The sequence below is a fragment of the Pseudarthrobacter sp. NPDC080039 genome, assembly GCF_040702335.1.
GTDB classification, from domain to species: domain Bacteria; phylum Actinomycetota; class Actinomycetes; order Actinomycetales; family Micrococcaceae; genus Arthrobacter; species Arthrobacter enclensis_A.
Genome location: NZ_JBFBKY010000005.1, coordinates 222828 through 263810, shown reverse-complemented (window position 1 = coordinate 263810; position 40983 = coordinate 222828). Strand labels below are relative to the sequence as shown.

The 40983-nt window shown below is 66.4% G+C and carries 38 protein-coding genes and 1 pseudogene (1 of these 39 cut by a window edge); 20 read left to right on the top strand and 19 right to left on the bottom strand.

Annotation, left to right across the window (positions count from 1 at the left end; translation table 11 throughout):
• Together AB0313_RS08810 and AB0313_RS08805 are read left to right on the top strand one after the other, a co-directional pair.
• Nucleotides 1–305, top strand: a 305-nt coding sequence (locus AB0313_RS08810) for an IS30 family transposase (RefSeq protein ID WP_366304923.1), incomplete at its 5' end; no start/stop codon positions are given.
• Nucleotides 306–668: 363 nt separating this feature from the next.
• Nucleotides 669–929: a hypothetical protein gene (locus AB0313_RS08805; RefSeq protein WP_366304921.1), complete on the top strand. Its 261-nt coding sequence runs from the start codon at nucleotides 669–671 to the stop codon at nucleotides 927–929.
• Nucleotides 930–1011: 82 nt separating this feature from the next.
• Here AB0313_RS08805 and AB0313_RS08800 read toward each other — a convergent pair whose 3' ends face one another.
• Genes AB0313_RS08800 through AB0313_RS08770 form a run of 7 tightly spaced genes read right to left on the bottom strand, consistent with a single transcriptional unit; the run spans nucleotide 1012 to nucleotide 8908 of the window.
• On the bottom strand, nucleotides 1012–2517 hold the full coding sequence (locus AB0313_RS08800; protein WP_366304919.1) for an NAD-dependent succinate-semialdehyde dehydrogenase: 1506 nt from the start codon (nucleotides 2515–2517) through the stop codon (nucleotides 1012–1014).
• Between the two features lie 23 nt (nucleotides 2518–2540).
• The gene (locus tag AB0313_RS08795) at nucleotides 2541–3362 is read right to left on the bottom strand and encodes an HpcH/HpaI aldolase/citrate lyase family protein (RefSeq protein ID WP_366304917.1); all 822 of its coding nucleotides are present in this window, start codon (nucleotides 3360–3362) and stop codon (nucleotides 2541–2543) included.
• Nucleotides 3347–4132, bottom strand: a complete 786-nt coding sequence (hpaH, locus tag AB0313_RS08790) for a 2-oxo-hept-4-ene-1,7-dioate hydratase (RefSeq protein ID WP_141945402.1) — start codon at nucleotides 4130–4132, stop codon at nucleotides 3347–3349. The genes AB0313_RS08795 and hpaH overlap by 16 nt, the downstream gene beginning before the upstream one ends.
• A gap of 2 nt (nucleotides 4133–4134) precedes the next feature.
• Nucleotides 4135–5220 (bottom strand): 3,4-dihydroxyphenylacetate 2,3-dioxygenase, encoded by a 1086-nt coding sequence (gene hpaD, locus AB0313_RS08785; RefSeq protein WP_141945404.1) that lies wholly within the window; start codon nucleotides 5218–5220, stop codon nucleotides 4135–4137.
• A 36-nt stretch (nucleotides 5221–5256) separates the two neighbouring features.
• Nucleotides 5257–6768, bottom strand: coding sequence for a 5-carboxymethyl-2-hydroxymuconate semialdehyde dehydrogenase (hpaE, locus tag AB0313_RS08780; RefSeq protein WP_366304915.1), 1512 nt, complete (start codon nucleotides 6766–6768; stop codon nucleotides 5257–5259).
• 21 nt (nucleotides 6769–6789) lie between these two features.
• Nucleotides 6790–7452 carry a GntR family transcriptional regulator gene (locus AB0313_RS08775; protein WP_141945407.1) on the bottom strand — a complete coding sequence of 221 codons (663 nt, stop codon included), beginning with the start codon at nucleotides 7450–7452 and terminating at the stop codon, nucleotides 6790–6792.
• A complete protein-coding gene (locus AB0313_RS08770; protein WP_366304913.1) occupies nucleotides 7445–8908 on the bottom strand; it encodes a fumarylacetoacetate hydrolase family protein in 1464 nt (487 codons plus the stop codon). Before AB0313_RS08770 ends, AB0313_RS08775 begins: the two co-directional genes overlap by 8 nt.
• Nucleotides 8909–9141: 233 nt before the next feature.
• On the opposite strand from AB0313_RS08770, the gene AB0313_RS08765 reads away from it, so the two are divergent.
• A complete protein-coding gene (locus AB0313_RS08765) occupies nucleotides 9142–11064 on the top strand; it encodes an FAD-binding monooxygenase (protein ID WP_366304911.1) in 1923 nt (640 codons plus the stop codon).
• Here AB0313_RS08765 and AB0313_RS08760 read toward each other — a convergent pair.
• Entirely contained in the window at nucleotides 11037–11891 is an 855-nt protein-coding gene (locus tag AB0313_RS08760; protein WP_366304909.1) for a prephenate dehydratase, read from the bottom strand. The two genes, AB0313_RS08765 and AB0313_RS08760, sit on opposite strands and share 28 nt — an antisense overlap.
• A 37-nt stretch (nucleotides 11892–11928) precedes the next feature.
• Nucleotides 11929–13842 (bottom strand): amylosucrase, encoded by a 1914-nt coding sequence (locus tag AB0313_RS08755; protein ID WP_366304907.1) that lies wholly within the window; start codon nucleotides 13840–13842, stop codon nucleotides 11929–11931.
• 136 nt (nucleotides 13843–13978) lie between these two features.
• Here AB0313_RS08755 and AB0313_RS08750 point away from each other — a divergent pair, with 136 nt between their 5' ends.
• Nucleotides 13979–15031, top strand: a complete 1053-nt coding sequence (locus AB0313_RS08750; protein ID WP_366304905.1) for a tartrate dehydrogenase — start codon at nucleotides 13979–13981, stop codon at nucleotides 15029–15031.
• Between the two features lie 20 nt (nucleotides 15032–15051).
• Here AB0313_RS08750 and AB0313_RS08745 read toward each other — a convergent pair whose 3' ends face one another.
• Nucleotides 15052–15720 (bottom strand): GntR family transcriptional regulator, encoded by a 669-nt coding sequence (locus tag AB0313_RS08745; RefSeq protein ID WP_307303831.1) that lies wholly within the window; start codon nucleotides 15718–15720, stop codon nucleotides 15052–15054.
• Between the two features lie 125 nt (nucleotides 15721–15845).
• Between AB0313_RS08745 and glyA the strand changes: the two genes are divergently transcribed.
• The 7 genes from glyA to purU are packed head-to-tail and all read left to right on the top strand — an operon-like array spanning nucleotide 15846 to nucleotide 24678.
• The gene (gene glyA, locus AB0313_RS08740; RefSeq protein ID WP_366304903.1) at nucleotides 15846–17186 is read left to right on the top strand and encodes a serine hydroxymethyltransferase; all 1341 of its coding nucleotides are present in this window, start codon (nucleotides 15846–15848) and stop codon (nucleotides 17184–17186) included.
• Nucleotides 17183–18403, top strand: a complete 1221-nt coding sequence (locus tag AB0313_RS08735) for a sarcosine oxidase subunit beta family protein (RefSeq protein WP_307303835.1) — start codon at nucleotides 17183–17185, stop codon at nucleotides 18401–18403. Before glyA ends, AB0313_RS08735 begins: the two co-directional genes overlap by 4 nt.
• Before the next feature lie 27 nt (nucleotides 18404–18430).
• On the top strand, nucleotides 18431–18835 hold the full coding sequence (locus tag AB0313_RS08730; protein WP_141945424.1) for a sarcosine oxidase subunit delta: 405 nt from the start codon (nucleotides 18431–18433) through the stop codon (nucleotides 18833–18835).
• Nucleotides 18832–21774 (top strand): sarcosine oxidase subunit alpha family protein, encoded by a 2943-nt coding sequence (locus tag AB0313_RS08725; protein WP_366304900.1) that lies wholly within the window; start codon nucleotides 18832–18834, stop codon nucleotides 21772–21774. The genes AB0313_RS08730 and AB0313_RS08725 overlap by 4 nt, the downstream gene beginning before the upstream one ends.
• Complete coding sequence (locus tag AB0313_RS08720) at nucleotides 21767–22405, top strand: sarcosine oxidase subunit gamma family protein (RefSeq protein ID WP_307303842.1); 639 nt, start codon at nucleotides 21767–21769, stop codon at nucleotides 22403–22405. The genes AB0313_RS08725 and AB0313_RS08720 overlap by 8 nt, the downstream gene beginning before the upstream one ends.
• On the top strand, nucleotides 22405–23778 hold the full coding sequence (locus AB0313_RS08715) for an L-serine ammonia-lyase (RefSeq protein WP_366304898.1): 1374 nt from the start codon (nucleotides 22405–22407) through the stop codon (nucleotides 23776–23778). Before AB0313_RS08720 ends, AB0313_RS08715 begins: the two co-directional genes overlap by 1 nt.
• 3 nt (nucleotides 23779–23781) lie before the next feature.
• The gene (gene purU, locus AB0313_RS08710) at nucleotides 23782–24678 is read left to right on the top strand and encodes a formyltetrahydrofolate deformylase (RefSeq protein WP_366304896.1); all 897 of its coding nucleotides are present in this window, start codon (nucleotides 23782–23784) and stop codon (nucleotides 24676–24678) included.
• A gap of 83 nt (nucleotides 24679–24761) precedes the next feature.
• Here purU and AB0313_RS08705 read toward each other — a convergent pair whose 3' ends face one another.
• Nucleotides 24762–25346 (bottom strand): TetR family transcriptional regulator, encoded by a 585-nt coding sequence (locus AB0313_RS08705; RefSeq protein WP_141945434.1) that lies wholly within the window; start codon nucleotides 25344–25346, stop codon nucleotides 24762–24764.
• A gap of 172 nt (nucleotides 25347–25518) precedes the next feature.
• Between AB0313_RS08705 and AB0313_RS08700 the strand changes: the two genes are divergently transcribed.
• From AB0313_RS08700 to AB0313_RS08690, 3 genes are all read left to right on the top strand, one after another.
• Nucleotides 25519–25863, top strand: coding sequence for a cupin domain-containing protein (locus AB0313_RS08700; RefSeq protein ID WP_366304894.1), 345 nt, complete (start codon nucleotides 25519–25521; stop codon nucleotides 25861–25863).
• A gap of 10 nt (nucleotides 25864–25873) precedes the next feature.
• Nucleotides 25874–27238 carry an NAD(P)/FAD-dependent oxidoreductase gene (locus AB0313_RS08695; protein ID WP_366304892.1) on the top strand — a complete coding sequence of 455 codons (1365 nt, stop codon included), beginning with the start codon at nucleotides 25874–25876 and terminating at the stop codon, nucleotides 27236–27238.
• Nucleotides 27239–27341: 103 nt separating this feature from the next.
• Nucleotides 27342–28823: an APC family permease gene (locus tag AB0313_RS08690; RefSeq protein ID WP_141945440.1), complete on the top strand. Its 1482-nt coding sequence runs from the start codon at nucleotides 27342–27344 to the stop codon at nucleotides 28821–28823.
• Here AB0313_RS08690 and AB0313_RS08685 read toward each other — a convergent pair.
• Entirely contained in the window at nucleotides 28810–29463 is a 654-nt protein-coding gene (locus AB0313_RS08685; RefSeq protein ID WP_366304890.1) for an AmiS/UreI family transporter, read from the bottom strand. The genes AB0313_RS08690 and AB0313_RS08685 overlap by 14 nt on opposite strands.
• A 144-nt stretch (nucleotides 29464–29607) precedes the next feature.
• Nucleotides 29608–30567: a helix-turn-helix domain-containing protein gene (locus AB0313_RS08680; protein WP_141945444.1), complete on the bottom strand. Its 960-nt coding sequence runs from the start codon at nucleotides 30565–30567 to the stop codon at nucleotides 29608–29610.
• Between the two features lie 168 nt (nucleotides 30568–30735).
• Here AB0313_RS08680 and AB0313_RS08675 point away from each other — a divergent pair, with 168 nt between their 5' ends.
• Together AB0313_RS08675 and AB0313_RS08670 are read left to right on the top strand one after the other, a co-directional pair.
• On the top strand, nucleotides 30736–31410 hold the full coding sequence (locus AB0313_RS08675; protein ID WP_141945446.1) for a DUF1345 domain-containing protein: 675 nt from the start codon (nucleotides 30736–30738) through the stop codon (nucleotides 31408–31410).
• 54 nt (nucleotides 31411–31464) lie between these two features.
• The gene (locus AB0313_RS08670) at nucleotides 31465–31872 is read left to right on the top strand and encodes a DUF1003 domain-containing protein (RefSeq protein ID WP_366304887.1); all 408 of its coding nucleotides are present in this window, start codon (nucleotides 31465–31467) and stop codon (nucleotides 31870–31872) included.
• Between the two features lie 55 nt (nucleotides 31873–31927).
• Here the strand turns inward: AB0313_RS08670 and AB0313_RS08665 are convergent, their stop codons facing one another.
• Both AB0313_RS08665 and AB0313_RS08660 read right to left on the bottom strand, forming a co-directional pair.
• The gene (locus AB0313_RS08665; RefSeq protein WP_141945450.1) at nucleotides 31928–32104 is read right to left on the bottom strand and encodes a CsbD family protein; all 177 of its coding nucleotides are present in this window, start codon (nucleotides 32102–32104) and stop codon (nucleotides 31928–31930) included.
• A gap of 60 nt (nucleotides 32105–32164) precedes the next feature.
• On the bottom strand, nucleotides 32165–32794 hold the full coding sequence (locus AB0313_RS08660; RefSeq protein WP_141946728.1) for a TetR/AcrR family transcriptional regulator: 630 nt from the start codon (nucleotides 32792–32794) through the stop codon (nucleotides 32165–32167).
• Between the two features lie 120 nt (nucleotides 32795–32914).
• On the opposite strand from AB0313_RS08660, the gene AB0313_RS08655 reads away from it, so the two are divergent.
• Complete coding sequence (locus AB0313_RS08655; RefSeq protein WP_366304885.1) at nucleotides 32915–34855, top strand: primary-amine oxidase; 1941 nt, start codon at nucleotides 32915–32917, stop codon at nucleotides 34853–34855.
• Nucleotides 34842–35306, top strand: a complete 465-nt coding sequence (locus AB0313_RS08650; protein ID WP_366304883.1) for a hypothetical protein — start codon at nucleotides 34842–34844, stop codon at nucleotides 35304–35306. The genes AB0313_RS08655 and AB0313_RS08650 overlap by 14 nt, the downstream gene beginning before the upstream one ends.
• Before the next feature lie 10 nt (nucleotides 35307–35316).
• Here AB0313_RS08650 and AB0313_RS08645 read toward each other — a convergent pair whose 3' ends face one another.
• The 4 genes and pseudogenes from AB0313_RS08645 to AB0313_RS08630 form a co-directional block, all read right to left on the bottom strand.
• Nucleotides 35317–36303: an NAD(P)-dependent oxidoreductase gene (locus AB0313_RS08645; protein ID WP_366304881.1), complete on the bottom strand. Its 987-nt coding sequence runs from the start codon at nucleotides 36301–36303 to the stop codon at nucleotides 35317–35319.
• Nucleotides 36304–36406: 103 nt separating this feature from the next.
• Nucleotides 36407–36781 (bottom strand): cupin domain-containing protein, encoded by a 375-nt coding sequence (locus AB0313_RS08640; protein WP_141945458.1) that lies wholly within the window; start codon nucleotides 36779–36781, stop codon nucleotides 36407–36409.
• A 145-nt stretch (nucleotides 36782–36926) separates the two neighbouring features.
• Nucleotides 36927–37687: pseudogene (locus AB0313_RS08635) on the bottom strand (ThuA domain-containing protein).
• Nucleotides 37684–38817, bottom strand: a complete 1134-nt coding sequence (locus tag AB0313_RS08630) for a Gfo/Idh/MocA family oxidoreductase (RefSeq protein WP_366304879.1) — start codon at nucleotides 38815–38817, stop codon at nucleotides 37684–37686. The pseudogene AB0313_RS08635 and the gene AB0313_RS08630 overlap by 4 nt, the downstream one beginning before the upstream one ends.
• A 265-nt stretch (nucleotides 38818–39082) precedes the next feature.
• Between AB0313_RS08630 and glnT the strand changes: the two genes are divergently transcribed.
• The gene (gene glnT / locus AB0313_RS08625; RefSeq protein ID WP_366304878.1) at nucleotides 39083–40483 is read left to right on the top strand and encodes a type III glutamate--ammonia ligase; all 1401 of its coding nucleotides are present in this window, start codon (nucleotides 39083–39085) and stop codon (nucleotides 40481–40483) included.
• A 26-nt stretch (nucleotides 40484–40509) separates the two neighbouring features.
• Nucleotides 40510–40983, top strand: the 5' portion of a protein-coding gene (locus tag AB0313_RS08620; protein WP_366304876.1) for a glutamine amidotransferase. The gene runs 435 nt beyond the window's last position; 474 of the gene's 909 nt are visible here — the first part of the coding sequence; its start codon is at nucleotides 40510–40512; its stop codon lies beyond the right edge, outside the window.

Here is a 40983-nt window from a genome sequence, read left to right as displayed (position 1 = left end):
CTCTCCGGGGGACGCTGACTTGGGATCAGGGCAACGAGATGTTCCACCATGAACGAATAGAGCGGGAGACGGGACTTCGTATCTACTTCGCCGATCCACATTCCCCGTGGCAGCGCGGGACGAATGAGAACACGAACGGCCTGCTGCGCCAGTACTTTCCCAAGGGCACCGATCTGGGCCTGATCACCGATGAACGGCTACGGGAAGTCAGCATCGAACTAAACGACCGGCCACGGGAATGCCTAAATGACCGCACCCCGTACCAACTCATGGCACGATGGAAACACCAGCTCCAAACCACTTAATTCGCAACGATGGCTGGAAACCGCCCCACTTCGAGTAGGCAAGGACGCCAGCCGGTCGGCGTAGCGGGTTACTCCCCAGTGTGGGTTAGGGCCGGTCCACGGCTCTTGTCTTTGTGCGCAGGACCTTTGGCATGGAGGGAACGGCACAAAAAACTGCACAACCTTATTGTGAACTTGTCAGATTAACCCTAGAATCGACGTCAGGCCGGCGAAGCCTCGAGAAACGCCGGGCAACTCCTCCCCGGATCCAGGCAAACGACCCCTCCAACCACCCCAGCAGCGGATACCACGGCTCTTAGTGCGCCGCCGCGGGCACAGGTGTCCGGGTTGCGCGCCGTCGCCCCCCGCAAGCAGGAGAACATCATGACTTTAGAGGCCGAGCGCACTGAAGCCCCCGCACCAGCAGTTGCCGATATCTCCCGAGGCGGCAGCTACGTTACGTTACCCGCCGGCCATGAAGTGTCGCCGCACCCGGAGGGCAGCTACGTCACCCTGCCCGCCGGCCAGGAAGTGTCGCCGCAGCTGAGGGGCAGCTACGTCTCGCTGCCAGGGGCCCTTCCCGGAAACGGCAGCAGGGCCCAGGGGACGTACGTGACACTTCCCGCGGCCGGCGAAGGAGACTAAGGCCGGCTGCCCCCGTTGGCTGGCCAACCTTAAAGCACCTGCCACCCCTTTGGAGCAGGGTGGCAGGTGCTTTTCCGGGCTGTCAGCCGGCGTAGGGGTTGTTGATGCCGATGTATTGGGTGGTGGTGTATTCGGTGATGCCTTCGGGTCCGCCTTCGCGGCCGAGTCCTGAGTGTTTGACGCCGCCGAAGGGTGCTGCGGCGTTGGAGATGATTCCGGCGTTGAACCCGACCATGCCGAACTCGATCTGTTCCGCGACGCGCAGGAGTTTGTTGAAGTCGCGGGAGTAGAGGTAGGACGCGAGCCCGTACTCGGTGCTGTTGGCGAGTGTGATGGCGTCTTCTTCGGTGGTGAAGGTGGTGATGGGGGCGACGGGTCCGAAGATTTCCTGGCCCAGGATGGCGGCGTCGTTGGGGACGTTGGCCAGGACGGTGGGCTGGTAGAAGTAGCCGGGCCCGTCCACGGGGGCGCCGCCGGTTACCGCGGTTGCTCCGGCCTCGATGGCGGCAGAGACCAGGGCGTGGACGTCGTCCCGGGCCCCGCCGTCGATGAGCGGCCCGACGGTGGTGTCGGGGTCGGTGCCGCGGCCGGTGGTGAGGGCTGCCATGGCTTTGGCGAATTTGGCGGTGAACTCGGCCGCGACGGTTTCGTGGACGAGGAAGCGGTTGGCTGCGGTGCAGGCTTCGCCCATGTTCCGCATTTTCGCCGCCATGGCTCCTTCGACGGCGGCGTCGAGGTCGGCGTCTTCGAAGACGATGAAGGGGGCGTTCCCGCCGAGTTCCATCGAGGTGCGCAGAACGTTCTGGGCGGCGTCGGCCATCAGCCGCTTGCCCACGGGGGTGGAGCCGGTGAAGGAGACCTTCCGCAGCCGGGAGTCCTGCAGCAGGGGCCCGGAAATCCCGGACGCGGACGAGGAGGCGACGACGTTCAGGACCCCGGGCGGGAGTCCGGCGTCGAGCAGGGTCTGCGCGAAGTACTGCGCGGTCAGGGGTGTGAGTTTGGCGGGTTTGAGGACCATGGTGCAGCCGGCGGCGATGGCGGGGGCGACCTTGCGGGTGGCCATCGCGAGCGGGAAGTTCCACGGGGTGATCAACAGACAGGGTCCGACGGGTTTGTGCTGGACCAGGATCTTGTTCCTGCCCTCGGGGGTGGTGAGGTAGCGGCCGTAGTCCCGGACGGTTTCCTCGGCGAACCAGCGCAGGAACTCCGCCCCGTAGGTGACTTCGCCGCGGGCCTCGGCCAACGGTTTGCCCATTTCCAGGGTCATGAGCAGGGCGAAGTCCTCCGCACGTTCAACCACCAGGTCAAAGGCGCGGCGCAGGATCTCCGCCCGGGTCCTGGGCGCGGTCCGCGCCCACGACGCCTGCGCGGCGTCGGCCGCGTCCAACGCAGCAAGAGCATCCGCACTCGTGGCCGACGCGAGGGTGGCGAGCACCTCCCCGGTGGCCGGATCGTGCACGTCGAACGTCCCACCGTCGGACGCGCCCACCCACTCCCCGTTGATCAACAAGCCGGTGGGCACCGACGCCAGCAGGGAAGCCTCCCGCTCCGGCGTGACGGCAGGGGGCAGCGAAGTAGTAACAGTCATGGGAAATCCTTAGGAAGGGAAGGTCAGTAGCTGGCGGGGGCTTCGCCGCCGGCGGGCTTGATGTACTTGGCGGCGAGGGCTTCGGACCCGCGGGCTAGGAGGGCGACGTCGGCGCCCACCAGGATGAAGTCCGCACCGTTTGCGAGGTAATGCTCTGCGGTGGCGGGATTGAAGGCATTCACGCCGGCGGGTTTGCCGGCCGCCTTGGCGGCAGCGAGGCAGTGGTCGACGGCGGAGCGCACCTCAGGGTGTTCCTGCTGTCCCAGCAGGCCCATTGAGGCGGCAAGGTCGGACGGCCCGACGAAGACAGCATCCACGCCGTCGACCTTGAGGATGTCCTCCACTGACTCCACTGCGGCGGCGGACTCGATCTGGACGGTGACGCTGATGGACTCATTGGCGCGGGCCAGGTAGTCCGTGACCCGGTTCCAGCGCGCGGCGCGGGCCAGGGCGGACCCCACCCCGCGGACGCCCTGGGGCGGGTAGCGGGTGGCAGCCACCGCGGCTTCAGCCTCCGCCACGGAGCTGACCATGGGGATCAGCAGGTTCTGCACGCCCAGGTCCAGGTACTGCTTGATCACCACGGGGTCGTTCACGGGCGGCCGGACCATGGCGTGGACCGGGTAGCCGTGCATGGCCTGCAGCTGGGCGAGGATGGATTCGAGCCCGTTGGGGCTGTGTTCGGCGTCCACCAGGAGCCAGTCCAGGCCGGAACCGGCGCAGAGTTCGGCGATGAGCGGGCTGCCGGAGCAGACCCACATCCCCGCGAGCGGCCGGCCCGCCTTTCCCTTTTGCTTTTCCCCAGCCAGGGCGTCGCGGAAGGTGTCCCCTACTCGAAGCGGCATGTCACACTCCCCAGGGGGCCGTAGTCGGCGTGGACGGTGTCGCCCTGGTACACCCACATGGGGCGCGTGAAGGACCCGGCCAGGATGATGTCCCCGGCCTTCAGTGAGTCTCCGTGGGCGGCGATCTTGTTGGCCAGCCAGTGGACCCCGTTGGCAGGGTGGTCCAGGACTCCGGCGGCCACGCCGGTCTCCTCCACGGTTTGGTTCTTGTAGAGGATCGCGGAAACCCAGCGGAGGTCCACGGCGTCCGGTTTGACCGGGTTGCCGCCGATCACCATGGCGCCCATGGCGGCGTTGTCCGAGATGGTGTCCACGATGGTCCGGCCCTCCATCTCAATCCGGGAGTCCAGGATCTCGAGGGCCGGAACCACGTAGTCGGTGGCCTTCAGGACATCGAAGATGGTGACGCCCGGGCCCTTCAGCCCGTCCTTCAGCACGAACGCCAGCTCCACCTCCACCCGTGGGTGGGTGTACCGGTCCCACTGGACCGAGCAGCCGGTCTCCAGGACCATGTCATCGAAGATAGCGCCGTAGTCCGGTTCGGTGATGCCGGTGGCGGCCTGCATGGCCTTGGACGTGAGGCCGATCTTGCGCCCCACCAGGATCCTTCCGGCGTCCTCGTTGCGGCGGCGCCACAGCTGCTGCACGGCGTAGGAGTCCTCCACGGTCATGTCCGGGTAGCGGGCGGTCAGGCGGGGGACAGGGGTACGGGTCCGGCCGGCTTCCACCAGCTCGTCCGCGATGGCCTCAATCGTCGTCGGCTCCAGCATGGTTAGACCTGGACTCCCAGCTTGAAGCCGGTCCGGTCACCTTCCGGCGCGCCGTCCTTGCGGGTGTAGGAGAAGCCGTCGGCACCCACGGTCACGGCCATCTCGGACTTTTCCTCGCGGACGATGACCGGCTGCGGGTTGCCGTCCAGGTCCAGGACCAGGGAGGCCTCGGTGTACCAGGACGGGACCACGGGGTTGCCCCACCAGTCGCGGCGCTGGTTGTCGTGGACGTCCCAGGTGATGGTGGGGTTGTCCGGGTCGCCGGTGTAGTAGTCCTGGGTGTAGATCTCGATGCGGTGCCCGTCCGGGTCCAGGATGTAGAGGTAGAAGGCGTTGGAGACGCCGTGCCGGCCGGGGCCGCGTTCGATCCGGTCGCTGATGCGCAGGGCGCCCATCTTGTCGCAGATCTGGATGATGTTGTGCTTCTCGTGCGTGGCGAACGCAACGTGGTGCATGCGCGGGCCGTTGCCGCCGGTCAGGGCGGTGTCATGGACGGTCTGCTTGCGGTGCATCCACGCGGCGTAGGTGACGCCGTCGGAGTCCTTGATGTCCTCGGAGACACGGAAGCCCAGGTCCTCCAGGTACTTGCGGCCTTTGGGGACGTCCGGGGTGACCTGGTTGAAGTGGTCCAGGCGGACCAGTTCACCGGCGGAGTAGAGATCGTAGCGCTGGGTGAGGCGCTCCACGTGCTCCACGTCGTAGAAGAATTCGTAGGGGAAGCCCAGCGGGTCCTCCACGCGGACGGAGTCGCCGATGCCTTTGGTGAAGCCTTCCTTGCGGCGCTCCACCCGGCAGCCAAGCTCGCGGTAGTAGGCCTCGGCGGCGTCCACCTCGGCGGGGGACTTCACCCGGTAGGCGAAGGCAGCGACGGCGGCGACGGGGCCCTTGCGGAGGACCAGGTTGTGGTGGATGAACTCCTCCAGTGAGCGGAGGTAGATCGCGTTCTCGTCTTCCTCGGTCACGTGCAGGCCCAGGACGTCCACGTAGAACTCGCGGGACTTGGCGAGGTCGGTGACCACGATTTCCATGTAGGCGCAGCGGACGATGTCCGGTGCCGGGACGGTGGGGGTGGGAACGAAGTTAGTCATTGGATGCTCTCTTCTTTGAAAGGTGGGTAGGTGCGCTTACGCGCCGAACTTGGGGGTGTGGACGGTGCCGAGCGTGATGTGCACGGCCTGCTGGTCGGTGTAGAAGTCGATGGAGCGGTACCCGCCCTCGTGGCCCAGCCCGGAGGCCTTGACGCCGCCGAACGGGGTGCGCAGGTCGCGGACGTTGTGGCTGTTCAGCCACACCATGCCGGCCTCGACGTTCTGCGAGAAGTTGTGGGCGCGGGTCAGGTTCTGGGTCCAGATGTAGGCGGCCAGGCCGTACTTGGTGTTGTTCGCCAGGGCGAGGGCCTCGTCGTCGTTCTCGAACGGGGTGATGGCCACGACGGGTCCGAAGATTTCCTCCTGGAAGATCCGGGCGTCCGGCGCGACGTCGGCGAACACCGTGGGTGCGATGTAGTTGCCTTCGGGCAGGTGGCCGGGGCGGCCGCCGCCGGCCAGGAGCCGGCCCTCGGACTTGCCGATCTCCACGTAGGAGGCCACCTTCTCGTAGTGCTCGGGGTGGACCAGGGCGCCCACCTGGGTCTTGGGGTCGTGGGGATCGCCCACCACGATGTTCCTGGTCCGGGCGGCGTACTTCTCGCAGAACTCGTCGTAGATGGCGCGCTCCACCAGGATGCGGGACCCGGCGGTGCAGCGTTCGCCGTTGAGGGAGAACACACCGAACAGGGCCGAATCGATGGCGGCGTCCAGGTCTGCGTCCGCGAAGACGACACAGGGGGACTTGCCGCCGAGCTCCATGGAAAGGCCCTTGAGGTTGGCGGCGGCGTTGCGGAAGATCGTCTGGCCGGTGGTGGTCTCGCCGGTGAAGGAGATCAGCGGGACGTCCGGATGCTTGACCAGGGCGTCCCCTGCTTCCTCGCCCAGGCCGTTGACCAGGTTGAAGACGCCGTCCGGCAGCCCGGCGTCCTTGAAGATTTGGGCCCAGAGCGAGGCCGAGAGCGGGGTGAACTCGGCCGGCTTGAGGACCACGGTGTTGCCGGTGGCCAAGGCCGGGGCGAGCTTCCAGGACTCGAGCATGAACGGGGTGTTCCACGGGGTGATGAGCCCTGCGACGCCGATCGGCTTGCGATTGACGTAGTTGATCTGCGAGCCGGGGACCTTCATGGCGTCGTCGAACTGGGCCACGATCAGGTCCGCGAAGAACCGGAAGTTCTCGGCAGCACGGAGGGCCTGGCCCTTGGCCTGGGTGATGGGCAGGCCGGTGTCGAAGGTTTCGAGTTCGGCGAGGCGCGCTTCCTGGGCCTCGACGGCGTCGGCGATCCGGTTCAGGATGCGGGCGCGTTCGCGCGGCTTCATCTTCGGCCAGGGGCCGTTTACGAACGCTTCGCGGGCGGCGGCTACGGCGAGGTCAATGTCCTCCTTCTGGCCGGCCGCGGCGGTGGCGTAGTTCCGGTTGGAAACCGGGTCCAGGACGTCGAAGGTCTTGCCGCCCACGGAGTCAACGAACTGGCCGTTGATGTAGTGCTGGATGTGGGTGGGCAGGTCCTCGGGAATGTAGTGCTTGCTGGTTTCTACTGAGGTCGTCATCGTTGAAGTCCTAACTGCGTGTCAGTGGTTGGTCTGGGCCAGGTACGCGTCCAGGGTGGCGGAGCGGTGGAGCCTGGCGGCTTTTTCGATCTGTTCTGCGTCGGCTCCGCTTTCGATGAGCTTCAGCAGGTTTTCGTGTTCCTCCACCGAGTCGCGGGCGCGGCCGGGGACAAAGCGGAAGGTGGAGGACCGGAGGGATGCGAGCCGGTTCCAGCCGCGGTGCACCAGGTCCAGGATGTGCGGGTTGGGGCAGTGCTCAAACAGGACACTGTGGAAGTCCTGGTTGAGCTGCGTGAACCGGACGGGATCGAAGTGGTCCAGGCACTCCCGCATCTCTTCATTCACGGCGCGGGCCCGGGCCACGGCGGCGGGACCGATCAGCGGGGCGGACATGGCGGTGGCGGCACCCTCCACAATGCTGAGGGTCTGCATGGTGTAGAGATACTCGGTGGGGTCGATCCCCGCGACGGTGGCGCCGACGTTCCGTTCAAACGTCACCAGCCCTTCGGCCTCGAGCCGCCGGATGGCCTCGCGGACCGGGACCACGCTGAAACCAAGGTCCTTGGCGATGGAGCCCAGTACCAGGCGGTAGCCGGGGGTGTAGGTGCCTTCGACGATCCGGGCCTTGACGGCCTGGTAGGCCTGTTCGGACTTGCTTCCGACAGCCATTGTGGTCTCAGTCATTGGCCTTCGCTTCCCATTCCTTGTACCGCGCCTGCCACTCCGAGTTCATGGGGTAGAGGCCGTCCACGCTGTTGCCCTGCTTGACCATCTCGAAGATGAAGGTCTCTTCCCTTTCCTGCTGGATGGAGTCCTCCACGAGTTCCTCGGCGATGGTCGGCGGGATCACCAGGATGCCGTCGGAGTCGGCCACGATGATGTCGCCGGGCTGAACGGTGGCTCCGCCGCACGCGATGGTGATGTCCGTGTCCCATGGGATGTGGCGGCGGCCCAGCACGGCGGGGTGCGGATTGGAGAAGTACGTTGGCATCTCAAGGTCGGCGACAGCCGAGTAGTCGCGGACGCCGCCGTCGGTGATGATCGCTGCTGCGCCGCGGACCTGGGCACGGAGGGCCAGGATGTCACCAACAGTGCCGGTTCCTTTTTCGCCGCGGGCTTCCATCACCAGGATCTCGCCTTCGTTTACGGAGTCGATGGCGCGTTTCTGGGCGTTGAAGCCGCCGCCGTGGGTCTTGAAGAGATCCTCGCGGTTGGGCACGTAGCGCAGGGTCCGGGCCAGCCCCACCACGCGCCGGTCCGGGCGGGTGGCCTGCAGCCCGTCGATGCTGACGTTATTAAGGCCGCGCTTGCGCATCTGGGAGGACAGCGTGGCGGTGGCAACCGACTCCAGCTTGGCCTTCAGCTCAGGGGTCAGAACACTCGCAGGGCCCGCCAAACCTGCAGCTTTCCGGGATCCGTAGGCTTCCTCTCGCTGCAGGTCATCAACCTTGGGCTGGGCACCAAAGTCGGCGAACGCCGTCGTGCCTTCCTCCACTGTGGTGATCAGCCGCCCGGTGCTGAGGCTGCCGTCCACCGTTCCCACTTCCACTTCCAGGACGTCGCCCGGCGTCGCGACCGAGGCGCCGGCGGGGGTACCGGTGAGGATGATGTCGCCCTCCTCCAGGGTGAGCAGCTGGGACAGGTCCGCGACGAGCCGCGCAAAGGGAAAGAGCAGGTCTTCGGTGGTGTCGTCCTGGACCAGCTCACCGTTGTGCCAGGTACGGATCCGCAGTTGTGAAGGGTCGACGGCGTCTGCCGGGATCAGTGCCGGGCCCACCGGGGTGAATCCGTCGCCGCCCTTGGACCGGAGATTGGAGCCCTTGTCCGCCCAGCGCAGGTCGTACACGCCGAGATCATTGCTGGCGGTAATGGCCGCAACGTGGCTCCAGGCGTCATCCAGCGAAACGCGGCGCGCCGCCTTGCCGATCACGAGCGCGATCTCGCCCTCATACCCGAGCAGTTCGCAGCCGGCCGGCCGCTCCACGGGGCTACCGCCAAGGGCCAGCGAGCTGGAAGGCTTGAGGAAGTAGGACGGCTGCGCCGGCGTGCGGCCCCGCTGGGCCGCCCGGCTGGGGTAGTTGATGTGCACCGCGATCACCTTGCGTGCTGCTGCCAGGGTATCGCCGTTGACCTGCTCCAAAGCCTTCTCCTCATCAGGTACGAAATCGTATACGATTACTATTACCCATCGCTGCGGCTTCGTCAACCCCTTGATTTGAGCGGATTTTGGGGGTCAGCTAAGGGGCACTTGTCGCCCGGATCACATCGGGCGTACAGTGGAAGCGAGATTTATAGTTTCGATTATCGAATTCCTTGTTCTGATATAGAACGAGACTCGCTCGATAATCATCCACGACGAAGTGAGGAAAGCCCGTGCAGTTCCACCACCACGGATACGTATCCGGTGACCCGCGTGTCCAGCCGGCGGCCGGCGTCGGCCTTAACCGCCCCGAGGAGCTTCCGGAGGAAGTGGACGTGCTCATCGTGGGCACCGGTCCTGCCGGAATGCTCGCCGCGGCCCAGCTGTCCATGTTCCCCAACATCACCACCCGCATCATCGAGCGGCGCCCGGGAAGGCTGGCCATCGGCCAGGCGGACGGCATCCAGGCCCGCAGTGTGGAGACCTTCCAGGCTTTTGGGTTCGCGGAGCGGATCATCGCGGAGGCCTACCGGATCACCGAAATGGCGTTCTGGAAGCCGGACCCCGCCAACCACGCCAACATCATCCGCACCGCCCGTGCCGTGGACGACGAAATGGGCATCAGCGAATTCCCGCACCTGATCGTCAACCAGGCGCGCGTGCTGGATTACTTCGCGGAATACATGGCCCACGCGCCCACGCGCATGAAGCCCGACTACGGCTACGACTTCCAGGGACTGGAGGTGGCCGGCGGCGGTGACTACCCGGTGACCGTCACGCTCCGCCACACCGACGGACCCAACGAGGGCCGGGAACGGGTGGTCCGTGCCAAGTACGTGGTGGGCGCGGACGGCGCGCGCAGCAAGGTGCGCCAGGCCATCGGCTGCACGCTCGCCGGCGACCAGGCCAACCACGCCTGGGGCGTCATGGACGCGCTCGCCGTCACCGACTTCCCGGACATCCGCACCAAGTGCGCCATCCAGGGCGAAAAGGGCAGCATCCTGCTCATTCCCCGCGAAGGTGGCCACCTGTTCCGCATGTACGTGGACCTGGGCGAGGTTGACCCCAACAGCCACCACTCGGTCCGCGACACCTCCATCGAAGAGATCATCGCCAAGGCCAACGAGATCCTCCACCCCTACACCCTGGACGTGCGGAACATCGCCTGGCACAGCGTGTACGAGGTGGGCCACCGGTTAACGGACAGGTTCGACGACGTCCTGCCGGAGGAACGCGGCACCCGGACCCCGCGGGTCTTCATCACCGGCGATGCGTGCCACACGCACAGTGCAAAGGCCGGCCAGGGCATGAACGTCTCCATGCAGGACGGCTTCAACATTGCCTGGAAGCTGGGGCACGTGCTGGAAGGGCGCAGCCCGGAGAGCCTGCTGGCCACATACTCGGCGGAACGCCAGGTGGTGGCGAGGAACCTGATCGACTTCGACAAGGAGTGGTCAACCATGATGGCCAAGAAGCCGGAGGAGTTCGAGCACCCCTCGGACCTCGAGGACTTCTATGTGCAGACCGCCGAATTCCCGGCCGGGTTCATGACCCAGTACACGCCGTCCCTGATCGTTGGCTCCGCGGACCACCAGGAGCTGGCCGCCGGCTTCCCCGTGGGCAAGCGCTTCAAATCAGCCCCGGTGGTGCGGGTGGGGGACACCAACCCCATCCACCTGGGCCACCACGCCACCGCTGACGGCCGCTGGCGGATCTACGTCTTCGCGGATGGCGCGCTTCCCGGCACCAACTCCGCCACGGACATGCTCGCCGAGTGGTTCGCCAATTCGCCGGAGTCCCCCTTGGCCTCGACGCCTGCCGGCGCCGACCCGGATGCGTGGTTCGACCTGAAGGTGGTCTACCAGCAGCCGCACACCGCCGTCGACATCAGCGCTGTGCCGGCCGTCTTCAAGCCCCAGGTGGGCCCCTTCAAGCTGACCGACTACGAAAAGGTCTACGCCACCGATCCCAAGGCGGACATCTTCGACCTGCGCGGCCTGGACCGCAACGGCGTTGTGGTGGTGGTCCGTCCGGACCAGTACGTTGCCAATGTCCTGCCCCTGACCGCAACGGCGGAACTGGGCGCGTTCTTCACCCCGCTCGTGCAGGCCGCCCCCGCAAAGCCGCGTCAGCCGGTGGCTGCCGCCGCCCGGTAGTCCGCGGCCGGGTACACGCCGAGGATCCGCACCTCGGTGGTGAAAAAGTCCAGTTCCTCGAGGGCCAGCTTCAGCGGCAGGTCCTCGGGGTGGCCTTCGACGTCCGCCATGAACATGGTGGCCGCGAACTCGTTGCCCACCATGTAGCTCTCCAGCCGGGTCATGTTCACGCCGTTGGTGGCGAAACCGCCCAGCGCCTTGTAGAGGGCGGAGGGGACGTTGCGGACGCGGAACAGGAAGCTCGTCACTGCCGGCCCGGGAAGTTCTTCCCGGGCCGGCAGTGCCGTTTCCCGGGCCAGCACCACGAAGCGGGTGGTGTTGGAGGGGTCGTCCTCCACCCGCGACGCCAGGACATCCAGGCCGTAGATTTGTGCGGCCAGCGGGGGAGCGAGGGAGAGCTTGCGGGGATCGTTCCACTCGGCCACCTCCCGGGCGGACCCGGCGGTGTCACCGGCGATGACCGGCTTGAGGCCATGTTCGCGGATCAGCTTCCGGCACTGGCCCAGCGCATGGATGTGGCTGTGCACCTCGGTGGCGGCCTCGATGGTGCTGCCCGGGATGCCCAGCAGGTCGAAGTGGATGGGCAGGAAGTATTCGCCCACGATCTGCAGGTTGGACTGCGGCAGCAGGATATGGATATCCGCCACGCGGCCGGCGATCGAGTTCTCGATCGGGATCATGGCCAGCTCCGCCTCACCGCTGCTTACCAGCTCAAAGGCATCCTCGAAGCTGGCACACGGGACGCTTTCCATGTCCGGGAACATTTGCTGACACGCGATGTTGGAGTTGGCGCCGGGCTCACCCTGGTACGCAATCTTGGAGGCCATGATCCGTATGCTTTCACGGCCCGGCGCCAGCTCCCAATTACTGCGGCGTAACGCGCAGCCAGAGATACTGACGGGGCAGGAGGGTGACGCCGCCGTCCAGCCGCAGGGCTGCTTCGGAGAAAAGGTCGACGGCGGCAGGGGAGTACCCGCCGAAGGTCTCCCCGGCCAGGGTCTGGGGTGAGTCGCTGAAATTGGCCAGCGCGAGGATGGTGCTGCCGCCTTCCGCGTCCCCCGGCCGCTGGTACCCGAGCACGGAGCGGTTGTTGGTGCCGAAGTCGATGAGCGTGGTCCCGGCAAATTCGGGGGTGCCGGCGCGCACCTCGACCATCCTCTTCAATCCCGCGTACACGGCGCCCTCCGGCGTGTCCGGGTCCAAGCGCCGGGCGTACTGCTCCGCCGGGAAGTGCGGCCGGTGCACCCATCGGCTGTCCTCCCCGTGGCCGGGCTCGGACGCGTAGCCGTAGTCATTGACCTGACCCACCTCGTCTCCCAGGTACAGCAGGGGGAGACCGCCGGTGCTGAACGGCACCGAATGGGCCAGGAGGATCCGCTCCACCGCCTCAGCCGGGTTCACCTCCATACCGCACAGGGACGCCGTCGTGCCGGAAATCCGGCAGTCGCCGGTCTTGGGGTTGTCCTGGAAGGGGACGCCGCGGGCGAAGCTGCCAGGGAACCTGTTGACGTAGAAGGAGTTCAGGAAGCGGCGGTGGTCGAAGCCGTTGATGCCCAGCTCGGCCGCGTCCTCGTCGGCGAAGGTCCAGCCGATGTCGTCATGGCTGCGGACGTAGTTCACCCAGGCCGTGCCGTCCGGGATGTTGTGCCTGCGTTCCAGGGCCTGGGCCAGGAGCGAGACGTCACGGGTGGCCAGGGACTCCCAGATCAGTGCCATCTGCAGGGGGTTGTACGAAAGCTGGCATTCCTTGGGGTCGATGTAGAGGGCGACTTCGTCCGGGTGCACGATCGCCTCGGACTTGAACAGCAGCGACGGCGCCGCCAAGCGGCACACCGCGTTGAAGGCCCGCAGCAGCGTGTGCGCCTGGGGCAGGTTCTCGCATGGTGTCCCCAACTGCTTCCAGATGAAGGCCACCGCATCCATGCGCAGTATGTCCACGCCCTGGTTGGCCAGGAACAGCATCTCGCCTGCCATGGCACGGAAGACGTCGGGGTTGGAGTAGTTCAGGTCCCACTGGTAGGTGTGGAACGTGGCCCACACCCAGCGGCCGTCCTCCATCCGGATGAAGGACCCGGGGTGATTCTCCGGGAAGATCTCGCGGACGTTCGCCTCGAACGCGTCCGGGATGGTGCGGTCCGGAAAGATCCAGTAGTAATCGCTGTACTCCGGGTCCCCCGCGGCTGCCTTCCGCGCCCACTCGTGTTCGTCGGAGGTGTGGTTGAAGATGAAGTCCACCACCAGGCTGATGCCGTTGTCCTTCAGTTCGGCTGCCAGGGACCGCAGTTGCTCCATGGTGCCCAGCTTGGGATTGACCTCCCGGTAGCTGGACACCGCGTACCCGCCGTCGGAGTGCGGCTCGGGTGCCAGGAACAGCGGCATGAGGTGCAGGTACGTCAGGCCCAGTTCCTTGAAGTAGGGGATCCGGGCCCGGACTCCTTCCAGGCTTTCGGCGTAGCGGTCCACGTAGCAGACGCCGCCCAGCATCCGGTTGGACTGGAACCAGTCCGGGGCGCCTTCGCGCTCCGCGTCCGTTGCCTTCAGCTCCGGTGGCCGCTCCTGCCAGGACCGGGCGCACTGGAGGACCAGGTCCGTCAGCTGGTCCAGCCAGTCATTGCGGTCGCCGTACAGGGAATGGAACAGGCTGCGGAGGGTGGGAAAGTGTCCGTCGAGGCGCCGGTCAAAATCCTGGTCCGGGCGCAGCCCAAGCTGCCGCTCCCGGGACAATGCAGACAGCACATGCCGGTGCGCTTCCTGGTCCTCGTTTACGGTTTCCTGCATCTTGACCGGCCTTTCGCGCTTCCGCCGGCCCTCCCGGCCGGGCACCTCTAGGGAAGTATGCCACGTCACACCTTGGAGCCCTGGCTGCTGCCTTTACGATTTAGGCACACAGGAATGAACGAGCGATTGGAACAACATGACCCGCACCTACACCATCGATTCCATTCCCGGTGACGGCATCGGCGTTGATGTCACGGACGTGGCCATGGAGTGCGTGGACGCGGTGGCCGGGCTGCACGGCTTTGGCGTGTCGTGGCGGGTCCGCGACTGGAACAGCGATCTTTACGTCAAAACGGGCCGCATGATGCCCGTTGACGGTATCGAGCAGCTCAGCAGCGGCGACGGGATCTATTTGGGAGCAGTGGGCACGCCTGACGTTCCGGATGACGTGACCCTGTGGGGGCTGCTGATTCCCATCCGGCGGGAGTTCGACCAGTACGTCAACCTTCGCCCCATGAAGCTGCTGCCCGGAGTGACCGGTGCGATGCCGGGGATCGAGGACCTGGACATCGTGGTGGTGCGCGAAAACGTTGAAGGCGAATACTCGCAGATCGGCGGCCGCTTCGGCGCCGGGACGGACGCGGAATTTGCCGTCCAGGAGAGCGTGTTCACCAAGGCGGGCATTACCCGCGTGGCGCGCTACGCCGCAAAGACCGCCGCCGAACGGGGCGGCACTCTGGTCTCCGCCACCAAATCCAACGGCATCATCCACACCATGCCGTTCTGGGACGAGGTAGTGGCCCGGACGGTGGAAGAGTTCCCGGACGTCACGGTGGACAAGGTGCTTATCGATGCCCTGGCGGCCCGGCTGGTCATGAAGCCCACGAGCGTCCGCACCATTGTGGCGTCGAATTTGTTCGGCGACATCCTGTCCGACCTGGTGGCCGGAGTGGCCGGCTCCATCGGCATCGCTCCCAGCGCCAACCTGAACCCTGAACGCCGGTACCCGTCAATGTTCGAGCCGGTCCACGGTTCTGCCCCGGACATTGCGGGCAAGGGCATCGCGAATCCCGTGGGCGCGCTGTGGGCTGCGGCCATGATGCTGGACCACCTGGGGGAGGAGGCGGCGGCCCGATCCCTGACCGCGGCGTTCGAGTCCACGCTTGCGGAAGGAATTGCGACGCCGGATCTTGGCGGCTCAGCCACCACGCTGGAGTTTGCCAGGGAAGTGCGCAGCCGGCTGCGGTAACAGAGCGTGAAGCACCACCACTAAAGCACGTTGCGGATGGCCTGTTCGAAACTGGTGACGTGCTCCAGGGCGAGCTTGCCCGCCCGCTCCGCGTCGCCGTCGGCCACTGCCTCCAGCAGCTCCACGTGCTCGGCGATGTGGGACGCGACGGAGGGCACCTTTTCCAGCACCATGCACCAGATGCGCGTGGCCAGGTTGTCGTAGCGGATCAGCACGTCCTCGAGGTGCGAGTTGGCTGCGGCCCGGTAGATCAGCCGGTGGACTTTGATGTCGTACCGCATGAGGTCGTAGGGGTCGTCGTCATCGCCCATGGTGGAGATTGCCGCTGCAGTCTCCCTGATTTCCGCGCGCAGTGCCGGCGTTGCCAGCTTGGCAGCCCGGCGCGCCGCCAGGGGCTCCAGGGATTCGCGCAGCTCGGAGACGTCGGCGAGTTCGGTGATGTCGACGATGGTGGCGAACGTTCCGCGGCGGGGGTAGGAGACCACGAGGTGGTCGCTTTCCAGGCGTTTGAGTGCTTCCCGGACCGGCGTCCGGCCAATCCCGAGTTCGGCCGCCAGCTTGCCGTCGTTGATCGCCTCGCCCGGCCGGATGTCCAGCATGATGAGCCGGTCGCGGAGGTGCCGGTAGGCCTGTTCGGAGAGCGAGAGGTCTCCCTCCCCAGCGAGGTGGTTCTCTAATGTGACGCTCATCTCGAGCCTTCCCAGGAGTGCTATTGACGTCCAAGTGATCTGGAACATACTATTACGACAGTTCTAATATATCAGTTACAGATCAGTTATAGGTCAGTAACTCCGAAGGGCCTAGAAGGAGAACCATGCAGGATGTACTGAACGCCTCGCTCGCCACGGTAGACGCCGACGTCGCCGCCGCTGTGGCACGGGAACTGCACCGCCAGCAGTCCACCATTGAAATGATCGCGTCGGAGAACTTCGCTCCGTCCGCCGTGATGGAGGCCCAGGGCTCGGTCCTCACCAACAAGTACGCCGAGGGCTACCCGGGCAAGCGCTACTACGGCGGCTGCGAGCACGTCGACGTCATCGAGCAGCTGGCCATCGACCGCGTGAAGGCCCTCTTTGGCGCAGAGTTCGCCAACGTCCAGCCGCACTCCGGCGCGCAGGCCAATGCTGCCGCCATGTTCGCCCTGCTGAACCCGGGCGACACCATCCTTGGCCTGTCCCTGGCCCACGGCGGCCACCTGACCCACGGCATGAAGATCAACTTCTCCGGCAAGCTGTACAACGTGGTTCCGTACCATGTCCGCGAAGATGACCTCCGGATCGACATGGCCGAGGTGGAAGCCCTGGCCCTGGAGCACAAGCCCAAGCTGATCGTTGCCGGCTGGTCCGCCTACTCCCGCCAGCTGGACTTCGCCGAGTTCCGCCGCATCGCCGACCTGGTTGGCGCCTACCTGATGGTGGACATGGCCCACTTCGCCGGCCTCGTCGCCGCAGGCCTGCACCCCAACCCCGTCCCCTACGCGGACGTGGTCACCACCACCACCCACAAGACACTGGGCGGACCCCGCGGCGGCGTCATCCTGGCCAAGGAGGAGTACGCCAAGAAGATCAACAGCGCGGTGTTCCCCGGCCAGCAGGGTGGACCGCTGGAGCACGTGGTCGCTGCCAAGGCCGTGGCCTTCAAGCTCGCCGCAGCCCCCGAATTCAAGGAACGCCAGGAGCGCGTCCTGCAGGGAGCCAAGCTCCTGGCTGAACGCCTCCTCAAGGACGACGTGGCAGCCGCCGGCATCTCCGTGGTCAACGGCGGTACCGACGTCCACCTGGTCCTGGTGGACCTGCGCAACTCGGAGCTCGACGGCCAGCAGGGCGAGGACGCCCTCCACCAGATCGGCATCACCGTCAACCGCAACGCCGTCCCCTTCGACCCCCGCCCGCCGATGGTCTCCTCCGGACTCCGGATCGGCACCCCCGCCCTGGCCGCCCGCGGCTTCGGCGCCGCGGAATTCACCGAGGTTGCGGACATCATCGCCACTGCGCTGATTGCCTCCGCCGGCACGGGCAGCCTCCCCGGGGACACCGCCGTCGAACTCCGGGAACGCGTGACGGCCCTGGCCGCCAAGTTCCCCCTCTATCCGCACCTCTCCGCCGACGCCAACCTGGCCGGCATCGAGGCAGACCTGATTGGAGCCGCCCAGTGAGCACCCAGCACCTTCCGGAGCACCCGGATTTCCTCTGGCGGAACCCGGAACCCAAGTCCTCTTACGACGCCGTGGTTGTCGGCGGTGGCGGGCACGGCCTGGCCACCGCGTACTTCCTGGCGAAGAACCACGGCATGACCAACATTGCCGTCCTGGAAAAGGGCTGGCTGGCCGGCGGCAACATGGCCCGCAACACCACCATCATCCGCTCCAACTACCTCTGGGACGAGAGCGCCGCCATCTACGAGCACGCGCTCAAGCTCTGGGAAATCCTGCCCGAGGAACTTGAGTACGACTTCCTGTTCAGCCAGCGTGGCGTGATGAACCTGGCCCACACCCTGGGCGACGTCCGCGAAAGCATCCGCCGCGTGGGCGCCAACAAGCTCAACGGTGTGGACGCCGAGTGGCTGGACCCGCAGCAGGTCAAGGAACTCTGCCCCATCCTGAACATCCGGGACAACATCCGCTACCCCGTCATGGGCGCCACCTACCAGCCCCGCGCCGGCATCGCCAAGCACGACCACGTGGCCTGGGCCTTCGCCCGCAAATGCGATGAAATGGGCGTGGACATCATCCAGAACTGCGAAGTCACCGGCTTCCTCAAGGACGGCGACCGCGTGGTGGGCGTCAAGACCAACCGCGGCACCATCAACACCGAAAAGGTGGGCCTCTGCGCCGCCGGCCACAGCTCGGTCCTGGCAGAGATGGCCGGTTTCCAGTTGCCCATCCAGTCCCACCCGCTGCAGGCCCTGGTTTCTGAGCTGCACGAGCCCGTCCACCCCACGGTGGTCATGTCCAACCACGTCCACGTCTACGTCTCGCAGGCACACAAGGGCGAACTGGTCATGGGCGCCGGCGTTGACTCCTACAACGGCTACGGCCAGCGCGGCTCTTTCCACGTGATCGAGCAGCAGATGGCGGCCGCCGTCGAGCTCTTCCCCATCTTTGCCCGGGCGCACGTACTCCGGACCTGGGGCGGCATCGTGGACACCACAATGGACGCCTCGCCGATCGTGGGCACCACCCCGGTGGAGAACATGTTCGTGAACTGCGGCTGGGGAACCGGCGGATTCAAGGGCACGCCCGCCGCGGGCATGACCTTCGCGCACACCATCGCCACCGGCGCACCGCACGCGCTGAACAAGCCGTTCTCGCTGGAACGCTTCGAAACCGGCGCCCTCATCGACGAACACGGCGCCGCCGCCGTGGCCCACTAGACCCGCCACCAGAAAGGACCAACGCACATGCTGCTGATCCCATGCCCCAACTGCGGCCCGCGGGACGAAACCGAATTCCACTACGGCGGCCAGGCCCACGTCCCGTACCCGGAGAACCCGAACGAGCTGACCGACACGGAGTGGTCCCGCTACCTCTTCTACCGGGAGAACCCCAAAGGCATCTTCGCCGAGCGCTGGGTCCACAGCACCGGATGCCGCCAGTGGTTCAACATGCTCCGCGACACCGTGAGCTACGACATCAAGGCCGTCTACAAGATGGGCACGCCGCGGCCCGACAGTTCCTCGAGGGCCACGCCCGAGACCGGGACCGCCAGCACCGGCCCTGACAGCACCACCACGGGAAGTGCCGCACCCAGCACCTCCACCACGAGCATCCTCAGCACCACCGCCCCGGAAGGAGCGACCAAGTGACTTCCCAGAACGCCCGCCTGGCTACCGGCGGCCGCATCGACCGCACCATCTCCTGGCGCTTCACCGTGGACGGCGAGGAGTTCACAGGCCACCCCGGCGACACCCTTGCTTCCGCCCTGCTGGCCAACGGCCGCATCGCCGCCGGGAACTCGCTCTACGAGGACCGCCCCCGCGGCATCATGTCCGCCGGCGTTGAAGAGGCCAACGCCCTGGTCCGCGTGGAGGCCCGCTTCCCCGGCCACGTTGCGGAATCCATGCTCCCCGCCACTACCGTCTCCCTGGTTGACGGGCTCAAGGCCACGCTGCTGAACGGCTTGGGCAAGCTTGACCCGGAGGACGACCGCGCCGAATACGACAAGAAGTACGTCCACACCGACGTCCTGGTTGTCGGCGGCGGCCCCGCCGGACTCGCCGCAGCCCGCGAGGCCGTCCGCACCGGAGCCCGCGTCATGCTGCTGGACGACCAGCCCGAACTCGGCGGCTCCCTGCTCTCCGGCTCCACCGCTGAGGGACTGGCCGAGACGATCGAAGGCAAGCCGGCCCTGGAATGGGTTGCCGACGTCGAAGCCGAGCTGGTTTCCGGCGCGGAATCCACCGTCCTGAACCGCACTACCGCGTTCGGCGCCTACGACGCCAACTACGTCATCGCCGTCCAGAACCGCACCGACCACCTCTCCAGTCCCGCTGCCCCCGGCGTCTCCCGCCAGCGGATTTGGCACATCCGTGCCAACCAGGTGGTGCTGGCGCCCGGCGCCCACGAGCGTCCCCTGGTGTTCGAGAACAATGACCGTCCCGGCATCATGCTGGCCTCTGCCGTGCGCAGCTACCTCAACCGTTACGGCGTTGCCGCCGGCAAGCGCGTGGTCATCAGCACCACCAATGACAGCGCCTATGACGTCGCCGCCGACCTCGCCGCCGCCGGCGTCAAGGTCGCAGCCGTGGTGGACGCCCGTCCCAAGCTCACCGCCGTGGCGACGGCCGCCGTCGAATCCGGCATCCGGGTGCTGATCGGCAGCGCGGTGGCCAACACCTCGGCAGGCGCCGACGGCCGCCTGGACGGGGTCACGGTCCGCAGCATCAACGACGACGGCGAGCTCACCTCGGGCGTCGAACAGATCTCCGCAGACCTCCTGGCAGTGTCCGGCGGCTGGAGCCCGCTGGTCCACCTGCACTCGCAGCGGCAGGGCAAGCTGCGCTGGGACGACGACCTGGCAGCCTTCGTGCCCAGCACCGAAGTGCCCAACCAGCAGACCATCGGCTCCGGCCGCGGGTCCTTCGCCACCGAAGACTGCGTCGCCGAGGGCGTCTCCGCCGGCGCGAGGGCGGCCATCGCCGCCGGGTTCGCGTCCGCCGTCGAGCCTTCCGTGTTTGGTGAGCCGAAGGCCTCCGCCCCCACCCGCCAGCTCTGGCTGGTGCCGGGCGAGAGCGGCACGCCTGACGACTGGCACCACCACTTCGTGGACTTCCAGCGCGACCAGTCCGTGGCGGACGTGCTCCGCTCCACCGGCGCAGGCATGCGCTCCGTGGAGCACATCAAGCGGTACACCTCCATCAGCACCGCCAACGACCAGGGCAAGACCTCGGGCGTCAACGCCATCGGTGTCATCGCCGCGGCCCTGCGCACTGCCGGCGAGGCCTCGCGCGGCATCGGTGACATCGGCACCACCACCTATCGTGCGCCGTTCACCCCGGTGGCTTTTGCTGCACTGGCCGGACGCCAGCGCGGCGAGCTGTTCGATCCCGCCCGCGTCACCTCGATCCACCCCTGGCATGTCGCCAAGGGCGCGCTGTTCGAGGACGTTGGACAGTGGAAGCGCCCCTGGTACTACCCGCAGGACGGGGAGGACATGGACGCCGCCGTGCTGCGCGAATGCGCTGCAGTCCGCGAGTCCGTGGGCTTCATGGACGCCACCACCCTGGGCAAGATCGAGATCCGCGGCAAGGACGCAGGGGAGTTCCTGAACCGGATCTACACCAACGCGTTCAAGAAGCTCGCCCCCGGCTCCGCACGCTACGGCGTCATGTGCACCCCGGACGGCATGATTTTCGACGACGGCGTGACCCTCCGCGTGGACGACGAAACCTACTTCATGACCACCACCACCGGCGGCGCCGCCAAGGTGCTGGACTGGCTGGAGGAATGGCTGCAGACCGAATGGCCTGAGCTGGACGTCAAGTGCACCTCGGTGACCGAGCAGTGGAGCACCATTGCCGTCGTCGGCCCCAAGTCCCGTGAAGTCATCGCCAAGGTGGCGCCGGAACTGGCTGCCAACGGCGGCCTGGACGCCGAGGCCTTCCCCTTCATGACCTTCCGCGAAACCACCCTCGCCTCGGGTGTCCGCGCGCGGATCTGCCGCATCTCGTTCTCCGGCGAACTGGCCTACGAGATCAACGTCCCGGCCTGGTACGGGCTGAACACCTGGGAGGCTGTGGCGGCTGCCGGTGCGGAATTCAACATCACCCCGTATGGCACCGAAACCATGCACGTGCTCCGCGCCGAAAAGGGGTACCCGATCGTCGGGCAGGACACGGACGGCACCGTCACCCCCCAGGACGCCGGCATGGAGTGGATCGTCTCCAAGGCCAAGGACTTCATCGGCAAGCGCTCCTACTCCCGCCTGGACGCCCAGCGCGAGGACCGCAAGCACCTGGTCAGCGTCCTGCCCGTGGACGGCACGCTCCGGCTGCCCGAAGGCACCCAGCTCGTGGAAAAGGGCCGCTCCACCAATCCGGCCTACGGACCGGTGCCGATGGAAGGCTTCGTTACCTCCAGCTACCACAGCGCCGCGCTGGGCCGCTCATTCGGCCTGGCCCTCATCAAGAACGGACGCAACCGCATCGGCGAAACGCTCGTTGCAGCCGCCGGCGACCAGCTGGTGGACGTGGTTGTGGCAGAGACAGTGCTTTTTGACCCCGAAGGGACCCGTAAAGATGGCTGAAACAGCAGCATCCCCGACCTCAGCAGACAAGAACCTCGCCGCCCGCGTCAGCCCGGCCAAGCAGCTGGCTGAAGCGTTCGCCGCCGGTTCCCTGGCCGGCACCGTTGAGCTGTCCGAAGTGCCCTTCCTGACCATGGTGGGGCTCCGGGCGGACGCCGGCTCGGAAACCGCAACCCGGCTGGCCGCCGTCACCGGCGGCCTGCCTGCCGGCTCCGGATCGGTGGCCACCAAAGGTGACGCCTCCGTGCTGTGGCTGGGCCCCTCCGAGTTCCTGGTGGTGGCACCCACCGAGGCCCACGAGTCCCTGGGCGGGGACCTGATCCCCGCTCTCCGGGAGGCCCTTGGCGGCGACTCGGGCCAGGTGGTGGACCTCTCCGCCAACCGCACCACGTTCGAGCTGACGGGACCCCGCGCCCGTGCCGTCCTGGAAAAAGGCTGCTCGCTGGACCTGCACCCGCGGGTGTTCAAGGCCGGCACCGCCTTCTCCACGGAGATTGCGAACATCCCCGCCATCCTGTGGAAGACCGGTGAGGAATCCTTCCGGATCTTCCCGCGCGCCTCTTTCGCCGAGTTCCTGGGCCGGTGGCTCCTGGACGCCATGCGGGAGTACGCCTCGCCAGAGGTCCCCTGATGGCGCTCAGCGTCCTGGACCTCTTCTCTGTTGGCATCGGGCCCTCGTCGTCACACACGGTGGGCCCGATGCGGGCGGCCAAGCTCTTCGCTGACGGGCTGAAGGGCGACGGGCAGCTGGCCTCCACCGTGCGCGTCCAGTCGGAACTCTTCGGTTCCCTGGGCGCCACGGGGCGCGGCCACGGCTCCGACAAGGCCGTGGTCCTGGGACTGCAGGGCCTGGAACCCGAAACCGTCAACACGTTCACGGCGGATGACCAGGTGGCCGCCGCCGCGCTCAATGCAGAACTGCAGATCGCAGGCATCCACCGGGTGGACTTCAACTGGGAAGAGGACGTGGTTCTCCACCGCCGCAAATCCCTTCCCGCGCACCCCAACGGCATGACCTTCCGGGCCTTCGACCACACCGGAGCAGTGCTGAGCGAGCGGAGCTTCTACTCAATCGGCGGCGGCTTCGTGGTGGACGGCGACGCCCGGGGCGCGGACAAGGTGGTGGCGGATGACACCGTGCTGCCGTATCCGTTTTCCACGGCGGATGAACTCCTGCAGATCTGCAGCCGGGAAGGCATGTCCATCTCCGATGTCATGCTGGCCAACGAGCTGACCTGGCGCAGCGAAGCCGAACTCCGGGAGCAGCTCCTGGGGCTGTGGGCCGTGATGAAGGAATGCGTGCAGAACGGCTGCAACGCCGAAGGCATCCTGCCCGGCGGCCTGAAGGTAACCCGGCGGGCGCCCGCGCTCCACAAGACACTTTCAGCAGACTCGGCCAGCACGGACGCGCTCCACGCCATGGAATGGGTCAACCTGTTCGCCCTCGCCGTGAACGAGGAAAATGCCGCCGGCGGGCGGATCGTCACCGCCCCCACCAACGGGGCCGCGGGAATCGTGCCTGCCGTCCTGCACTACTACATGAAGTTTGTTCCAGGAGCTGACGACGACGGCGTGGTCCGCTTCCTGCTGGCGGCGGCCGCCGTCGGAATCCTGTTCAAAACGAATGCCTCCATCTCAGGTGCCGAAGTGGGCTGCCAGGGTGAGGTGGGCTCCGCCTGCTCGATGGCCGCCGCAGGGCTCTGTGAAGTGCTCGGCGGGACGCCCGCGCAGGTGGAAAACGCCGCCGAGGTGGGGATCGAGCACAATCTGGGCCTGACCTGCGACCCCGTGGGCGGCCTGGTGCAGATCCCCTGCATCGAACGGAATGCGATCGCCAGCGTCAAGGCGATCAACGCGGCCCGGCTGGCCCTGCACGGGGACGGGAGCCACAAGGTCTCGCTGGACAAGGCCATCAAGACCATGCGCGACACAGGGGCCGACATGAAAACCAAGTACAAGGAAACCTCCCGAGGAGGACTCGCCGTGAACGTGATCGAGTGCTGAACCATGACTGCCACTGAAACCCACATCCCCGCACCGAAGGCGCCCACCACCGTGGAGCACGTCCTGACCCTCGACTGCCCGGAAGGCCCCGGCATTGTCCACGCCGTGTCCGGCTTCCTGTTGGAGCATGGCTGCGACATCATCGACAACAAGCAGTTTGGTGAGCGCAGCGAAGGCCACTTCTTCATGCGCGTGCACTTCGTCTCCGAAGGGGACGAATCCACGCTGGACACCCTGCGGTCCTCCTTCGCCCCTGTCGCCGAAAAGTTCGGCATGCGCTGGCAGCTGGAACGCCAGGGATCCAAGCGCAAGGTGCTGATCATGGTCTCCAAGTTCGGCCACTGCCTCAACGACCTGCTCTTCCGCGCCAGGATCGGCGAACTGCCGGTGGATGTGGTGGCGGTGGTGTCGAACCACCGGGACCACCAGGCGCTGGTGGAGTGGCATGGCATCCCGTTCCACCACGTCCCCGTCACCGCCGAGACCAAACCTGCCGCCGAGGCTGCGCTGATGGCACTGGTGGATGGGCTGGATGTGGAACTGGTGGTGCTGGCCCGCTACATGCAGGTGCTCAGCGACGACCTGACCCGCAAGCTGGACGGCCGCGCCATTAACATCCACCACTCGTTCCTGCCCAGCTTCAAGGGCGCCAAGCCGTACCACCAGGCGTACGCCCGGGGCGTGAAGACCGTGGGCGCCACCGCCCACTACGTCAACGCCGAACTGGACGAGGGGCCCATCATCTCCCAGCAGGTGGTGGACGTTGACCACACCTACGGGCCCGAGGACCTGGTGGCGGCTGGCCGGGACACGGAATGCAAAGCCCTCTCCAACGCGGTGAAGTGGCACTGTGAGGGCCGTGTCATCCTGCAGGGCAACCGCACTGTGGTGCTCCGGTAACAAACGACAACTTCATATCGAAAGCGCGGCTGGCTGCATTGGGCGGCCGGCCGCGCTTTTCTGCGCCCGGATGTCTTTGCCGCTCAGGACCCGTCCCGCCGCAGGAGAACCGCCTGGTGCACTTCCTCCAGGGCGGCGGCGATCTCGTCCCGCCCGACGCCGGCGATGTACTGCAGGACCAGTCCATCCAGTGCAGCGAACAGGGAACGGGCAACCACACGGACGTCACCCTGGATACCGAACGCCTGCAAGCCCCCGGACAAGGCGTCCACGTAGCTCTCGTAGAGCTTGGCCACCGGTCCTGCCAGTTCCGGGCGGCGCCGGGCCTCAAGGATCATTTCGTACTGGAAGACCTGCAAGCCCGGGTCCTCAAGGAGCAGCTCCAGCAGCGCCTCGGTAAATGTGCCGCCGTTCTCTGCTGCATCCCGCAGCCGTGAGGCGGCGATGGACTGTTCCGAGGACCACTCCAGTGCTGCGGCGATCAGGGAATCCCGCGTTCCGAAATGATGGGCCACGAGACTGTTGTTGACCCCCGCGGCTTCAGCAACGGCACGGTAGGTGAGCCCGCGCAGACCTTTTGCGGCAACCACATTAACGGCAGCCCGGAGCAAAGCCTCCCTGCCTTTGCCGTATGCGGGCGTGGCGGAGCGGGCGGCGGAAGCGGTCATAGCCTCGATTCTAGCCAGCCCCGGTTCCGGGCCGGCGTCGCTATTGACTTAAAACTAAGCATTTGCTTAGATTGCTTTCACGCAGTGATACTGGTCACAAGGCGGACCCCTTTTCCATACCTTCGGCGGACTACCCATGATTCCCGCCGCCCTTTCCAACCTGGAGCAAACCATGACACCAACTCCTGCCTTCACCACGTCCTCTTCCCTTGACCCCGCCAAGAACGAGCCCTTCGAACTCGGCCAGGTGCAGTGGGTCCGCCGCTTCGGCGAAGGAGGCAGGCCCGCGCTCGCCTGTGGCTACTGGCATGTCACGCCTGCCGAGGCGCCGAAGCCCTTCGACCTGCCCATGGAAGCAGACGAAACGATCCACATCATCCAGGGCCACCTCCGCATCGAGGTGGAGGGCGGCGACGTGTACGACCTCACCGCAGGGGGCGCGGCGTCCTTCAATAAAGGTGCCCGCACCCGGTGGGAGGTCCTGGCTCCCACCGTCGAATTCTTCGTCTACTCGTAGGGGACGGACCATGGAACAGAAAGGCAGCCCCCTGCATCAGGACCCAGTGGACGTCATCGTGGTGGGCGCAGGTTTTGCCGGCCTCACCGCAGCCCGTGAGCTCACTCGCCAGGGCCTGCAGGTGCGCATCGTTGAAGCCCGGGACCGCGTTGGCGGAAGGACATGGCTGGACAACCGCCTGGGCCGCGACCTCGAAATCGGTGGAACCTGGGTGCACTGGACGCAGCCCTATGTCTGGGCAGAGCTGAAGCGGTACGGCATTGGCACCGTTGCCAGTCCGGAGCCGCAGCGTGCCTTCTGGTGGGCGGCGGGCCGCCGGCAGGAAGGATCGCCCGGTGCGCTGCTGGAACTGATCGGACGTCACAACGCCGAGTTCGTCAAGGAATCCCGGAGCTTCTTCCCCGAACCGTTCAGGCCCTTGGCCACGGACGCCTTCAAGGGCATCGACCATATCTCGGTGCAGGACCGGATCCGGGAACAGTTTCCCGCCGGCGACGTCCGGGACATCCTCGAATCCTTCTGGGCCCTGAACTTCAACGGCCCCCTGCAGGATGCGGCGCTGACACAGGCCTTGCGCTGGGTGGCCCTCACCAACGGTGACTGGGCCGTCAACTTTGAAGCCTGCGCCACCTACAAGATCCAGGGTGGAACCGCCGTGCTGGCCGAAGCCATCCTCAAGGACTCCGGCGCCACCATCGACTTTGATTTCTCTGTTGAAGGCATAGCGGACGACGGCGGCACGGTCACCGTCCGCAGCACCAGCGGCCGGACCCTTAGGGCAAAGACCGCCATTGTCACCGTTCCGATCCACGTGCTGGAGAAGATCGCATTCGAGCCGCCGCTGCCGCCGGCGAAGGCGGAGGGAGCCCGGGGCGGCCAGGTCTCCAAAGGTGTCAAGGTCTGGATCAGGCTCCGCGGCGTCCATGCCCCCTTCGTGGCCCTGGGACAAGCCGACTGGCCGCTGAACTTCTTCCAGGCCGAATACACGATCGACGGCGACACCATCGTGGTCGGTTTCGGCCCGGATGCGTCGAAGATCAATGCGTCCGAGGCCGCGGCGGTGCAGGAGCAGCTGGGACGCCTGGTGCCGGGCGTGGAGGTGGCCGGCGTGGCCACCCACGACTGGGTGGCGGATCCGCTCGCGGGCGAGACCTGGCCCATGCACCGGACGGGTTTCCTGGCCAACCACCTGGCCGTGATGCAGTCGGCCCACGGCAACGTGCTCTTCGCCGGCTCTGACATCGCCAACGGCTGGGGCGGGTTCATTGACGGTGCCATTGAAAGCGGCATGGAAGCGGCGCTGGAAGCCGTGTCGCTGGCCGCCGCCCGCCCCGCACTGCAGGAACGCGTCCTGCAGGAACCCGCATTGCGCTGACAATCAACAACTGGTCGCTGGTGGACAAAGCCCTTCTGCTGCCCGCTGCCAAGCTGGATCCCACAGCAATTTTCCCCAACTCATGACCGTTAAGAAGGATCAAATGAGTATTTCGAATTCCGAACCCCGGACCACTGACGCTCCGGCCAAGGAGCACTCAACTGCCCTCCGTGCCGGCAGCATCGGCGTCCTTGGCATCCTCTTCTTCGTCCTCTCGGCCCAGGCGCCCCTGACGGGTATTGTGGGCGCCTCGCCGCTGGCCGCAGCCCTGGGCAACGGGGCCGGCGCCCCCGGCGCCTACCTCATCGTGGGCATCGTCATCGTGATCTTCGCCGTTGGCTTCGTGGCCATGAGCCGCAGGATCCAGGCCAACGGCGCGTTTTACGCCTACGTCACCGCGGCCTTTGGCAGGAAGACCGGCGCCGGGGCTGCGTGGCTGGCCCTGCTTGCATACAACACTGTACAGGCCGCGATGTACGGCCTGTACGGTGCAGCCTTCTCCGGGCTGCTCGCCTCCGTCGGGCTTGAAGTCCCGTGGTGGCTGCTGGCAGTGGCCACCATGGCCGGCGTCCAGGTGCTCGGCTCGCTGAACATCGAACTCGGCGCCCGCGTCCTGGCCCTCCTGGTGGGTCTCGAGGTGGCCATCCTCCTGCTGTTCGGCTTCACGGTCCTGTTCAGCGGCGGTGGTCCCGAAGGCATCAGCGTGGCCGCGTCCTTCTCGCCCGAAGCCATCGGCGCCGGGGCGCCCGGCGTGGCCATCATGTTCGCCGTGGCCTCCATGTTCGGCTTCGAATCCACCGCCATCTACTCGGCTGAGGCCAAGGACCCGCACCGCACGGTTGCCCGGGCCACCTACCTGTCTGTCGGCGTCATCTCCATCTTCTTCTCCTTCATCTCCTGGATGCTGGTCAGCTACTATGGCCCGTCCCGGGTGATGGATGCCGCCGGCGCTGCCCTCCAGTCAGGGGACGCAACCTCCTTCGTCCTGGGACCCCTGGTTGAACTTTTCGGCCCCTGGGCCGGCATTGTGGCGGGCATCCTGCTGGTCACTTCACTGCTGGCCGGGATCATCGCGTTCCACAACGGCATTAACCGCTACCTGCACTCCCTGGCCCTGCGCGGTTCCATGCCCGCAGTCCTGGCCCGGACCAACCGGCACCGCGCACCTGCCGTTGCTGCCTGGGTCCAGTCCGCAACCGCCGTCGTCCTGGTGCTTCCGTTCGCCATCCTTGCCATGGACCCGGTCCTGACCCTTTTCTCCTGGTTCAGCGGCCTGGCCGTGGCCGCCCTGCTGGTGCTGTATATGCTGTGCTCGGTGGCCGTGGTCAGCTTCTTCCGCCGCGAACGGGAAGGGGCCAAGCTGTGGCAGACGCGCATTGCGCCTGTCCTGGCCACCGTGCTGCTCGCCTGGGTCCTGTCCCTGGTGGTCAGCAACTTCACGGCCCTGATCGGAGGCAGCGCCGAGACGGCCATCGCACTCCTGGCGGCCGTTCCGGTGGTCTTCCTGGCCGGGCTGCTGGTCGAGTCGGGGATCGAGCGCCGGCACCACGTCGCCGCCGGCAGGCCTGTGCTCAGCCGGCCGTAAGGCGCTCCGGCCCTACTGCCTGCCCCTCAACGCTTATACCGGCCCGGCGCGGACCATCATGTCCGCGCCGGGCCAGCGCGCGTGCTGCCACGAAGAGTCCTGCCAGGAGCACAGCCGCCACCAGCGCTGCCAAGGAGGTGCGGGGCCACAGGCCAGCCAGGCCCAGGAAAGCCGGGACCGTGGCGGTCACCTGGCTGGCAAGGACCAGGGCCCAACCCGTGAACGGTTTCAGCCGCACGGCACCCATAACGTTGGAGGCAAACAAAAGCCCCCACAGGACCGCCCAGCAGACCCAAAGGACGGCGAGCAGCGGGTCGACGGCGAGCCACGCCGCGGCCAGCAGAAGGCCAACGAATGCCACCATGCCGCAGAACCACCCGAGCCCCCTGGAGCCCAGCCCCAACAGGACGTCCATTCCGCCATACACGTATGTCAGCCCGAACAGGAACATGCCCGCGGCGGTCATCAGCGCTTCCGGACCATTCCCGGCTGCGGAGAGATGCACGACGCCGAGCACCAACTGGGTCCCGCCCAGCACCAGGCTGAAGGCGGCAGCGTCACGGCGGGGGAGATGCCCCAGGCCAGCCAGGCCGTTGACCAGCAGTGCGGCGCCCGAGAGGAGCAGGCACACGTAGGGCATCAGGACGCCCCCCGGTTGCTGAAAAGAACCCCCGCGGTTATCGCTTGGTGGAATAGCGCTATCACAATACGGATTTTAGCCGGGAGCGCCCCCGGCGCCTACTGCCCCTCAGTCGCAATCCGATAGCTTGTGTGAGGTCCTGCGCTAGCTGCCCCTGCGCCACTCCGTGGGTGAGATGCCGAAAGCATCCCGGAAAGTCCGGCTGAAATGCGCCGCATCCAGGAATCCCCAGCGGGCAGCCACCGTGCCGACGGACTGCCCGGCATGCAACGGGTCCCGGAGGTCGCGGCGGGCGCCCTCAAGCCGCTGGGTCCGGATCCAGCTGGCCACGGTGCTTCCCGACTCGTGGAAGACATTGTGCAGGTGCCGGGTGGAGATGAAGTGGGCCGCGGCGATACTCGCGGGGGACAGCATCGGATCGGCGAGGTTAGCCTCAATGTACTCGCGGATCGAGACTGCCAGCAGCGCCTGCGGCTTCATCCGGTCCGGGGTGATGTCCATTTCGGCGTGCAGCATGGTGGACACCAGGTCCAGGGCGTTGGTGGCAAGCCTGGCGCCACTGGGTCCGTTCAGGACGTCCAGGTTTGACGAGAGCTGCCGGATGAACTGTCCTACGATCCCGCTGAGGCCTCCGCTTCCCAGGCGTACCGCTGCGAGCTGTCCCACGTAATCCGGGGGCAGGGACAGGGTGTCGCAGGGGAACATCAGGACCATGATCCTGGTGTTCTCTTCAAAGGCGAGCGTGTAGGGCCGGTTGGTGTCGTAGATGGCCAGGTCACCGGGCTGCAGGACCGCTTCGCGGTTGTCCTGGATCAGCAGCCCTGTGCCCTCCAGTTGCAGGTTCAATTTGAAGTAGCGCTCGTGGGCCTGGGCGATCAGGGCTGGAGTGCGGTGGACCTCGTGCGAGCTGGCGGTCACTTCCACGATGGACATCCGGTCCAGCACCCGGGAGCGCATCCGGCCCTGGAAGCCGTCAACATCGACCGTCCGGGCTGTGAGGGGAACAAACGATTCCGCCACCAGGTGCTTCCAGTGGTCAAATGACGTGGCAACGCTGGAGGTGACGTCCCGGCGCTGGGCCTGGGCGGGTGTAGCTGCTGGCATGATGTTCCTCGCGACGGACGGCCACTCGACGACTTCCCCCGGTTCTGTGTCCTGCGACACAATGCATTCAGGCTAACGCTGGCGGAATCTTTTTTCAACGGTTGGCGAAAATAAAAAGTCCTTCTTTTCTTCCAGCCAAGTCCAAGGCTCCCGTGGAAAAATCGGCCAATGAACTCCATGCCGGTCGCCGTGGACCACCATCGGAACTTCAACTCCCGCGCGCACCACTCGCGGCTTCGGATGATCGTAATGCTTGCCGTCGGGCTCCTCGCCGCCCTGGCCACCGGCTCGCTGGGAAACTGGGCCTATGCCCCGGCCCTTGGCTGGGCCGCCGCCTCGGCCACCTACCTCATCTGGGTGTGGAGCGTCATCGGCCGCCTGGGCCCTGCAGCAACGGCTGCCCACGCCAGGAGGGAAGACCCCGGCCGGGTGTTCTCGGACGCCCTGGTCCTCACTGCCACGATGGCCAGCTTCGCGGGCGTAGCCCTTATCCTGCTTGATGCCTCCAACGAGCAGGGAGGCGCCAAGGACGCTACTGTGGCCATGGCCCTGGGCAGCATCGCCCTTTCATGGTTCCTGGTGCACACCCTGTTCACCCTCCGGTATGCCGCCATCTACTACCGGGACGGGACGGGCGTCGACTTCAATGAGGAGGGCCAGCCCCGCTACTCGGACTTCGCGTACCTGGCCTTCACCGTCGGGATGACATTCCAGGTATCGGACACCGACCTCAAGACCAACGCCATCCGTGCCACGGTGCTGCGGCAGGCGCTCCTGTCCTACCTCCTGGGGGCCATCGTCCTGGCCACCACCATCAACCTGGTGTCCGGACTCATCCACTAGGCGCGCCGAACAGTCGGTGGTGCCGGTGCGCCGGCGGAAGCCTATTCTGGGCGCATGGTTGACATGAGAGTTAATTGGCATCGGCGGCACAAAGAGGGCCTGACCGCTGGCGACAGGGCCGCGGACACCCTGCGCAACGGTATGGGCAGCTGGCCCTTCGTGGGCATCTTCATCGGGTTCATGGCACTGTGGGCCGCGGTAAATTCCTACGTCCTGGCGAACAGTGCCTGGGACCCCTACCCCTACATCCTGCTGAATCTGTTCCTGTCCATGCTGGCCGGGCTGCAGGGTGCCATCCTGCTGATTGCCGCAAAGCGCCAGGACGCCATTGCCTCGGCAATGGCCCAGCATGACTACGAAACGGATGTCCGGGCCGCCGCGCAGGTGGAAATGCTCATGAATATGAATGCCGAGCAGCTGAAGCTGCTGCAGGAACTGCGGGAGATGAGGGACAAGTCCTAAGAAACGCCAATGGGTGCAACTCCATGCGGAGTCGCACCCATTCTTGCGGCGTCGATTAGTCCTTCTTGAAGGCGTCCTTGACGTTCTCGCCCGCCTGCTTCAGGTCCGATTTGGCCTGGTCTGCCTGGCCTTCGGCCTTCAGGCTCTCATCGCCCGTAGCGCTGCCGGCAGCTTCTTTGCCCTTGCCGCCAAGCTTCTCTGCTGCATTGCCGATCTTGTCATCCAAACCCATGGAGCTGCTCCTTACAATTGGTGCTCTCCCTGGCCAACGCCAGAGCCTGACCCCTCCATACTAAGCATGCTTTCCACTTTGGCGCCCATCCGCCGTCGTATTTTTGCCCAACAGGGCCAAGTAGCCCTCCAGTTGTTCCGCGTGGCCAAAGTCCGTGTGGCCCTCCGCCGCAAGGGCGGCCTCGATCTGGGCTCCGAGCAGCATATTCAGCAGCTGGCCGGCAAGGATTGAATCGTCGACGGCGGCACGGACGTCGCCGCTGTCCCTCGCCTCTGCGAGGAAGCGGCGGATCGCAGCCAGCCACTCATCCATGGACTGCTGGTGGATGGCGGCCTTCTGTGGATCGTTGACCGCCTTCTGCCAGAAGGGGATGACGATCCGCGCCTCGTTGATGCGCTCCTCGTCCAGGGGAAGGACCTCCAGGCAGAAGGCCCGCAGGGCGTCGACTCCGGACTTGCCCTTGGTGACTTGGGCAATCCGCTGGTTGGTCCGGTTGAAGACGTGGCCAAAGGCGAATTCCAGCAGCGTGTCCTTGGTGGGGAAGTAGGGCTTCAGTGCGCCGTTGGCAAAGCCGGCCTCCATGGCAATCTCCCGCATGGTGGCACTTTCCAGGCCATGCCGGGCGATGATCCGCCACGTCGCGTCCACGAGTTCCAAGCGGCGCTCGTCATGGTCAACAATCTTCGGCACCGCGGCCACTCCCCGGAAATATTTGCTCAAGCCCTTGTGAGCCATCTTACTTAAAGCTTATTCTCTACAACTATAGAAAATAAACCAGTGGCCGGACACGGCCCGGACAAAGGTTCTCCCATGACTCTTGCACCCACCGAAACCGCCTCAGCCTTCCGCCTGGCCTCCGCGGAGGAAATCCTGGACGTCCGCTCCATCCTGCAGTCGGCAGGCCACCTGGGCCCCGGGCATCGGATCGCCTATCTCGGGCTGTTGGACCCGTCCCGGGAAGCGGACCCGCAGGCGGCGGACCGCCGGTTCCGGGCCTTCATCCACGACGTCTCCGGGGCTGCGCCGCGCGACGTGGTGGTCTCCACCACGCAGCAGAAAGTGCTCTCCGCCGTCGAACTCGACACTGCCATGACCGGCGAACTCCCGGTCCTGGAGGAGGAGTTCGAGGTGGTGGAGTCGCTTCTGGCCACCGATGAGCGCTGGCTCGCCGCGCTTGCTGCGCGGGGCCTCCAGGTCGAAAAGGTCCGTGTTGCCCCGCTGTCGGCGGGCGTCTTCGAGTACACGGAGGAGAAGGGACGCCGCATCCTGCGTGGGCTCGCGTTCGTCCAGGACTTCCCGGAAGACAGTGCGTGGGCACATCCGGTGGACGGCCTGGTGGCCTATGTGGATGTGGTCAGCAAGGACGTCACCCAGGTGATCGACCTCGGCGCCATGCCCATCCCGGCCGAGCACGGCAACTACACCGATCCCGAACTGACCGGCCCGGTACGCCAAACCCAGAAGCCCATCAGCATCACCCAGCCGCAGGGGCCGAGCTTCACCGTCACGGGCGGCAACCATGTGGAGTGGGAAAAGTGGAGCGTGGACGTGGGGTTCGATGTCCGCGAAGGGGTGGTCCTGCACAACCTGGCTTTCCAGGACGGCGGCCGGAAGCGGCCCATCATCAACCGCGCGTCCATTGCCGAAATGGTGGTGCCCTACGGCGACCCGTCACCCATCCGGTCCTGGCAGAACTACTTCGACACCGGTGAATACCTGGTGGGCCAGTACGCCAACTCGCTGGAGCTCGGGTGCGATTGCCTTGGCGAGATCACGTACCTGAGCCCGGTGATCAGCGACGCGTTCGGCAACCCGCGGGAGATCCGCAACGGCATCTGCATGCACGAGGAGGACTGGAGCATCCTCTCCAAGCACTCCGATCTGTGGAGCGGCGTCACCTACACCCGCCGCAACCGCCGCCTGGTGATCTCCTTCTTCACCACCATTGGCAACTACGACTACGGCTTCTACTGGTACCTCTACCTTGACGGCACCATCGAGTTCGAAGCCAAGGCAACCGGCATCGTCTTCACCTCGGCGTTCCCCGAGGGCGGCTCGGACAACATCTCCCAGCTCGCCCCGGGCCTGGGCGCGCCCTTCCACCAGCACCTTTTCAGCGCCCGGCTGGACATGGCCATCGACGGGTTCACGAACCGGGTGGAGGAAGAGGACGTGGTCCGGCAGGCAATGGGGCCCGGCAATGAACGAGGCAACGCCTTCTCCCGCAAGCGCAACCTGCTGGCCCGGGAATCGGAAGCCGTCCGGGAAGCCGACGCAAGGGCCGGGCGTACCTGGATCATCTCCAACCCGGAATCACGCAACCGACTGGGCGAGCCCGTGGGCTACAAGCTCCACTCGCACAACCAGCCCACGCTGCTGGCGGACCCGGGCTCCTCCATTGCCCGACGTGCCGCCTTTGCCACCAAGGACCTGTGGGTCACCCGGTACGCCGAGGACGAGAAGTACCCCACAGGCGACTTCGTCAACCAGCACGCCGGTGGCGCGGGGCTGCCCGCCTACGTGGCGCAGGACCGGGACATCGACGGCCAGGACATCGTCGTGTGGCACACATTCGGCCTGACCCACTTCCCGCGGATGGAGGACTGGCCGATCATGCCGGTGGACACGGTGGGCTTCAAACTGCGGCCCGAGGGCTTCTTCGACCGCAGCCCGGTCCTGGACGTGCCCGCCAACCCCAACCAGCAGGCGTCGTCCTGCCACAGTGAGGGCGGCAGCGGTGGCTGCCACTAGCCTCGCTGCAGCCACGGCGGGGAGTACGACGGCGGCAGGACGGTTCCGTGCCAACGGTCCGGTCCTGCATCCCCGGCTGGTCGCCGTGGTCACCGCCGTTTCCTGCGCGGCCCACGTGTGGCTGGCCGTGTCCGGTCACCACGCAGTATGGCTGGGCGTCCTGATGGTGGCCCTCGCCGCCGTCTGTCTTCCGTGCACCGTCCATATCTGGCGGCACAGCCGGGCAGGCGCCCTGCGCCAGGTCACCACTGCCGCCGTAGCCATGGCCGCACTGCACGCCGTCCTGCTGCTCGGCGGTGGTGCCGGGCACGTACATGGCGGCGCATCGACGTCGTCAGCTGTTGCCGGCCCGGGAGAAAGCGCACAGCTGCTGCTGGTGATCGGCGTGGAACTGGCGACGGCGCTGCTCGCCGCCACTCTGGTGGCGCGGGTCAGGCGGCTGGCTGTGTAGGTCCGCCGGATCAGCCGGCGGGGACTCCCAAGGCGCGGGCGACGTGCAGCTGTTCGTGCTCGACAAGCCATTGGATGGATTCGAAGATGGCCTGCTCGGGCTCGTACCGCGGCGCATAGCCCAGCACCGTGGCGGCCTTGTCGATGCTGAAGCACTGGCTCCGATAGAGGTGGCCCCAGCTCGATTCCGCGTACTCCCTGGAGGTGTCCTCGCGGAACCGCTCCCAGGAAACAGTCTCCAGCACGGCGGCGTGCCCAAACCAGGCCGCCGCAATGTCTGCGTAGCCGCGGACCGTGAGGGCCGTGGGCGCGACAATGTTGAAGTCCTCACCGGTTGCCGCGTCCCGCCGCGCGATGGCCTTTTCGAAGGCCTGGGCTACGTCGTCGGCGTGAACGTGGTGCATCAGCTCCGCACCGCTGCCGGGAACCCGGAGGGGCTGGCCGGCGGAGATGGTCTGCCAGACGCGGGGGTCGAGGTTTCCCAGTGGGCCGATGGGGTGCCATCCCGGGCCTACGATGTGGCCCGGGTGCAGGGTGGTGGTGGGCGGGCCGCCCTGCGCCGTTTCCTCCTTCAGCATCAGGGCGATCCTGTTCTTCTGGATTCCATACTCGCCAAACGGCGCAGCAGCCGAGTCTGATCCCTCCCTGATGGGCAGCTTGAGGCTGTGCCCGTAGCGCCAGACGGAGCCGCAGTGCAGCAGGTGGCCCACCTCCCCGCGCAGCCGCTGAACCAGCGACATTGCCGAGTCCAGGGTGAAGCAAACCAGGTCCACCACGGCGTCGGGCTTCAGCGCTGCCACCCGGTCCCCGAAGGTCCCGCCCCTGTCTTCCGCCTCCCGATCTGCGGTGACGTGGTGCACCTGCTGCCATTCCGGGGCGTCCGTGTAGGGCTTGCTGGTGCCGCGGCTGATGTTGGTGACGTCGTGGCCCGCCCGGACCAGCCGGGGGGCCAGGAACGAACCGATGTGGCCGCTGCCGCCGATGACGGTGACTCTCATTGCTCTCCGATCGTTGTGTCCCCTCAACCGTAGGGCCGCGGCAGCGGGAAAGGGAGGCCCTTGCGGACCTCCCTTTCCTGGTTCTTGGCGCTGAACCCCAAGGTCAGGCGGGCTTCGCGTACTCGGCCGCACTCATGACTTCATAGCCAACGAACGTCTCGTCGTTTTCCACCCAGGCGTCGTGGCCGGCAGGAATTGAGTAGGCGTCCCCCGCGTGGATGGTCTTCCGGGTTCCGTCGGTCAGTTCAACCGTGAGGGTTCCGGCCGTGCAGAAGCCGAGGTGGTTGTTCTGGCAGCTGTCGGTGTGGACGACGGTTTTGACTGTCTCGGACCACCGCCAGCCGGGCTCGAAGGTGAACCGGCCAAGCGTGGCGCCGCCAATGTTGACCACATCCACCTGCGTCTTGGGCGGGCGGCGCTTTTCGTCGGGTTCGTTGAAGGATTTGGATTCGAGGTTCGTGACCGTTACTGCAGGCATTGCTGGCTCCTGAAAAGGAGTGGTTATTGAGTTCGTCCAGGGTGGGGCCCCGGGAGAATAGGGCCGGCAGGGTGGGTGGTGCCCCTACAGAACCTGCCGAACCCCGCATGCGACGATCTCAATCTGCTCCCAGGCGCAGTGCATGTCAATGATGCTTTTCTTCCTGGAACCATTCCCGCGGAGGGTTGCTGACGCTTGGGGCCGAGCGGTCCAGGCCGGGCTGCGCGGCCCAGCGTACCCCGTTCGCCAGGACCCGCTGGATCTGCGGATGGTGGTACACGGGGTACTCCTGGTCGCCGGGGCTGAAGTAGAAGATGCGGCCCTTGCCGCGGGTGAACGTGACACCGGACCGGAACACCTCGCCCCCGGCGAAGGAGCTGATGAAGATCAGGTCGTCAGGGTCAGGAACGTCGAACAGTTCCCCGTACATCTCCTGTTCCGGGATGACGATGGGGCTGTCCACGCCTTCGGCGATGGGGTGCGAGGGTTTCACGGTCCACACCAGCTCCCGCTGGCCGTCGTTCCGCCACGCCAGCGAGCAGCTGGTGCCCAGCAGTTTGGTGAAGATCTTCGAAAAGTGCCCGGAGTGGAGCACGATCAGCCCATCCCGCCCAGCACGTGGCGGTGGATGCGCTCGACGACGGCGTCGCCCACCTCGGCGTGCGCCACATGGCCCCACCAGAGCAGGACGTCCGTCTGGGCGAGCACCTCCTCACCCAGTCCGTGCTCGTCATCGGTGGCGAGGACCGCCGTCGTGATGTCCGCGTCCGGAAGGTGGGAGCGAAGCCCTGCAGCGATGGCTCCATGGATGCCGTCAGGGTACATATCCCCGATGTGGGGCGGCTGGTTGTTGGCCTCGTGGACGCCCTCATTCCAGACCAGGATCCTGGGTTTGCCGTTTGTCACAGCCGAACCTCCCTTTGCTCCACAGCCGACTGGTAGCACGCGTCGATGATCTGTGCCCGGTAGAACGCCAGGGATCCGTCATGCCTGGCCCATTCCGGTGGGCCACCGCGGACTGCGGTGACAAAATCCTCCACCACCGCATCATGCGCACGGCCCGGCAGGACAGGGGGCAGGTAGTCCGCGGATTCACCATCCCGGTCGGTGAACACCCGCAGCTGGCCCACCGGGGGGAATGGTGCCCCATGCGCCCTGAGTTCGGCTCCGCCGTCGGTCCCGTACACCGTGAAGTCCAGCTGGTCGTCCGTCTCCCGGTAGGCGGCCCAGCTGGCCTCCACCAGGAGTGTGGCGCCCCCCTCCAGCCGGAGGAACGCCGAGGCAAAGTCTTCCACTTCGAACGCGTGGCTGGACGCCTGGGCCGTGAACCGGCTTCCGCCGCCCCGTCCGCGAGGCCCCAGCTCGGAGTGGGTGGCCGCGGAAACTGCCACCACCTTGGGCTCGCCCAGGAGGTACAGGGCGAAGTCGAGCACGTGGACGCCGATGTCAGCCAGCGGGCCGCCGCCGGCCAGCTCCGGGTTGGTGAACCAACTGCCCAGCGTGGGAATGCCGGAACGCCGCAGCCACGAAGCCTTCGCATAGTAGGGCCGGCCCAGCCCGCCGCCGTCGATCACTTCCTTGAGCGCCTTGATATCGCCCCGGCGGCGGTGGTTGAAGGTAACGTCCAGGACGCGGCCGGCTTTGCGGGCAGCGTCCACCATGGCCCGGCCCTCCGCGGCGTTGCGTGCAATGGGCTTCTCGCTGAGGACGTGGATTCCCCGTTCCAGGGCGGCGATGGCGATGGGTGCATGCAGGAAGGTAGGCACTGCCACGCTCACCGCATCCAGGCCGCCGTGGTCCAGCATGTCCTGCCAGTCGGCGAAGGCATTCGGGATGGAATACTCGGCCTGCAGGGAGTTCCGGAGTTCCTGCTCCATTCCTGCCACTGAGGCAATCCGGACGCCGGGAAGGCCGGAGTAGGCCTTCAGGTGCTGCTGCCCGGCCCACCCGATGCCCACGACGCCCACCCGTAACTCCTGGTCAGGGGACTCTCCTGGCGTGGGCGGCTGCTGGCCGCGGAACTGATCGCTGGTCAAAGGGCTACCTCTTCCTTGCAGGCTGGTCCGTCGGCGTCGTCACGTGGAGCATTCTTTCCGCCCGGCCTTTGCACGCCGCCCGCGCGAACCCGCGGTTCCGTCCCGGGCGCTCCCGCAAAAGCATGCCTGGCGTGACGGATCCGTACCCGGCATTCCGCGAAACATGCAATTAACCTGCGCGCCGGACAACGGAAATGTGCTTTTGGCTAATCTGATGCAACAAGGTTTACTCTTAGCTAACACCAACCCGGACGGGAATGTTTCGATGACCAGTGTCGCAACCCCTGCTGTAACCCCCGCCCCCGGCCTTGCCGGGCAGGCGCCGTCACCGCTGGCGGAAAGCATCACCCTGGCGGACATCGCCCGGGCCCATGACGTCCGCTTCCTCCTGGCCACCTTCGTGGACATGACCGGCAAGCCCTGCGCCAAGCTGGTCCCCGTCGAAGCCGCCGGCGAACTCGAAGCAGGCGCCATGGGCTTCGCAGGCTACGCCGCCGGCCTCATCGGCCAGAAGCCGCAGGACGGGGACCTGATCGCTGTCCCCGACCTCTCCTCGTTCACCCCGGTCCCCTTCATCAGGGAGGGCCTGGCCATCATCCACTGCGACCCGCACGTGGACGGCAAACCGTGGCCCTACGCCCCGCGCGTCATCCTCAAGAATGCGCTGGCCCGCCTGGCGGACAAGGGTATGCAGGCAAAGGTCGGCGCCGAGGTGGAGTACTTCCTGGTAAAGAAGAACGACGACGGGACGCTGAGTACCGCCGATACCCGGGACGATTCGCCCCGCCCCTGCTACGACGCCCGCGGCGTCACCCGGATGTACGAACACCTCACGTCCATCAGCGACGCGATGAATTCGCTGGGATGGGGCAACTACGCCAACGACCATGAGGACGCCGCCGGCCAGTTCGAGCAGAACTTCAACTACGCGGACGCCCTCACCACCGCGGACCGGGTTGTCTCGCTCCGCTACATCCTGAACATCCTGGCCGAGCAGCGCGGGATGACGGCCACGTTCATGCCCAAGCCGTTCACGGACCGCACAGGCACCGGGCTGCACTTCCACTTGTCCCTGTGGTCGGGTGCGGATGCGCTGTTCCCGGCGGGGGAGGGAACGGACGACGACGAACGCGGCCTTGGGCTCTCCAGCCTCGCCTATTCCTTCATTGGCGGCATCCTGGACCACGCACCGGCGCTCCAGGCCTTCCTGGCTCCGACAGTCAACTCCTACAAGCGCTCCGGCGCCACCACCAGCTCCTCCGGTGCCACCTGGTCGCCGCGGAAGGCATCCTTTGGCGGCAACGACCGCACCCACATGATCCGCGTGCCGGACAGCAAGCGGATCGAGCTGCGCTCCGGCGACGGGTCGGCCAACCCGTACCTTGCCATCGCCACCGCCATCACGGCCGGCCTGGATGGGGTGGAGAAGTCCCTCGACCCGGGGCCGCCGTCCGGGCCGGGGGAGTCCAAGCCGGACGCGCACCTGCTTCCCGCCACGCTGCTGCACGCCGTTGAGGCGCTCCGGAAGGACCCCGTGATCCTGGCCAGCCTCAGCGGCGACCCCGACATCGGGACCTACTACTCGGACGCCAAAGAAGAGGAATTCCTCAGCTGGCACAACCAGGTCAGCGACTGGGAAATCCGAACCTATTTGACCTCCATCTGATCCCTGCGAAGTAAAGGACTCCCACCATGTGCGGAATCGCCGCGCTGCAGCTGCGCAATCCCTCGCTGCACCCCCAGATGGGCAGCCTGCTGTCCTCAATGCTCTGCCAGATCGTGGACCGCGGACCCGACTCCGCCGGCCTCGCCGTCTACAACACCCCCGGCCTGGTCACCCCCGGCGCGTCCACCCTGAGCCTGCTCGGCAGGGACCAGGGAATGACGACGGCGGACATCACCGCAGGCGTCGCCGCGCTCCTGCCGTCCGGTGCGGCAGCAGCCGTGCAGGTGGTGGGTGACACCACCCTGGTGAGCGCCGCGGTCGGCACCGACCTCCTGGTGAAGGCCGTCAGCGAAACCCTTCCCGCCGCCACCGTCATCGGCCGCGGCGGGCACGTTGCCGTGATGAAGAGCGTGGGCCACCCGATGGAGATCGCCGCCGAGCACGGGCTGGAAGCGATGGCCGGAAGCCAGGGCCTGTCCCACACGCGGATGGCCACCGAA

What these genes read in the sequence shown, in the direction of transcription:
- AB0313_RS08805 (WP_366304921.1), top strand. Translation starts at nt 669, where the DNA reads ATGACTTTAGAGGCCGAGCGCACTGAAGCCCCCGCACCAGCAGTTGCC.
- AB0313_RS08800 (WP_366304919.1), bottom strand. Translation starts at nt 2,517, where the DNA reads ATGACTGTTACTACTTCGCTGCCCCCTGCCGTCACGCCGGAGCGGGAG.
- AB0313_RS08795 (WP_366304917.1), bottom strand. Translation starts at nt 3,362, where the DNA reads ATGCCGCTTCGAGTAGGGGACACCTTCCGCGACGCCCTGGCTGGGGAA.
- hpaH (WP_141945402.1), bottom strand. Translation starts at nt 4,132, where the DNA reads ATGCTGGAGCCGACGACGATTGAGGCCATCGCGGACGAGCTGGTGGAA.
- hpaD (WP_141945404.1), bottom strand. Translation starts at nt 5,220, where the DNA reads ATGACTAACTTCGTTCCCACCCCCACCGTCCCGGCACCGGACATCGTC.
- hpaE (WP_366304915.1), bottom strand. Translation starts at nt 6,768, where the DNA reads ATGACGACCTCAGTAGAAACCAGCAAGCACTACATTCCCGAGGACCTG.
- AB0313_RS08775 (WP_141945407.1), bottom strand. Translation starts at nt 7,452, where the DNA reads ATGACTGAGACCACAATGGCTGTCGGAAGCAAGTCCGAACAGGCCTAC.
- AB0313_RS08760 (WP_366304909.1), bottom strand. Translation starts at nt 11,891, where the DNA reads ATGGCCTCCAAGATTGCGTACCAGGGTGAGCCCGGCGCCAACTCCAAC.
- AB0313_RS08755 (WP_366304907.1), bottom strand. Translation starts at nt 13,842, where the DNA reads ATGCAGGAAACCGTAAACGAGGACCAGGAAGCGCACCGGCATGTGCTG.
- AB0313_RS08750 (WP_366304905.1), top strand. Translation starts at nt 13,979, where the DNA reads ATGACCCGCACCTACACCATCGATTCCATTCCCGGTGACGGCATCGGC.
- AB0313_RS08745 (WP_307303831.1), bottom strand. Translation starts at nt 15,720, where the DNA reads ATGAGCGTCACATTAGAGAACCACCTCGCTGGGGAGGGAGACCTCTCG.
- glyA (WP_366304903.1), top strand. Translation starts at nt 15,846, where the DNA reads ATGCAGGATGTACTGAACGCCTCGCTCGCCACGGTAGACGCCGACGTC.
- AB0313_RS08730 (WP_141945424.1), top strand. Translation starts at nt 18,431, where the DNA reads ATGCTGCTGATCCCATGCCCCAACTGCGGCCCGCGGGACGAAACCGAA.
- AB0313_RS08720 (WP_307303842.1), top strand. Translation starts at nt 21,767, where the DNA reads ATGGCTGAAACAGCAGCATCCCCGACCTCAGCAGACAAGAACCTCGCC.
- AB0313_RS08715 (WP_366304898.1), top strand. Translation starts at nt 22,405, where the DNA reads ATGGCGCTCAGCGTCCTGGACCTCTTCTCTGTTGGCATCGGGCCCTCG.
- purU (WP_366304896.1), top strand. Translation starts at nt 23,782, where the DNA reads ATGACTGCCACTGAAACCCACATCCCCGCACCGAAGGCGCCCACCACC.
- AB0313_RS08705 (WP_141945434.1), bottom strand. Translation starts at nt 25,346, where the DNA reads ATGACCGCTTCCGCCGCCCGCTCCGCCACGCCCGCATACGGCAAAGGC.
- AB0313_RS08700 (WP_366304894.1), top strand. Translation starts at nt 25,519, where the DNA reads ATGACACCAACTCCTGCCTTCACCACGTCCTCTTCCCTTGACCCCGCC.
- AB0313_RS08695 (WP_366304892.1), top strand. Translation starts at nt 25,874, where the DNA reads ATGGAACAGAAAGGCAGCCCCCTGCATCAGGACCCAGTGGACGTCATC.
- AB0313_RS08690 (WP_141945440.1), top strand. Translation starts at nt 27,342, where the DNA reads ATGAGTATTTCGAATTCCGAACCCCGGACCACTGACGCTCCGGCCAAG.
- AB0313_RS08685 (WP_366304890.1), bottom strand. Translation starts at nt 29,463, where the DNA reads ATGCCCTACGTGTGCCTGCTCCTCTCGGGCGCCGCACTGCTGGTCAAC.
- AB0313_RS08680 (WP_141945444.1), bottom strand. Translation starts at nt 30,567, where the DNA reads ATGCCAGCAGCTACACCCGCCCAGGCCCAGCGCCGGGACGTCACCTCC.
- AB0313_RS08675 (WP_141945446.1), top strand. Translation starts at nt 30,736, where the DNA reads ATGAACTCCATGCCGGTCGCCGTGGACCACCATCGGAACTTCAACTCC.
- AB0313_RS08670 (WP_366304887.1), top strand. Translation starts at nt 31,465, where the DNA reads ATGGTTGACATGAGAGTTAATTGGCATCGGCGGCACAAAGAGGGCCTG.
- AB0313_RS08665 (WP_141945450.1), bottom strand. Translation starts at nt 32,104, where the DNA reads ATGGGTTTGGATGACAAGATCGGCAATGCAGCAGAGAAGCTTGGCGGC.
- AB0313_RS08655 (WP_366304885.1), top strand. Translation starts at nt 32,915, where the DNA reads ATGACTCTTGCACCCACCGAAACCGCCTCAGCCTTCCGCCTGGCCTCC.
- AB0313_RS08645 (WP_366304881.1), bottom strand. Translation starts at nt 36,303, where the DNA reads ATGAGAGTCACCGTCATCGGCGGCAGCGGCCACATCGGTTCGTTCCTG.
- AB0313_RS08640 (WP_141945458.1), bottom strand. Translation starts at nt 36,781, where the DNA reads ATGCCTGCAGTAACGGTCACGAACCTCGAATCCAAATCCTTCAACGAA.
- glnT (WP_366304878.1), top strand. Translation starts at nt 39,083, where the DNA reads ATGACCAGTGTCGCAACCCCTGCTGTAACCCCCGCCCCCGGCCTTGCC.